The organism is Gracilimonas sp. (genome assembly GCF_014762685.1).
In the GTDB taxonomy this organism is placed as follows: domain Bacteria; phylum Bacteroidota; class Rhodothermia; order Balneolales; family Balneolaceae; genus Gracilimonas.
This window is the reverse complement of sequence record NZ_JABURM010000006.1, coordinates 1-57,671: the sequence shown is the minus strand read 5'-3', so window position 1 is coordinate 57,671 and position 57,671 is coordinate 1. Positions and strand designations below refer to the sequence as shown.

Below are 57,671 nucleotides of genomic sequence, written 5' to 3'. Positions count from 1 at the left end.
CCAGATTCAATTGAAGTGCGTCTATTGATTCATTCATACTTAATTTTACTCATTTGTCATCTTATGCAAAGCCCAACTTAAATATTTTGTCCCTTGGCAGGATTGCCCAAGAATACAAAATCTTTTACATACTCGAACAGCAGAATTTTTGTAAAATTCTTCAGGCAAAAGATTTAGTGTATTTGCTAGCGTAAAAACAAAATACATGCATGGTTAAATACATTTCAATCTATTATTTTTCATTGAATTCGAACCAAGAATATTTAAATATCATGAATAAAATCCAGCCATTTCATCTAGCATTTCCTGTTAAAGACCTCGAAGAATCCTACAAGTTTTACCATGATTTATTGGGCTGTGAAACCGGTCGTACGTCTGATGACTGGATTGATTTTAATATGTGGGGACATCAGGTAGTGGCCCATCTAAGCCCGGATGAAGCTAAAGAATCAGCTATGAATGCCGTAGATGGAAAAGGCGTACCGGTTCGACATTTTGGGGTAATCCTGGAGATGGACGAATGGAAAGCACTGGCCGAAAAATTAGAAAATGAAGGTATTGAATTTGTGATCGAACCTTACATTCGTTTCAAAGGGGAGCCGGGCGAGCAGGCTACGATGTTTTTTCTTGATCCAAGCGGCAACGCTCTGGAGTTTAAAGCTTTTGCAGATGAAAGCCGGATTTTCGCGAAGTAGAGTCGCAAATTAAATGGATTCCGGCGCTGAGCGCAAGAACCAGTGGAAAGAAGATTGAATGAGGGCAAGTTTGAAGAATCTATAATAACTTCAACATTTAATGTTGAATGTTCATTATTCGATGTTCTTCTTTTCAACCCACCGTAAATCATTTTGCACAAATGTTATAAAAGTAAGCAGATTTTGGGCTTGCCAAAAATCACGAATACCCTTTTCCGGATCTTGATAAGAAAAAGAATGTGCGGTATCTCCGTCATAAACTTCAAAACTATACACTCGCCGGGGGAGCTGACCTGAGTCCGGAACCCAACCGTCAATCTCATATTGTGGAGGGATTTCATAGATGTTCAGAAAATCTACAAAAAGGTCAAACTCATTCCAGGAGCTGTCTTGGGCAGATATGTATTCGGATTGCACCACTTTTTGTCCATCTGCATTCAGCGTATAAACCGTAAGCTCTCCGGACCATTCAGTTTCATACTTCTCAAACTTAAAATATACCGCCTCATTGATATTCAAAGAAATCCATTCATTGGGAGTGGCTGTTTGCTCAATCGAAGATCTCGAATCATGAACAGCCTTCTGTGGGGACGAACAGGCTGCAACAAGCAATGCCAAAAAAAACGATATGTAAATGCTATATCTCAACTGTCTGCTTTCAATTCATCCTCAATTACTTCCATTCGGTTTTGATACTCTTCCCACTTGGAATATCGGTCCGTAAGGTCGGCTTTGAGTTGGTCATATTCTAATGAGAATTTTTTTACTTTTTCCGGATCATCGTAAAAATCGGGTTTTGCCATGAGTTCCTCAATTTCTTCTTTACGAAGCTCTTTTTCTTCAATTTCTTTTTCCAAAGCTTCAATATTCTTTCGAATAGGCTTTGTGCGACGGCTCAATTCATTCCTTTTTTCGGCCTCAATACGCCTTTGTTCCTTTCTGGAGAACTGGCTATTCTCAGACTCATTTTCCTTTTGGGGTGAAGGCTCGGCTGTATCCGCCTCCGATTCCTCTTTTTTGCGGGTCAGATAATAAGATACGTTTCCGAGATAAGTTTTGATGTACCCCGGTTGTACTTCCAACACTTTATTTACAATCGGATCAAGGAAAGCCCGGTCGTGAGATACAATCAAACACGTCCCTTCATATTGCTGAATGGCCTGCTGCAAGATATTCTTACTGCTCATATCCAGGTGATTGGTGGGCTCATCAAAAATCAAAAGATTGGCAGGCGAGAGCAACATTTTTGCCAAGGCCAGGCGACTTTTTTCTCCTCCGGAAAGCACCTTTACTTTTTTAAACACGTCATCTCCCTGGAAAAGGAAACATCCGAGAATGGTTCTGAGCCTGCTTTCTTTTTCACCTGAGCCGGCATCATGCAAGGTTTCGAGGGCATCGCGTTTTGGGTCAAGTTCATCAGCTTGATGCTGGGCAAAATAATTTACGGTGACATTGTGACCTTCAATCCGGTTACCTTTTTGAAAGGGTTCATTACCGGCCAAAATCCGAATCAGAGTTGATTTTCCGGCACCATTCGGCCCCACGATCGCGATTTTATCCCCGCGTTCAATTTCATAATCAATACCCGAAAATACCTGGTGCTCACCGTAACTTTTGTGCAGATTTTCAAGTTTCATCACTACTTGTCCGCTGCGGGGCGGTTCGGGGAAGCGAAAAGAAACTTTACTCTGCTCATCTTCAACTTTGATGCGCTCCATTTTTTCCAGTTGCTTAACCCGGCTTTGCACCTGACGTGCTTTGCTGGCTTTATAGCGAAACCGGTCAATAAATTCCTGGGTTTCTTTAATCTGCTTCTCTTGATTTTTCTGCGCATTCAAAAGCAGTTCGCGTTCTTCCTCCCATTTTTTCTCATAGAATGAATAATTACCCGCATAATCACTGATTTCGCCACTGCGTAAAGCCAGCGTGCGGGTGGTAATGGTATCCAGAAAAGCCTTATCGTGGGAAACTACCACTACAGCTCCTTCATAACTATTCAGAAAGTTCTCCATCCATTGAAGCGATTCGATATCGAGATGGTTGGTCGGCTCATCCAAAAGGAGATAGGTAGGACGTTTAAGCAACAACTTGGCCAGGGCAATTCTCATCAGCCAGCCTCCGCTAAATTCGGACGTATTTCGGTGAAAATCTTCGTTGCTAAAGCCAAGTCCCATGAGCACCTTTTCTACCTCCGAGCGCAACTCATACAATCCGGACGATTCCAACTCAGTCTGTAAAACACCGTAACGCTCCATCAGCTTTTCATATTCTTTGCCTTGCGGATCTACCTGAGATAACTTTTCCTGAATGCCCTTTACCTTCATTTCCAAGTCGAATAATTCAGAAAAGGCCGTTTCCACTTCTTCCAGAACCGTAAGGGTGAAATCCGGATCAACCCCATCCTGTGGGAGATACCCCAGTGTTTCCTCGTTAGCAAGCGCAATAGTTCCTTCATCGGCTTCCTGAATGCCCATAATGATCTTGAGCAAGGTAGATTTTCCGGCTCCATTCGGACCTACCAGTCCAATGCGTTCTCCGGGATTGATGAACGTACTGACGCCGTCGAGAAGTTCGCGGTCGCCTAAATGCAAAGTAATGTTTTCGAGTGCTAACAACGTTTGATGAATATCTTTATGAAAAGTGAAGGACTAAAAATATGGATTAATTGGATGCGGTATGAAATTAATCGTGAGGTTTCTATTGAAAATTCTAAAACACGAAAATGAATTCACACCAAAAACCCTTAGTTTTGAGAGAATTCAAAAAAAGAGCACCCAATGCAGAAAAAAAATATTAAGATCACCGTAGAATTAGACGACCAAAACGTGGCCAATAACATCGCCTTCAAAGCGGATGATATGCCCAATGTAGATGCCGTTAATTGCCGGGCAATGCTGCTGTCATTCTGGGATTCCCATAATAAAGATACTTTGAAACTGGATCTTTGGACACGTGATATGACAGTGGATGAAATGAAGATTTTTTTCCATCAAACATTGGTAACGATGGCCAATACCCTCCAAAGTTCTATAGACGACGAACGTATTGCCGGTGATATGAGAGATTTCTGTGATTATTTTGCAGAGAAAATGGAGATAAAAGAGTAAGAACATCGAATATCCAACAAGGAACATCAAAGGGAGAACTGTTTGAATCAGGAGAGGTGGAAGCATGACAAAAACTCTCCTGCGGTCATTCCCGCGCAGACGGGAATTTAAATATTGGCATTGGCAAAATGATCACCGGTACAATATAGAGCCGAAGCTTACTCCGCTTTCGCATTCTTCTTCATCCCAAATATCGTAGGTTAGAATTTCTCCTTTTGAGTTTGGAAATGATTTGAGAAAAGAAAAAAGCGGGGGATAGCCACAAGTCCTGTAAGGGTCGTATTTTTGGCTCATTAAATTCAGCAGTTCCTCGGAATTTCCTTGTGCGCCGTAATCCAAAAATGCTTCATCAAAATTTCGAACCTCCTCAAATAATTCTTTTGCCGGTTTTTGATCCCCGAACTTTTTCCCAACATGGGCCAGATCACCACTGATCAAAAAGAAGGTCTCTTTATCATTCCCAAAAACTTCATTCAATAGCCCGGTAAAGTTCTCAACTTGCTGCCCCTGAAATCCATCAGCTTTGTAAAACAATTCATCCAGGCTCCCAACCAGGATGGGGATGATTTCAAATTCATGTTCCCAAAGATGGTTTAGAAAAATAAGATGTAATTCAATACTGTGTTCTATCCGGTGTGCACGATCTTGAAAAGTTACCCCGTAGCTTTCCTGATCGTTACCTAGGTGTGCAGAAAGTTTTTCAATCCCCTTTTGGCCAGACTTTACCGGTCCGTTCACCATTACAAAATCTTTACGGGAGAGGACAAAGGGTCGCTCTTCATATATATCCGGATACAAGCCTGAGTAGTGTGAAGTAGCCAGCATTACTACTCGTTTAGGTTTTAAATCTTTAATGGAAGAGAATGCCTTCACATAGCTGTTCAGTCCAAATCGCAGGTCGATGTGGGGAGCATACAATGCTTTTGCGGTTTGAACCGGATCCGAAGTCGGTAATTTTTCAAAAGCCTCATTCAGGAAATGCTCCATTTCTTTGGGGTCATCGGGGTAGGAAAGTCCGGCAGTGATGGAATGGTGAATATCGGATTGTTCATATTCGGCTTCTGCTTTCTCAGCATGTTCTCGAAAATACTGAGAATGAAGCAGGGCGTTCTCATCCAAAAATTGAACATACTCCAGAATCTGTTCTTTGGTGACACCATTGCTGCTGAATTTCAGAATGTCCTCGACACTTCGTGACCCATCAAATAACGAAAAAATAGTTTGGGCCGAATAAGGTACTGCAAAATTGGCTGTAGCATATCCGTACTGATCCTGGAAATACAAATAGGTTTGTCCGTCTTGTTTGATGGGAATGATCTGCACATCAAACCGCAAAGGCGGAATGGGATCGGTGTAGGATGAAAAAATGGTATCAGGTTTTTTAGGCACGGTAGAAAATAGTTTGTAAGGAATAGGTTTGATTTGGCTCTAACAGTATGAAGAGATCAAAATATTAAACGTAGGGGCGAATCGCATTCGCCCAATGTACTAAATGATTAAAAAATGAATTTCTACAAACGTAACCGAAAATCAATTCGTCTGCAATACTATGATTATGCGCAACCGGGATTCTATTTCATAACGATCTGTACCCACAAAATGCGTCATATATTTGGAGAGATTTTTAATGGCCATATGATTTTAAACCATTATGGCGAAGTTGCAAAAAGGAAATGGATGAATACAGAGAATATCCGATCAAATATTAAACTGGGTAGTTTTGTAATAATGCCAAATCACATGCATGCTGTATTTCAGATAGCAGATGCCGAAAAAACCGTAGGGGCGTATAGCGATTTGCCCCTCCCCCGGGTTTTTAAATCGCCGTCGAATTCTGTTGGAGCGATCGTTAGAGGCTATAAATCAACGGTTACCAGACAGATTAATCAAATACGGAAAACATCTCTGCCAAAAATTTGGCAGAGAAATTACTATGAACATATCATCCGTGATCAGGAATCACTAAATAAAATCACGGAATACATTGATATGAATCCCGGGTTATGGGATAAAGACAGATATTGCAGATAAAACTATTTTTACAGGTTTATAACAAAAAGCGAATGCGATTCGCCCCTACAATAATCGGGTTAATTGTTTGCCCTCATCTTCTGGCATTTGCAATTAATACCGTAATTCTTGCAGAGGGGGTGATCCGGCGCTTCCGAAATTCGGGCTTTACAGGGGCCGCGGCCATGATGGATTATCAAATGGGATAAATCCGTCCAACTTTCGCGTGGGAATAATGCCATCAGGTCTTTTTCGATTTTATTGGTGTTCTTTTTCTCTTTGGTTAGATCAAATCGATTGGCAAAACGCTTCACATGTGTATCTACCACCACACCTACATTAATCCCAAAGGCATTTCCCAATACCACATTGGCAGTTTTTCGGGCGGCACCTCTCAGTTTCAAAAGATCTTCCATACTTTTTGGGACTTTTCCGTCAAATTCCTCAACCAAAATACGTGAGGTTTCCTTGAGTGACTTTGCTTTGTTTCGATAAAACCCGGTAGATTTAACCAGTTCTTCCAGTTCCTCCAAAGGAGCATCTTTCATTAATTCCGGAGTGGGATAAGTTTCGAACAGGGCCGGAGTGGTTTTATTTACCCGGACATCGGTACACTGTGCACTCAAAATAGTGGCGATGAGGAGTTCAAAAGGGTTTCGATGATTTAACTCGCAATGCGGATTAGGATAATGCTTATAAAGTTCATTCAGTATTTCCAGCGCCCGCTCTTTCTGTTTTTTTGATTTCTTTGGGAGTTTCGGAAGCTTGTTTTTCTCTTTCGCCATGCTCAGTTAGCAGTTAGCAGTTAGCAGTTAGCAGTTAGCAGTTAGCAGTCAACAGTTATCAGTGGGTCTGAAGGTATGATTTTGTGGATAGATACGCATATTTGTTTAATGCTTAATTTTAAATGTTAAATGAATGGAGGTTATTTAACATTTAAAATTATCTCACTTAAAATTTTCCTTATCTTTGGCGCTCAACGAATTTTGAATTGTAAACATCATACTCACACATGTCGAATTTGGACAACCTGGATAAAATTGTATCACTGGCGAAAGCGCGTGGATTCATCTTTCAATCGTCGGAGATTTATGGCGGACTCAGTGCCGTATACGATTACGGCCCCCTCGGTGTAGAATTGAAACGAAATATCCGCGATGCATGGTGGACCGAGATGACCCGTCGCCATGATAACATTGTGGGTATTGATGCCGCTATTTTTATGCACCCAAAGGTGTGGGAGGCCAGCGGTCACGTGGGTGGATTCAACGACCCGATGATTGACGACAAGCAGTCCAAAAAACGCTATCGTGCGGATATGATTATCGAGCAGCATATTGAGAAGCTGCGAAAAAATGAGAAGCATGAAGAAGCGAATGCCATTCAGGAAAAACTGGACTCCTGTGGTTCACGCAAAAGTCTGACGGAAGATCTGTACGAGATTATCATGGAAAATGAAATCCGTGCCCCCGAGTCCGGCGCATTCGACTGGACGGAAGTGCGCCAGTTTAACCTCATGTTCAAGACACAGTTTGGTTCCACTTCCACCGAAGAAGAAGGCGTGTATTTGCGGCCCGAAACGGCACAGGGAATATTTGTGAACTACAAGAATGTGCTGGATACGGCGCGTGTTCAGGTTCCGTTTGGAATTGCACAAACCGGGAAAGCCTTTCGGAATGAGGTGGTGGCGCGGCAGTTTGTATTCCGCATGCGGGAATTTGAGCAGATGGAAATGCAATATTTTGTGAAGCCCGGAACTGACGAAGCCGAATACGAGAAGTGGCTGGAAAAACGCCTTGAGTGGCACAAAAAAATGGGAATCCGAGAGGAGAACCTGAGAACGGCTCCGCATCCCGAAGATAAGCTCGCACATTACGCCCGAGCCGCAGCCGACATTCAATATAAATACCCCATTGGCTGGCAGGAAGTGGAAGGAATTCATAATCGCACCGATTTTGATCTGAGCCAGCATGCCGAGTTTTCCGGTAAGAAAATGGATTATTTCGATCAGAAGAATCAGGAGCGTTTTGTGCCTTATGTAATCGAAACTTCCGTTGGACTCGACCGGCTGACCTTAATGGTACTTTGTGATGCCTATCGCGAAGAGGAAGTAGAAGGCGATACCCGTGTGGTATTGAAAATGAATCCGAAACTGGCTCCCGTCCAGGTTGGTATTTTTCCGCTCATCAAGAAAGACAAGCTGCAGGATCTTGCACACCAGATTGAAGAAGATCTTCGGGAAGAGTTTTCTGTGATGTATGATGACTCAGGATCCATCGGTAAACGCTACCGCAGGCTGGATGAAGCAGGAACCCCATTCTGCATTACCGTTGATTTTGACGGGGTGGAATCAGAAGGTGAGAATACGGTAACCATACGATATCGTGATGACATGAGTCAGGAGAGAATACCGGTTTCTAAGATTGCTGATGTTGTAAGAGACGGAATGAAGAACTGGAAGCCGGAATAGTTATCGGATTCAAATCATCTTAGGATCAACCTTGGAGCGTCCGACAGGTCCTCCAAGCGTTGTGATGGTCAAATTTATAATTTTATACTATACCGAACGCTGCGAGGACCGAAGGACGCTCGCAGGTTTTTTAGATTTATCTCGAAGTGGAGTTATTCAGGAAAGTTCTTCAAGCAATTCTCTAGCCCGCTCTAAATTCCATTCGTCAATCTCATTTTGAGGTTTTATGTCGATGATTTCTTCCAGAATTTGAATGGCTTTTTCAGTTTCGCCTGCCCGGTTATAATGGCGTGCCAAATCCAGTTTAAACCGTAAAGTTTGATCAGGATCCAGTTCAATGGCTTTTAGAATATACTCTTCGGCTTTGCTGTTAGAAGCTCCTTCCGGTAATCCTTTGGAAAAAACTCCAGCTGCCATTTTTTGTGCCGATCCAACATTGGAAATTTCACTATTCCAGATGCCAAGTAAATGCCAGGCAGGGGCATAATCAGGAATCATTTCCAAAGTTTTTTCAGCATGTTTTTTTATAATGTGAGATTTCTCAATACGAACTTGAGTTCTAGAGATGTCGGAAATTCTTCCATTGGCCACGGCGTAAACAAAGTGAGCATGGCCTTTATCAGGATATTCTTCCAGTGTTTGTTCCGCATATTCGAAAGCTTTTTGATAATACTCTTCTTTCTGTTCTCGAGCATCCTTGCGAAACCCAATGCGTGCATACAACAGGCTGGTATGCCATAACGCCTCAAAATTATTTTTCTCGAGCTCAAGTATTTTCAGGTATGTATCCAGGGCTTCCTTTTCCCTGGCCCCACTAAAATATTCTCCGGCTGTTTGAAGTAAAGAATCTTTTGTTATCGAATCCTGCGCTTTTATTCCTTCAGGAAATCCTAAAAAAAGAAAAAAAGCAGCATAGAAATAAAGTTTAAATCTTCTTGCAAGCATACTTAAGCGGTTTATTAACTTATAATGAATTAGTTACTTACAGGCACCATATACTTAAAACTCCGCACATATAAATATATTTTAAAGGCAAAATAAATCAATTGGTTCATAAAAGGTGATAAGGGGTAAATTTTAGTTCTGTTTTTTCGGAGATTCTCTTTATATTTAAAGCCTTTTTCGGATGAGAAATTGAACGCATAAAATATCCTGATTCATGAAACGCACGTATCAACCAAGTAATAAGAAGCGCAAAAACAAGCATGGTTTTCGCGAACGCATGTCTAGCAAAAACGGACGTAAAACCATTGCGAGCCGTCGCAAGAAAGGCCGTCATAAGCTAACCGTCAGTGATGAGAGAAAAGGAGCTAAGTAACCTTACGGATTCTCCTGAACGTAGATTTACGTTACCTAAGTCACACATTTTACGTGGCAGGCGAAATTTTGAGGGGCTGTTTTCGAGTTCCTCAATACTCAAATCACCCAATTTGAACCTTCGCTACGCCACCTATCCTAATGCTGACAAGAAAATCCTTGTTGGCTTTATAGCTCCTAAAAAAATCGGTAAAGCTGTGCAGCGTATCAGAACCAAGCGATTGTTGCGTGAAGCTTACCGTCTTAATCAACATATCATAACTGAATTGCCCACAATTGCTGAAATAGGATTGCACTATGCTTTTGTGGCAAAGCGCTCAGACCTCACCTTTGAAATGGTTCAAAATGAAGTGATCTCATTGTTGGAACAGCTGCGCGAACGATTATTGTCAAAAAATTCACCCTCTTAAAACGCACTACTTTTGGATAAGAATACAGCTACCGGATTTGTTTTAATATTTTTCCTAATGCTGGGATGGTTTTACTTTACCATGCCTTCGGAAGAAGAATTAGCACAACAGCGTCAGGAAAGGGCTATTCAGGACAGCCTTGCGCAGATAGAACAAAATAATCAGCAGGATTCCTTAGATGAGCTGGGTGATGAGTCTGAAGAGCAGGAACGAAGAGAGCCGACTATAAGTGAAGACGTAGATGAGATTCCTGAGGTAAGAGGTTTATTTGCGAACAGCCAGATTACTGAGCAGACTGAAATTGAGGTAACCACCCCGCTCTATACCGTTACCTTTACCAATCGGGGAGCAGGTCCAAATTCTTTTCTGTTGAATGAATATGACACCTGGGATGCCCGGCCGGTTCAGCTCATTAATGATACCACTCGTTCAGCTTACAATATCGGGTTTCTTTCTACAGATAATTATAACGTAGAAACACAGAATATTCTGTTTCGCCAGGTTACATCAGGTTCTTCAATGCGCATTGCTTCCGGAGAACAGCGGGAGATACGCTATGAGCTGGAGCTTGAGGATGGACGGGAAGTAATCATTACTTACTTACTGAATGGCGACAATTATGAAATTGATGCGGATGTTCAATTCAAAGGACTTCGGGATTATGTAGTTGGAGGAACCATAGATTTCGGATGGACGGCTCCCCTTAATTTCACGGAAAAAGACCCAACCCAGGATGCACTTGAAACAGCAGCTTATGTTTATGCCGGTGGAGAACTTGAGAAGTTTAAGCTGGATGAAGCCGGACGTGATGAACTTACCATTAATGGAAATATTGACTGGGCGGCTACAAAAACGAAATTTTTCACGCAGTTAATTAAGCCGCTGTCTCCCACTGATGCGGCATTGTTGACCGGTGAGGTGACGGGAGCCTCGGATAATCCAAATACAGAACACAGATATACAGCTTCTATTCGTACAGATCTTGATGATGCCGGATCGACTTCGTTCCGTTTGTATGTAGGGCCGATGAAGTATCGTGAAATTACTCAGGTTGATGACCATGCCTATGACATGGTAGATGTGGGCTGGAGTTGGTTGCGATGGTTTTCAGATCCTTTTGTTAGATGGATGGTTATTCCGTTTTTTGAATTTCTTTCAGGATTTACCTCTAATTTTGGAATTATAATTATTGTATTTGCTTCCTTGGTAAAACTGGTGCTCTCGCCGCTTACTTACAAAAGTTACAAGAGCATGGCTGCAATGGGTGAGCTTCAGCCACAAATGAAGGAAATTCAGGAAAAATATAAAGACAATCCGCAGAAGCAGCAAAAAGCTACGATGGATTTGTATCGTAAAAACAAGGTGAATCCCCTTGGCGGCTGTTTGCCGAACTTACTGCAATTCCCGATTTTGATTACACTTTGGCGTTATTTCCAAAACTCTATTTTGATACGTCAAGAGGAATTCTTGTGGGCGATGGATCTTTCTGCCCCGGATTACATTTTAAGTCTGCCATTCAGTATCCCATTTTTGGGCGACCAAATCGCCGGATTTGTATTATTGATGACGGCCGCTATGATGGTTCAAAGTAAACTAACCGGGGGAATGAGCGGCGGTGGCGGGAGCAGTCCTATGGCCGGTCAGATGAAAATGCTGCAATACATTTTCCCTGTTATGTTGTTGTTCATATTTAACAACTTTGCTGCCGGATTGAGTTTGTATTACCTCATCTTTAATGTGCTGTCTATTATCCAGCAGTTCTTCATCAAGCGCAGTTTGCATGGGGATAAAGAAGGAAAAGAAGTTGCTAAAGTTTAGGTTTTAGGGATTAAGGGGAGAAGGTAATTAGGGTTTAAAATAGAATGCTACTTTATTACCTTATCCACTTTTCAACTAAATAAATATTCCTTGCTCAGCAAAGCCCTTTCACATTTCCCTCAATTTCGATTTCGGGACGGACAAAAACGTTTGTGGAATCCTATTCTCAAGAAGACGTTTGTTAATCTTCCTGAGGAGAGAGTGCGGCTTGCGCTCATCGACTACCTGGTTTTAGAAGCCGGTTTTTCTGCACATCGTATTTCTTTTGAGAGCCCGGTTAAACTGGAAGGTGATAAATCCTCCTCCCGTACCGATATTATTTGTTACGACAATGATTTCAAGCCGCTGTTGCTGGTTGAGTGTAAGGCACCCGAAGTGAAGCTGGATGAAAAGGCGGCAATTCAGGTAGCACGGTATAATCAAAAAGTGGGAGCTCCGTATGTATTGGTAAGTAACGGAGTTTTAGATTTTTGGTTTGAAACTAAGAAGGGGGAGGTAAAGCATCTGCAAGAAGTACCGGCTCCTTTTCAGATTAAAAATAAGGTTGAAAATAATTTTCGCTATTGGGGAGAGAGAGGGTTTATCGGTGAGAAATTGCCCCCGGAAGCCAGAGCTTTTGCAACGAACTCTTGTAAGGAGCTATTTGGGAATTCGCATCAGCCCATTAAGTTTTTAAAATTCGATGATTACTCTCCTGAATTTGCATTGGGACATTATTATCGGATTTTTGGATTGCAGGAAAACGTAAAAGTAGCTGTAAGCAGCTCGGCAAATCCTTTTGGAGGAACCCGGCTGAATACAGTGCTGAATCAAAATGGTGCGAATACGGCGTTCTTCAGTTCCTCTATCGATTTGATTGCTGAGGGTGAGAAAGTAAATACGGAAATTCATTCAGGTACAGGAACTTTTGAAGTGGATCTTTCCAGGAAAACAGGGTTTAATTTCACTAAAAAAATTACGGACCTGGCTTCGGATTTTTATAAGCTTCTCCTTAAACATTCCTGAACCGTCAGGTCGATATTCATTCGGTATTTCAGTATCCTTCAGGGCGTAAAAATCATTCTTAACCTTTTTATTATTTGTTCCGATGATGCACCAAAAACACCGCGAAAAGCTATTCTCATTATTTGATGACGGACAACAAGGCGCCGTTTTTATCCAAGGTTCTGAGATCCTGTATCGGGATGAAACGGATTATGAATATCCATTCCGGCAGGAGTCAAATTTTTGGTATTTGACCGGTGTAAACGAACCTGAATGTGCATTAATCCTGGACCTGAAGACGGAGGAATATCACCTGTTCGTTCCCAAGAGAGATGCACAGTTTGCAGTTTGGCACGGATATGTGAAATCTCAGGAAGCATGGCAGAAACAATATCAGCCTGATCACCTTCACTATACCAACGAGATTCTTACGGTAATGAATGAGATCAAGCCGAATAAGGTGTATTGCCTCAATGATGTAGATGCCGAGCTTATTGAAGATCTGGATCGTGGCTTTGAGGCTGATATTGAAACGTTGAGTGATGCTCTTACCTACTGCCGCGTGCTTAAAACTGATGAAGAACTCGAATACATGCGAAAGGCTGCCAAAGTGAATAACCTGGCACATACCGAAGTAATGAAAGCGATTAAGCCGGGAATGTATGAGTATGAATTGAAGGCATTATTCACCAAGATTCAGTATGAACATGGACTGCAACAAGATGCCTATAACGGAATTTTTGCCGGCGGAAAAAACAGTGCAATCCTTCACTATGTTGAAAATACCAGCAAAATTAAGGAGGGTGACCTGTTTCTTTTAGATGCCGGGCACGAATATAAGGGGTATGCATCCGATATTACCCGAACTTATCCGGCTAATGGGAAATTTACAGATATCCAGGCCGGAGTATATGATGCGGTATTGAATGCACTCAATACTTCTATCGAGAAAGTAGAACCCGGTGTAAAAATGGAGGACCTTCACCTGCATGCTGCCCGAATCATCATGGAGGGACTGAAAGAAATTAATCTAGTTAAAGGCTCGGTAGATGAGCTGATGGAAAATGACATTTTCGCTCTGTTTTTCCCTCATGGATTGGGCCATTTTCTTGGCTTGGATACACACGATGTAGGGGGCTATCCCAAAGGTGTTGAACGTATTGACCGTCCGGGCATTAAATTCCTGCGCGTACGTCGCGACCTTCAACCCGGGATGGTGGTTACCATAGAGCCCGGTGTGTATTTTGTTCCCGCACTTTTGATTCCGGCTATTGAAGATGAGAATAAATCCAAGCTTTTGAATGTGGATAAGCTCACCAAGATGTTTGACTTCGGCGGAATTAGAATTGAGGATAATATTGTTGTTACCGAAGATGGGTATGAGAACCTGACGGATGTTCCCAAGGGACGGACGGAGATCGAAAAATTGATCAAGGGATGATCAAACTTGTTAATGGATATATTGGTTACTTAAATAAATCCAAGAGTAATTGCTTGAAAGAACCCGAAATCGATTAAAGGATTAACGATTCAACGAATAACGAAATAAACAAATAACGAACATTGGCACGTAAGAAATTCGATATCCCCGAGATGTATCAGTCGCCTATTATCCGGAAGGTGAAAGAGGCGACGAAGATCATTGATCCAATGAAAAAAGATCTCGAGCCAACACTGCTCGATTTTGGTCCGGTAAAATTCTACATACCCCGCTTTTTTGGGTTTTGTTATGGAGTAGAGAATGCGATCGATATTGCCTACCGGACGGTTGAAGAAAATCCGGACAAGAATATTTATCTCCTCAGTGAGATGATTCACAATCCCACCGTAAATGAAGATTTGCTCAAAAAAGGAGTGAAGTTTTTATTCGATACCGATGGCAGTGAACGAATTCCTATTTCAACTCTGAGCTCAGATGACATTGTAATTGTTCCGGCCTTTGGAACTACCCTTGAAATCCAGGAACAGCTGAAAGAGGTCGGAATTGATCCGTATCAGTACAATACCACGTGTCCGTTTGTAGAGAAGGTATGGAAGAGAGGGAAGCAGCTCGGTAAAAAAGATTATAGTTTGGTGGTGCATGGGAAGCATCAACACGAAGAAACCCGAGCTACATTTTCACACAGTGCAGATCATTCAGAAGTAGTTGTGGTACTGAATCCTGAAGAGGCACGGATTTTAGCTGATATTTTAACAGAAGAACGCCCGCTTTCTGATTTTGAAAAGTATTTTGGACATAAGTCAACACCCGAATTCAATCCGCTGGAAGACATGGAGCGGTTTGGGGTGATCAATCAAACTACCATGCTGGCAACGGAAACTCAGGAAGTGATGGAAATTCTTCGCGAAGCGGCTATCAAGCGTTATGGAGAAGCAAATATTTTGGATCATTTCGCAGATACTTCTGATACACTTTGCTATGCCACTAACGAGAATCAATCAGCTACGCTCGCTTTAGCTGAAACAGATGCGGATTTAGCCTTAGTGGTGGGAGGATATAACTCCTCAAACACCATGCACCTGGTTGAAATCCTGGAGCACAAATTCCCAACCTACCATGTCCGGGATGCGGGAGAATTATCGGAATCAACCATTCTGCATTTCAATCAATGGGATAAGGAGATGAAAGAAACTAAAAGCTGGTTACCGAAATCCGATACCCCTCTAAAAATTGCTCTTACCTCCGGGGCTTCCTGTCCCGATATTTTGGTAGACGAGGTGTTGCTTCAGGTGTTGGAATATTTTGAGGGAACCAGGGAAGTGGATGAAGTTATCTCTCCGTTCGAGGAAAAGCTGGAAGCGGAAGAAGCTTGATCTTTTGAAACCGTTATCGGAGCATCCTTAACGAATCAACGAATAATCAATAACGACGAAATGTGGATTCAAAAAGAAATTAAGCTTTCGCCCAAATCCCGCGGTTATCATATTATCACTGATGAGATTCTTCGGGAAATTCCTGAGATTAAAAATATTGAAACCGGGCTGGCTCATATCTTTATTCAACATACCAGTGCGGGATTGACTATTAACGAAAATGCTGACCCGTCGGTACGCCGGGATTTTGAATCTCATTTCAATCGGGCTGTTCCGGAAGATACATCGCTCTATGAACACACTCTAGAGGGAACCGATGATATGACTTCTCACATCAAAAGTTCGCTGCTTGGTTCATCAGTTTCTATTCCAATTACTAATGGCCGCTTCAATCTAGGAACCTGGCAAGGGGTTTATTTGTGTGAACACCGGAATCATGGTGGTTCAAGGAAGCTTGTGGTTACGTTAACGGGAGAATAAAATCAAGGTTTTATGAAGCTCTACAGATCCGCTTTGTGGGCTAAACTTCGTTCATATTTCTACCGCTCATAACCCCTTCCTAATTCTTAGTAACCGGTCTACCGGGCTTCGGTTTTCAGCAGGAGAAAGATGATCGTGGTGTTTATTTGAGTATTTAACATCTTCGGTTGAAAAGAAAGCTTCCGGGTCTATCTCTTTCACAATTTCAAATACCTTATTCAGCTTTCGTCTTTTCATGACGGTAAAAATTACTTTCACGTCGTTAAAACCACCTTTCGCATCTATACTGGTGACGGCAACTCCGGATTCTTTAAGGGCCTCTATCAGTTCTTCAGATTTGTGCAGGGTGATGATCCGAACCAAAACAGTCCCGACTTTCATGATGTCTTCTATATAAAGTCCGATAAAAGTACCGGCTGAAAATCCGGCTGCGTAGGCAATATAATTTACCCAGTGATCAAGATTGGTAAGCAGCTGTGCGACCACAATGACCCAGATCAACACTTCGAAAAATCCAAGCAGGGCAGACTCCCATTTATATCCGCGGGAAACCATGGTAATTCGCAATGTTCCCAACGAAACATCAGCAATACGGGCGAAAAAGATAACTAAGGGCAGAAGTACTTCAGAAAATTCAGGCATGGCTCATTTTATTTTTGAGTATCAAAGATAACAATAATGTGATTTCACTTTATACTTGAATTGCAGATTCCGTAATAAATTTTAAAACCGAAAATAAAATAGCCCGGTATGCAGAAATCATTTAAATAATCCTTGATAGTGGAGGGTGATAAGCCTTATCTTTAAGCCTTGGGCAAGTCCTATACAGCCAGCTCCCTTTGAACTCCGTCAGGGCGGGAACGCAGCAGCGGTAATTAGGTTGTAGCGGTGTGATATAGGTCGCTTGCCCATTTTTTTATTTCTAAAATATGATCATAAAAAAGCCCTTCGGACAGAATGAAGGGCTTTGTTGTTTTACAGAGATATTTAAAGAAGTTATTCGGTGGTAATGGGCACGGTTACCACTGTTGTTCCCCAGTGTAAATTCATATCCGCACTTGTATCGGAGAGATTATCGAAATAGATTGAGAATCTTTCCATTAATGGGGCTTCATTATCCACTACATCTGAGGTTACCCGTACATAATCTTGAGTGATATCGTACTGTGTTCCCCAGGAAAGTTTGTCATTTAAAACAATGATCCATTCATCCTCTCCGGGAACAGTATATAGGGAGTAGGTGCCTGCTTCCACTTCTTTGCCACCTACCTTAACATCATCAGAGAAAGTGATAGCGGTAGATTCATTAGCGCCGGTTCTCCAAATTGATCCTAAAGGAGCTAAATCAGATCCTTCCTCAAAATAGGTCCGGCCTTTAATACCGGGGCGACCATAAGTTACAGTCACTTCAGTAGTTCCAATTGTTTGACTAACAGCAGCGTTTGGGCTGGGGCGTGCACTGTCATTTCCTCTTTCTTGAGCGAAAGCTGTCTCGGCTACAAAGAAAACAGCTAAGACCATTAAAAACGTAAATTGTACTAACTTCTTCATGGTTTCTTGGTTTATTATTATTGGTTAGTTATTTGAAAACAGGGATTCGTCAATGCCCGGTATAATTTTAAGGGCATTTTTATAATACACTTTCTTTAACACTTCATCCGGTAAATCCAATCCATACATTTTCCAAAAAGCATGGCGGCGGCGAAAATAGTCAAAATACTCGTCATCACTTTCCAAAACTCTGAAATAGGTGTGATATTCTTTAGGCCGGTAGGTGTCTTTCCCAAATAAAAGCCGGTCCTGATATTTGATAAAAAATTCCTTGGCAAATCTCGGTTGCCGTCCAAGTTCAGCGATAATAGCCGCAGTTTCGGTATACACATTCGGGAATTCATCGAGATGCTCGCCAAGCCTTGCAAGATCGTTGGCCATCCAGCCAAAGTGCGCATTAATGAAGGTGGTCTCAGGATGTTTTCGAAACACATTCCATTGTTCCTGCATCACTACATCCCAGCTTGGGTAACGGGTTGAATCACCACGGTGGCGATCGGGAAAGTTCTTCATTTCCAGCCAGCGCTCATTTGTATTATCAATCGGTTCCCAGAATTCCGCCGGTTCTCCGGTGTGAATGAGAACGGGAATTCCCAATTCTCCGGCTTTTTCCCAAACGGGGTCGATGCGAGGATCATCCGTTTGAACCCGGTTTCCTTCTGAGTCCAAAACAGTGAGGCCAAGGTTCTTGAATATCTTCACCCCGCGGGCACCGTTATCATAATCTTCCTGGAGCTGTGCGACGGTTCGTTCTGTCCATCCCGACTCATCAATTCCATCAAAATCAATGTTAGCGAAGACCACAAAACGACCGGGAGCTTGTTCCCGGGCAGCATCTACCATGGCTTTGAGCGTCTCGCCGGAGCGGCCGCTTAAATTCACCAACACTTTCATGTTGAGGTCATCCATCTCAGCAGTGGTTTCTGTGAGGTTCATAGAAGCCATTCTCCACAAGTGACTGTGAACGTCTATAAACGGGAATTTGGCAGAGGTTATTTCCTCACCCGGAACCACCAGCGTTGATTCCGGTTGATATTCCTCGAAGGTCATCGTAGTATCAGCCTCTTGGGCGATCAGCATTTGAGTTAGGAGAACAGAGAATAAAAGGACTGCTAATTTTTTCATGCCTGAATATTGTCAATAATTTTATCTGTATGAATGTACTGAGGGTAAGGCAAATGAAAAAGCCCTCAATCCTTCTTCGGTTTTTCTAAAATTTGGGGTTCTCTGTCAACAAGTGGCTAAACTCCTTCTTAAACTTAGCAATCTTGGGAGCAATCACTACGGAGCAATAACCGGCATTGGGGTTATTCTCAAAATAATTCTGGTGATAATTCTCGGCCACATAATAGTTCTCAAGTGGCTCGATTTTCGTCACGATGGGATCATCCCAAAGGTCAGATTCATCGATTTTTTTGAGCGACCGTTCTGCAATTTCTTTTTGCTCCTCATTATGATAGAAGATCACAGAGCGGTATTGAGGGCCAACATCATTTCCCTGCCGATTTAAGGTGGTGGGGTTATGCGTGTGCCATAATACTTCCAGAAGTTCCTCGTACGAGATTACTTCAGGGTCAAAATGGATACGAGCCACTTCGGCATGGCCGGTTTGCCCTGTAGTGACTGCTTTGTAGGAGGGGTTGTCCACATGTCCGCCGGAATAGCCGGCTTCAACATGTTCAACGCCTTCCACAATTTCGTAGATAGCTTCTACACACCAGAAACACCCGGCACCAAAAGTTGCTTTTTCCAAATTATTCTCCGTTTGTTGTGCAAATAATGAAGTTGTTCCAAAGCTCAATATGAGCCCCAATGTCGATAATAATTTTATCATAGTCTCTATTTTAAAATGTTAATTTTGAATTGAACAACGATTTGTTTTCAGGATTGTTCTAAACAAAGTGTGGGAATGTTTTCGTTTCTTTTCATTAATTAAGTATACCATTTATATATTGTTTGCCACCAAACGGTGTTTGCCACCAAACGGTAACTAATCAAATGAAGATAATGAAAGCACAGTCACTTTTACTCTGTATACTATTCCCGGTTTTAATTACTTGTTCTTCAAAACAACAGATTGGAAACATGAATTATGGAGGGGTTGTTTCTTCGCCAAATGGTGATGTTTCTCTTACCGTAGAAGTTGAAGAAGGAGAACCGGTGTATCATTTGAAATACAACGATAAAGTATTGATAGCTCCATCCAGATTAGGGGTAATATTTAAAGAGACAAACTTGAGTCAAGATTTGACATTAGACTATATCGAATCATCTAAAGTGGATGAAATCTGGACACAGCCCTGGGGTGAACAAAAGGAAATTCGAAACAATTACGAAGAAATTAAACTCTATTTCTCCAAGAATGAGTCCGGTGAGAAAATGAATATTACGTTCCGTGTGTTTGATGACGGGTTGGGATTCCAATACGAATGGCCGGAGCAAGTAGGATTGCAAGATTTTGTGATTACTGATGAGATTACGGAATTCAATATGGCGGATGATCACACCGGGTGGTGGATAGGAGCATATCAATTAAATCGGTACGAACATCTATTTAATGAAACCCGTGTTTCTGAAACCGATACGGTTCACACTCCGTTTACCATGAAAACCGATGATGGAATTCACCTTTCCATTCACGAAGCGGCGCTTACCAATTTTGCAAGCATGACGGTGGCCAACAACGGAAATAATTCGCTGGAAGTGGATCTGGTTCCCTGGAAAAATGGGGATAAAGTTCGCGGTTCGGCTCCGCATAAATCTCCTTGGAGAATCATAAACGTTGGCGAAACTGCCGGCGACCTGATGACTAATTATTTGATGCTTAACCTGAATGAACCGAGCAAAATTGAAGATACTTCTTGGATCACACCGGGCAAATACACCGGTATTTGGTGGGATATGCACCTTGGAACCAAAACCTGGGAATCCGGGGAAATGCACGGTGCCACTACCGAATATACCAAACAGCTTATGGATTTCACGGCCAGACATGGGTTTTACGGGGTTTTGGTTGAAGGGTGGAATCAGGGCTGGGATGGAAGCTGGTTCGATAATGGAGATGTGTTCAGTTTCACTGAGCCTTATCCTGATTTTGATTTAAAAGAAGTTACCCGTTATGCTGATTCTTTGGGAGTGAAGCTGATCGGGCATCATGAAACGTCGGCGGGAATTTCAAATTATGAAGCACAGGTGGATGAGGCCTTTGACCTATATAATGAGGTCGGGGTTGAGGCCGTGAAAACCGGTTACGTAGGAGATTTTGTGGAAGGCGGTGAATGGCATCATGGACAATTTATGGTTCGTCATTACCGGGATATTGTGAAGAAAGCAGCCGAGCATAAGATCATGTTGAATGTGCATGAACCGATCAAGGATACAGGCATCCGAAGAACCTGGCCGAATATGATGACCCGGGAAGGTGCCCGCGGACAGGAATATAATGCATGGTCTGTAGATGGAGGAAACCCACCGAGCTATACCACCATTGTGCCATTTACCCGCGGATTGGTTAGTCCATTTGATTATACTCCGGGCGTGTTCAACCTTTTACTTACAGACAAGCCCGAAAACCCTGACAACAATCGAGTTCAACACACTTTGGCCAAAGAGCTGGCATTGTACGTGGTAATATACAGTCCATTGCAAATGGTTTCGGATTTGGTGAAGAACCTGGAGGCCAATCCCACTGCCCTTGAGTGGGTGAAGGCGGTGCCGGTTGATTGGGAAACTACATTGGTTCCTAAAGCAGAAATCGGAGATTATGTAGTGGTGGTTCGCAAAGACCGCAATTCCGGGGACTGGTATTTAGGTGGGATAACGAACGAGAAAGCCCGGGATTTTGAAGTTGAACTCGATTTCCTGGAATCCGGTAAAACCTACGAAGCCCAAGTCTGGGCAGATGGAGAAGATGCCGATTGGAAAACGAACCCATATCCTTTGGAAAGAACCACCGAAGAGGTGACTTCAGAATCGGTTCTGGAATTAAACCTTGCCAAAGGCGGAGGGGTGGCAGTACGATTTGCACCCAAAAATTGATGACCTAAATCTGAAATATATATAATCATGAAAAGAATCATATCCATACTGGTACTCACTTTAATACTAATCGGAAATATTCGGGCACAGGATGCCCCAACCACTCGTGAAATGAACCTCATCAACTGGCTGGAATTTGAGGAGTTTGTACCGGAAAAGATAGAGACGGTTTTGTTGCCCACAGGAACATTGGAGCCACATGGGGTGATCCCGAATGGGTCAGATAATCTGGCACCTGAAGCCATGGCAAGGGAACTGTCAGCTGATCTTAACGCGATGGTAGCTCCAACACTGAATTATGGAATGACGGGGACATTGGCGGCCTATCCCGGCGCTTTTGCCATGAGTGAAGATGTGTATCGTGCTTTTGTTGGGGAGATTCTTGAAGGGCTGCATAAAAATGAATTCAAGAATATTATCATACTGAATGGACATGGCGGTGGTCAGACAGCCGTACTTCAGGATCTTGCAGCTGAATTATCAAACAAACTGCAGGTCCGCATCATGGTTATCAACTGGTGGAGTCTGGCATCAGAAGACACCTTTGCTGTGTTTGATGAAAACGGAGGTCACGCCGGAAATAACGAGACAGCTTATATGCAAGCCGTTACACCCGGTCATATTCACCCTGAACGATATACCGGAGCCGAAATGACGACCCCATATCCAAGTGGGAGCACGTGGTCAGCATATCCGTTTCCATCATCTATTGGTTTGTATGAGCCGGGACAGGGATTCCCTACTTTTGATCAGAAACAGGCGGAAGAGTATTTTGAGAAAGTAAACACCCGTGTCGGTAATTTGATCAAAATAGTGATCGAAAAATGGGATGTGGCCGGATTGTTCAGAGATTGAGGTTTAGTTCATCAACAAAAAAAGCCCGTCTCTTAAATAAGAAACGGGCTTAATTTTTATGTGCTCACGAAAGGAATCGAACCTTCACGGCCGTTAGGCCATACGCCCCTCAAGCGCACGCGTCTACCAGTTCCGCCACGTGAGCATTGTAGCAAATGATAAATCGAAGGGCGACAAAGATAGTGCTTTTGTCCTTCAAAATTCAACGCTTTTCAACAAAATCACAGCAAAAAAATTCAACATTTAATGTTGAATATTCTCACCCCTCTTCTTCCAACTGTCTTTTTGCATAATCATTATCAGGGTCAATCTTCAAGGCTTGCTCATAATAAGTACGAGCTTTATCCGGTTGACCACCCTTATTGATCATGTCCCCCATAAGAATCCAGTTCTCAGCATCCTGAGGATCTTTTTTAATACGCTCAATGAGGTATGGAATAGCTTCCTGTCCTCGGTTCGTCATCAGCATTAACATCACCTTATTTCGGTGAGCGGCAGATGTGTCGTTCAATTCAATAGCCTTATCAAAATCTTCTTCGGCTTCATCAAGTTTCTCTAACTGCATCCGCACATTGCCGCGAAGATTGAAATAAGCTGCATTATCATCGTCGAGCTCTAAAGCTTTTTCAATTGCCTCTATGCTTTTGTCGTATTGGTTTAGCTGTTGCATTACCAAGGCTTCAAGGTAAAATGCTTCATGCGAATCGGGCTGCTCCTTCTGCAGCTCTCTGGCTACATCCAGCGCATAATCAATGTCCTTTTCTCTTAGTAATTCAAAACCTTTATTCAGTTTCTCTTCAAAATTCATGGAGTATGGTTATTTATCTTTATTTGAATTGGATAAGTCTTCGTATTCCGCTTCTTCAATTTCATCAATATTTCTGCGCCGATTTTGTGCCCCGCCGCCAAACGGGTTGAAGTTTTTCTGACGCTTATTGGAAGGTAAGAACAATCGGTTGATATATCTCACCAAAAAGAAAAATATGATGGTAAAAAATATAAACTTAAGCATGGTGCTCAGGGTGCAATATGAATATGTGTATTGGTACGAACGGGTTGATTAAAAATCTGTTCTTCAATGTATGTTAAGTGCTCTACATTATTGACAAAATCTATTTCAGAAGCATTCAAAATAATTAACGGAGCCCGATTGTAGTGATGGAAAAAATGATTATAAGCGTCGTTGAGTTCTTTAAGATACTCAGGAGTGATGTTCCGTTCATAATCTCGGCCCCGGGCTCTGATATTTTCCATGAGGCGGTCTACGGAAGATTGTATGTAAATGATTAGATCAGGCTGGGCGGCTATACCTGTCATGATATTAAAAATATTATCATATAAGGCCATTTCATCCTGATCAAGATTCAAGCGCGCAAAAATTCGATCCTTTTCAAAGATATAATCGGAAATAGTAAACTGATGAAACAAGTCTTGGCTCATCATATTTTGTTGCTGTTTAAAACGACTGGCTAAAAAGGCCAATTGTGTTTGAAAAGCATAACGTTCTCGGTCTTCATAAAACTTTGGCAGAAAAGGATTGTCTTCAAATTCTTCCAACACCAAACGTGCGTTTCTCCGCTCAGCCAAAAGGGAAGCAAGCGAGGTTTTTCCCGCTCCAATTACACCTTCAATTGCAATAAAATCATAGGAGTTGGGCATCAGCTACCAGTTCAATGTTGTTTTATCTATTTCAAGATCCGGCGCTTGTTCGATTAATGTATCCACGTGCTGAGCGGAAACGGGATCTTTCCAATTGGGAAAAACATCTTTTAATGGCAATAGAACAAACAAACGCTTTGTGTATTCCTGATGAGGAATGATAAGGTTATCTGTTTCAATGACCAAGTTATCATAGGTAATTATATCCAGGTCAATGGTTCTGGCTGTCCATTTTGGATAGCGGGAGGGGCGGCCTTGCTTTTTTTCTTGCGTTTTTAGCTTTTCGAACAGCTCTTCAGCAGGTAAACTGGTTTCAATTGAGATGACTCCATTGAGAAATTCTTTATCTGATGGACCTACGGGTTCAGATTTATAAATAAAAGATTTTTTTATTTCGGATTTTGAAATTACCTCCAAAAAAGCAGCTGCTTCCTGAAGTTGGTGATGAGGATTATTGAGATTTGAGCCCAATGCAATCACTACATGGGCCATGACATCCTCGCTTCGGTATATTTCGTTTCGGATGAAAGGGGAGGACTCAATTTTCGTACAGCAACTTCGAGCTGATCTATTCCGGGGAAAGCCTTGGAGATGTCATTACCAATCCGGAAACACAAATGTTCAATTAAGTCCACCGATTTACCGCCCATTATCTCGGATGTGATTTCGTGAACCTTGGTATAATCAATAGCATCAGATATCTGATCAGATTTCCCGACAACAGATAAATCAGCATGAAAAGTCACATCCACCTCAAAATCATTACCCTCTTTTTTTTCGTGTTCATGCACTCCATGAAATGCCCTGAACTTCATCCCTTTTATGGTGAGGGTATCCATGAATTAAAGGCTGGCAACTTCTATACGCTGATGGAGTTCCTCAACCATGCGTTTGTGCTTGGCACTGGTTGAAATACGTTCTTCTACTGTAGAGATAGCGTGAATAACAGTAGAGTGATCCCGGCCGCCAAAGTGTAATCCAATAGTTTTTAAGCTGGACTTCGTAAATTTTTTCGAGAGATACATTGCGATTTGTCGCGCTTCCACAATTTCCTGTTTCCGGGTTTTTTCCCGCACTTTATTTGTATCAATTCCGAAATAGTCACACACATAATTTTGGATAGACTCAATGGAAATTTGTGTATTGGAGTCTTTCACCATGTCTTTTAATACACGTTTGGCCATAGCCAAATCAATATCATCAATATTCTGAAGGGAGGCGTGAGCAAGCAGTTTAATGATTGCACCTTCCAAATCACGGACGTTAGACTTGAAGTTGTGTGCTACAAACTCAATAATTTGCGGATCAATTTCGATTCCATTGTCGTTAGCTTTTCGTTCCAGGATAGCATAACGAGTTTCGTATTCCGGCATTTTAAGGTCAGCACTCAAGCCCCAGCCAAATCGTGAGATCAATCGTTCTTCAATATCAGGAACATCTTTAGGTGCGCGATCACTACTTAAAATAATTTGCTTTCCATCCTGATGCAGGGCATTAAAGATGTGAAAAAATTCTTCCTGTGTTTTTTCCTTACCACTGAAGAATTGAATGTCATCTACCATCAGCACATCAATATTGCGGTAAAACATGGAGAATTCACTTGCCCGGTTATTACGGATGGCATGAACAAATTCATTCGTGAAAGCTTCTGATGATATATAAAGAACAGATTTTTCATCACCGAACTTCTCTTTAATCTTATTCCCAATACTTTGTACAAGATGGGTTTTTCCAAGTCCTGTAGGACCGTACACAAAAAATGGATTAAAAGAATTGCTTCCGGGATTGTCGGCAATAGCCATAGCAGCTGAACGCGCCAACCGGTTACAATCACCCTCAATAAAGCGCTCAAATACGTAATTATTATTAAGGTTGGAATCGATTTTTGTTTTTCGGATTCCGGGGATCACAAATGGGTTTTCAATCCGCTCCGGATGGTATTCCGGATAGCCGTTAGATTCCTGTGGTTGTACAGGGCCCATGGGTCGCTGAGGCATGCGAACCGAGCGGTTATTTTCAAACTGCTCAGATTTTTCCATTACAATAGAATATTCGAGTTTTCCTTCCGGACCAAGTACTTTTGCGAGCGTAGAACGGAGCATATTATAATAGTGCTCTTCAAGCCATTCGTACCAGAATTGACTGGGCACCTGAACAGTGAGTGTGTTGTCTTTTAGAGATACCGGTTTGATGGGCTCAAACCACGATTTGTACTTCTGGTAACTAATGTTGTCTTTAATAATATCTAGGCAGTTTTCCCATGCCGATTCAACCGATAACTCGTGCAATTTTCCAAATCCCCCTAACGGTATTAGCTTAAAAGTGTAAGATCAAACCAAAGTCAGTTATCCACAAGCAAAGTTTACATTCTGACTTTGTGCCGAATTGAAAATGGCAATTTATTGAGCACTTGTCAAACGGTAGATGAGGTAATTTTAAAAAGTTATCCACATCATTAAATATTGTGTAAAGTATTGGTAAGCAATACATTAAGCGATTTTATAAATTATTTCCAAATTGCACCCAATACCTCATAATATTGCCGTAACACTGAATTAACGTTTATGAAAGGAGGGCAAAAGCTTTTTGAATTTTTTTTCCACAAGTTTTCCACATTGTAAAAATGCAGTCTTTGAATGTGATCGGAAATAAAATTTTTAGGAAATAATCAATCTTTTTTTGCTTTTAGAAAGCGAGGCTTTTGACTGTAGTCAGTTTTTATAATTGTAGTCCATTTATCCCCTTGAAATACTTGGCGGGCCTCTTCTGCATGATCCTCATGTAGTTCAAAAAAGGCTTCACCATTTTGTATTAAATAATTATAACAAAGATTTTCCAAAGCTTGGAACATTTTGTGTGTAGATTCACAAAATAAAGCCAGCTCCGGTTCATAGTTTTTTACCTCATCATCCAGTGTATTTTTTTCTTCATAATGGATGTAAGGAGGGTTGGAAACAATGAGATCAAATTTGTTTTTTGGAAAAGCTTTGGGTTCAAATAAATCATCCTGTGCAAGCTCAATTGTTACTTCGTTGTAACGAGCGTTTTCTTCTGCAATAGCTAACGCCTCTTCTGAAATATCTGTTGCAAATAAATCCCAACCTGGACGGGCATTTTTTAAAGCCACCGGAATGCATCCTGAGCCCGTACCCACATCTAAAACGGTTAGTTGTGAAGATTCATCATATAGTTCAAGAATCCAATCAACAAGTTGTTCGGTTTCTTGCCGTGGGATGAGGACTCCCGGCTCCACTTTAATTTTAACATGATGAAAATCAGTTTCACCGGTTATGTATTGAAGGGGTTCATGAGCTGCTCGGCGTTTCACCATTGGCTTGAGCAAAGCGAGTTCATCAGAAGACAATGGGCGGTCGTACTCCAGGTATAAGTCTAACCGCTTAATGGATAGCACATGTGCCAGAAGCCACTCTATACTGAGTCGGGGTGATTTTACCCCTTTGTCTTCAAAAAAATCGGTTGCCCACTCCATCATGCTAAGAACCGTCCAAATGGATGGTACTTTAGTCATGGATTATTCTTCCTCAGCTTCTTTGGGAGGTTGTTCTTCTTGAAGAGTTAGACCGTGACGTTTGGAAAAATCGAGAATGAAATCAATTACGTTAGACTCAACGTTTTGTTCTTCCGAAAGAGAGCTGCCTCGAAATCCCATGCGGCCACCTGTTTTCTTAAGGACAATTTTGTTGTGTTTGCCCTTACTTTCCAGAATGCAAGTTAAAGTAACGCTGGAATTGATTTGTTTTTCATATTCTTCGTAAACGGCTACATAAATCGTCTCAGACGAGCCTTCCGGAGAATATTCGTACAAAAATTTAGGCGGGTGTTCTTTGAACATTTTTGATGACATTCTGCGAAGCGTTGCAGTTGGCCCAAATACAAAATAAGTTGTGTGTGAATTCATGCTTTGTAGCTTGAATTAATTATTTTAAAGGTATGTTGTGTATAAAAAATTTGTGCTGAAAATAACATGATATTGCTTTAAGACAATAAGAAAATGAATAAAATTTCGTTACTGCATTGAATAAAGGGCTTAAAACCATTAAAAACTTACTTTTTAAATGAAAAAATTGATTTCTTTTACGCTATTATTCTTGATTTGCATGAACACAAATCAAGCTTTTGGACAATTTGGTGAGCCGGAAGTTCAAAAAAAAGAAGCACCGCGCAATTTATTTGATGAAGGCTACAAAACAGGATTCGGTTTTAATTTTATCCTCAGTGATTTTGGTATTGGAGCGGGAGGTCAGTTCAGGATAGGGCTTAATCCATATACAGAAGCAATTATTAACCTTAGGATTGCGGGCTTAAAAGACCCAACTGAACAAACTTTTACAGATTTTTTGGGATATCGAACAATCCCGGAGAAATATCAACGCGTTATCTCAGTCCCATTATATGCCGGGATTAAGAAAAGGTTTTTCGCTGATGCTATTGCTGATAACTTTAGAGTGTTCAGTTCATTGAGCGCGGGACCTACTTTTGCATTCTCCTACAGTTATTTCAATGATTTTAATGAAAACGGATTCAGGGAAAATGATGCTCGAATTTATCAATTTACCGAACCTGTAAATGATATTTTTACCGGTTGGAAAAACTCTGAGACTCATTGGGGGTTTGGTGGGGAGTTTTTAATTGGGGTTGATTTCGGCGATAATTTTTCAAATTTGTCAAGTGTGCAATTTGGATATACGATGAACTACTTTGCAAAAGGAATCCAAGTAATGGAACCTTGCCGACCTGATTTAAGTCGCATTAATCAAGCCCCTGAAAACCCTTGCAGTTCAGGGCCAAATACTATTGCTGTAGGTAATCAAGGTGATACCGCTCCTTTTGAAGAAGCCCACGATCCCCGCAAATATTTTGGATCAGCCCAAATCAGTTTTGTATTTGGATGGATGTGGTAAAATCAACTTCCTGTTAGTTTAGAAAACCATTCTTCAGGGTGGGCCAAACTATCTATAATCAGATCAGGATTTTGCTCGGAGAGATCTGTATGAGTAAACTTTCCGGTTGTTACCGCTACACATTTCATGCCGGCTTTTTTGGCACAGATTATATCTCTCGGGGTATCCCCGATAATAACAAAACGTGAAGGGTCTGGATCAATCCCCATAAGCTTTTTAACTTCCTCAATAGCAAGAAAGGGCAATCTGTTTCGGTCACGGTCAAATTCACCAAAAGCTCCGACGGAGAATTCGTAATTAATATTGGCAGCTTTTAATTTATAGCTGGCTGCAATGGGGTAATTTCCGGTGAGTAATCCTTTTAAAAAACCATCCTGTGAAAAATATTGAATTGCTTCATCCACAAACCCATGGCGCTCTACGAGGTCTTCATTTAAGCGTTCCTTCAGTCGTTGCAGATAAGCTGTTTTAAATTTCTGATATAAACCATTGTCATAGTCATGATTTACCAAAAAAGAAGTAAATATATCATGGTCAGTCCGCCCCGAAAAAGCATCCTTTTCCATGTTGGGGTAATTTATTTGATGCTCATCTAAAAGTTCCCGGAGTAACTTCCGGTTAAAGTTTCGGTTTACAGTTAATATGGTTCCGTCAATATCAAAGAGGATAATCCAGGGATGAGTTGCAGCCAAAATATTTTGTTTTAAATGTTTATACGTTCTTCACCTAAAGTTACGAAACTTCATGCTAAAATGGCTTTAAGTACATGTTAAATCGTGGTACCTTTGAGCAGTTAATCTCACAAACAAATCGGAGTAATTAAAATGAGTTTTATTGAAGACGTTCATGCAAGACAGGTGATAGATTCGCGGGGAAATCCCACCGTGGAAGTGGATGTTACTTTGGAAACCGGTACTGTAGGGCGAGCTGCTGTTCCGTCTGGTGCTTCTACAGGAGAGCACGAAGCCGTAGAGTTACGTGATGGCGACAAAGATTATTATTTGGGTAAAAGCGTTCTTAAGGCCGTTGAAAACGTGAATACAATCATTGTTGATGAATTTCGCGGACGGTCCGTTTTTAATCAGGTTGCTCTTGATGATTCATTGCTTGAACTGGATGGTACCCCCAATAAGGCAAAACTTGGAGCGAATGCTATTTTAGGTGTGTCAATGGCATGTGCCAAAGCTGCAGCTGAAGAATTAGGGATGCCGCTTTGGCGATATGTTGGCGGAGTGAATGCTAAGGTAATGCCGCTTCCTATGATGAATATAATTAATGGCGGATCGCATGCTGATAACAGTGTCGATCTTCAGGAATTTATGATTATGCCGGCCGGGGCCGAGTCTTTCAGCCATGCCTTGCAAATTGGAGCTGAAGTATTTCATAACCTGAAAAAAGTTTTATCTGACAAGGGGTATGGAACAGCAGTAGGGGATGAAGGTGGATTTGCCCCCAATTTGAAATCAAATGATGAAGCTGTAGAAGTTATTTTAACAGCTATTGAGAAGGCGGGCTATACTCCCAAAGATGATGTATTAATAGCTCTCGATCCTGCTGCTTCTGAGTTTTACAATGCTGATTCCGGATTGTATGAATTCAAATGGAGCGACGGCTCCAAAAAAGATACTGATGCCATGGTTGAGTTTTGGAGCAATTGGGTTGACAAATACCCCATTATTTCAATCGAAGATGGCCTGGCGGAAAACGATTGGGATGCATGGAAAAAACTAACCGAAGCTGTAGGAGATAAGGTGCAGCTGGTAGGTGATGATTTATTTGTTACCAATACTAAACGACTTGCAACCGGAATCGAACGAGGTATCGCAAACTCTATTCTGATCAAAGTGAATCAAATCGGGACTATAACGGAGACACTGGATGCGATCGAAATGGCGCATAAAAACGGATATACAGCCGTGATCTCACACCGCTCCGGTGAAACCGAGGATGTGACGATTGCTGATCTCGCAGTTGCTACAAATGCCGGCCAAATCAAAACCGGATCTATGAGCCGAACAGACCGAATTGCCAAATACAATCAGCTGATCCGTATTGAAGAACAGCTGGGTGATTCAGCCCTTTTTCTTGGACACGATGCCTTTGGATTATAAGCAGGCATTCTGAGTTATCTATTTAAAAAGCTGTCACTTCTGTGATGGCTTTTTTTATACTTTTTTATTAAATGGGTGTTATGGAACTTCTTTTTTTTATTATCGGGGCAGGTATTTTTGGTTTTGGTGTTTATCTCATCTACGATCATATTAACTATGAACGTATAGCGATGGAAACCAAGGGAAAAGTTGTTGGTTTTAAAGTTTCAAAGAGTTCAAAGAACAACGATATCTACAAACCGGTGGTGGAAAGTTACTTTGGTGAGTTCACATCAGGTTATGGTTCAAGCATACCACCCTATGAAATTGGTGAACGTGTAGATGTTTTATATATATCGGGGAAGGAGCCACGGCTAAAATCAAACATGCCGTATTATATGGGAATTATTCTGATGTTATTTGGAGGAATTTTTTGCCTCATATTCTTCTCAATTTTTAGTTTTACAGCCTATCACTTTCTAAGCTCACTGTTTTTTCTGTGCATAATCGCTGTGTTCGTACGAAAAAAATTAAAGGCGAATGGGATTGATTCTTTAGATGAATGGAAGGAAAAAATTGTACTGAAACAAGAACAAACCGAAGACTCCGAAAAACATATTATCAGGAATCGTGCCGACCTTGAAAAAATTCATGCCAGACAACAAAAAATGATAAAATTTGTCGGGCCGGTTTTTGCAATTATAGGTTTAGGGGTGATTGGCTTTGGGATTTACCTTGGGCTTGAAAGATATGATTTTCTGGAAACTGCAGTTCCTGCTTCTGGAACGGTGATTGATTTTCACGAAAGCCGGAGCGATGATGGCTACACCTACTATCCAATTGTGGAATATACACCGCCGGGGTCCTATGAAGCAGTCACTTTTCGACATGACACCGGCAGTAACCCACCTTCATTTCAAAAAGGAGAGGCCGTAGAAGTATTACACTTGCCGGATACCCCCGATGTGGCCATTATTGATAAAGGTATTTTTAACTGGACAACCTCAATATTTGTTACTTGCTTTGGACTGTTATTTACTATGGCAGGTTTGGCAGCTACGGTTAATTCAGTAAAGAGAAATAAGCGGTCAAAATTTGCTTAAAAAAGAGAATTGAAAAAAAATCTAAAATTAATTTGTAAGGAATACGTTTGAAATCGCTCTTACTTAGTATATAGTAGCTTTTAGAGCCGCCTCATGACATTCAGGGCGGCTCTTTTTGTAATAATATCGTCTGCTAAAAACTGAGAGATTGCGTACCATAAGGTGTATGCGAAATACCCACACAGAACTACTTAATTTCCGAAATCACCTGGACACCAAAATTGACTGGGCGCCTCATTTAAATATAATTGCAGGCCCAAATGGATCGGGTAAAACCAGCTTGATAGATGCTATTCATTACTTGTGTATGTCTCGCAGTTTTGTTTCAAACACTGATATGTATGTGGTGAATCAGGATGAAAGTTACTTTATGATAAAGGGGCATTTTGAAGGACAAATCAGGTCTGAATTTGACGTGTCCTGTTCCTATTCCCGTGGTGACGGAAAAAAGATTTTTGTGAATGATTCTCCGCTCGACCGGCTATCGGATTTAATTGGAATGGTACCGGTTGTTACATTGACTCCGGACGATAAAAAACTGACGTTAGAAGGCCCGACAGAGCGCAGAAGTTTCATTGATTCTTTTATAAGTCAGATTTCGCCGGCTTACCTCAGAGATTTAATTGAATACCGGAGGGTGCGAAAACAACGCAATTCGTTATTGCAGGAATATCGTGGCCCGATGTCTGTATTAGAAGCGTATCTTGAGCCTTGGAATGTACAGTTGGTAGAATCCGGTTCGCGAATTGTGGCCAAACGCCATGAAGTGCTGGAAAATCTAAAAGCATATCTTGCTAAAGATTATGCTATGATCTCCGGCATGGATTTAACCACCGATCTGGAGTATCAAACGTTCTGTGAACCAACTACAGATGTTGAAGTCATCGAAAAAAAGTACTACGAACAGTTGGAAAAAGTTCAAGCAAAGGAAATTGAACGAGAATTGACGACTATTGGTCCACATCGTGATGAGATAGTTTTTTTTCTGGATGATTTTGAACTTCGGCGATTTGGATCACAGGGGCAACACCGTTTATTTGCACTTTCCCTAAAGTTGGCTCAGCTTCATTATTATTCAGATGAACTGGATGATCTGCCAATATTAATGCTGGATGATGTGTTTGGTGACTTGGATCTCAAAAAGACCGAGATTTTACTGGATGCATTGCAGCAACATAAAGGGCAAATATTTATAACTTCCGCAAACCCGGTTCCTTTCGAAGATTATGTTACCTTTGACGGAACAAATAACCGTTTTTATGAAGTAGAAGATGGTAAAGTGAATGAGGTTCAAAAATGAGATTCGATACCCCAAAATCGCTAAGTTCAGTTCTGGAAGAATTTTTGGAAAAATTTCCCCAAAAAAGGAAGCTGAAGCAGGGAATGATTTTAGCTGCTTTTGAAGAAGTGGTGGGGAAGCGGATGGCTTCGGAAGTTGAAGATCTTCATTTTGAAGGCAATAAACTGGCAATGAAAGTGAAGCATCCATCATGGCGGGCGGAAATTCATGCAAGCCGGTTTAGTATCGCAAAAAAATTAAATGCTAAAGTAAAAGGTGATATTATAGCTGATATCATTGTACGCAGTTAGTTGACTAACCATAATCCCGCACATATATTCGGCTATGGCTGACATCTCGGAAAACAAATTTATTAATAAACTGAAAAACTTTATCAGGCCCGGCACCAAACCCGGAGCTGAAGAAGATGAGGTAAGTTTTTTTCGCAGAGAGAAAGTGATTGTTTTTATCGGGGCTTATATAATGGCTGTTTCGTTATGGTTTATTGTGAATTTGGGCGGAAGCTTCAGTATCAATGTGAATGTTCCTATTGAGCCTGGGAATGTACCGGAAAACATGGCCCTGACCGAAGAACTGCCTGAGTTCGTGCAAGTGGGTGTTTCCGGCGACGGTTGGCAGTTGTTGAATTTATATAACGATCCGCCTACAGTAGTCATCAATATTGAAGAAAGTGAGATTAATCTGTTTGATCAGGTCAGGCAGCGCCTCAGTTATTTGCAGGGAGTGGATATTGCGAAAGTTCAGCCTTTAATACTTTCCATAGATATGGAGCCAAAAATATCTAAAAAAATACCGGTTAAAGTGAATACCGACTTGGATTTTCAAAACAGGTTTGGTTTGGTTGGCGACCCGGTTTACAGCCCTGACAGTATAACGGTTACCGGGGCAGTATCTAAAATTTCAGACATTGATGTATGGGAAATTCAGGATACACTGAGGATGTCCGGTATAAGAAATGATATCTCCACAATAATACCACTGCATGATGCTGAGGGTGTAATCGAACTTTCAGATAATGAAATAACCTTTAATGCAGATGTTTCAGAATTTACAGAAGGAGAAACCACTGTTTATATTCAAACAAGAGGTTTGCCACGGGGACAAAATGTGAACTATAATCCATCTTCGGTTACGATTAAATTTGATGTTCCCATTGAGCAATATGCCGATGTAGAGAAAGTAAGGCCGTATGAAGTATATGTGCCGTACACCAAAATCCTGGAAGACTCTACCGGTTTTGTAACTCCTGACATTGAATTAATAGCCGATCAATTCGAATTACGCCTCCGGAGCTTTCAACCCAAGGCAGTGGCCTATTTTACGGTGTTGGAATAATATTATCCAAATAAACCCATAAGGTTTGTCGAACTGTAATCCATTCCAATATTCTTATGCAGCTTTATTAACTGCAATGTAAGCGCACTTATTTAATACCGGGTGCACAAGATGATCATTCCTCAAATCTATTATTTTCAAATTCTGTATTGAGGTAGAAACGTTTTATTTTATTACCTACCTGAAGCCTAAAGTAACCCTTTTCAAGAATTGGATCTCCCTGAAAATTCGGATAAGTAAGGTGTTTATCCGGATTAATTGTGACGGAAACATTTTTGGTTTCACCGGGCTGTAAATCAATACGCTGAAAATGGGATAATTCTTTCACGGGACGTGTTATACGGCCTACTTCATCGGTCAGATACCATAAAACAATCTCTGTTCCAGCAACATTACCAGCATTAGTTACAGATATTTCAGCTGTGATTTCACCATTTGAGCTGAGGGTGGTATCGCTAAGCATAAAATCGCTGTAGGAAAATTCAGTGTAACTTAGTCCATGGCCGAAATTCCAGAGTGCCGTTGTTTTATTTGCTTGCTCAATATTGTTGGCAACTTCCGCATCAAAATAATAGACTGCACTGGATTTGTGATTGTAAGGAACAGCGTGCCCTACAAACTGTGGATATGAAAATGGTAATTTACCGCTTGGGTTATAATCACCACTCAGCACATTAGCAACGGCTTCTGCGCCTTCAAATCCCGGTAGCCCGGCCCAAACTATAGCGCTTGTATTAGGTACTACTTCTGTGATAACTCTCGGTCGGCCGGCAACTAAAACCATCACGGAAGGTTTGCCGGTATTATTAACTGCCTTTATTAAATCCAATTGTTCATGAGGTAATTCCAGGTTAGTAATGTTACCTACAAATTCAGTGTAAGGCTCTTCTCCAGTTGCTATTATTATTGCGTCAGCTTCTTCAGCAGCCTGATCGAATCTTGATCTAACTTCAGAATTTTTAACTCCAATGGAATCCATACTCACAATTTTGGAATTTGGAAACTCTTCCTTAAGAGCCTTCTTAATTGTTTTCATCGACTCAGGGTATCGGTCTTCTGGAGCTCCCTGCCAGGCAAGTGTCCACCCACCTGAGAGGTTTCTTTTGCTGTTTGCTGATAATCCAACTACCAATAGATTTTTAATGTCTTTCGATAGCGGCAAGACGTTTTCAGTATTTTTCAATAGTACTATAGACTCTTGAGCAGCTTTTAATGCAATGGCCTTATGAGCCTCACTTCCAATTTTATCAAATGCTTTACCTGATGGATAAGGATGTTCGAATAATCCTAATTCAAATTTAAGCTTCAAGATACGTCGGACTGACTTATCTATACGTTCTTCACTGATTAATTCATGGTTAACTAGTTTGATCATGCTTTCATTGAATTCCAACGATTCCGGTGTCATACTCATGTCGATGCCTGCATCTACAGCATGCAGAGTTGCTTCATCATAAGTGCGAGCAGTTTTGTGATAATCATAAAGTTTTTGAATATCAGCCCAGTCTGTAACGATTACACCTTCAAAACCCATTTCATCTCTTAAAAGATCTGAGAGTATTTTTTTTGAAGCATGCACCGGTATTCCATTAATTTCAGCACTGTTAACCATGATGGTTTTTAGTCCCTCATCTATAGCTGCCTGAAATGCAGGGCGGTGAAATTCATGGATGGTTTGCATAGACAAGTCAACCGGTGTTCGATCCCAACCGGAACGGGGTACTGAATAACCAAGAAAATGCTTTCCTGTGGCAGCCAATCTATAGGGGAAAGTTTCGAAATCACCCTGGAAGCCTTTCACATAAGCTCGGCCAAGTTCTGATGCCAGGTAAGGATCTTCGCCAAAGGTTTCATACATTCGTGCCCAATACGGGTTTTGTCCAAGGTCAAGAACCGGTGCGAAATTCCATATATGTCCTAATGGGCCAGACTCAAGAGCTGTAATTCTTCCATTTTGTAAAGAGTTTTCAGGGTTAAAAGTAGCTCCGATATTAATGTTATGAGGAAAGATTGTGCTTCCCTGAACATAGCTGGCTCCATGTATATGATCGATCCCGTAAATAATGGGTATTCCTAATCTTGTGTCTTCTACGGCTATACGCTGAAGTTCTTCAACATACTTTATCCATTGCTCAGGTGGAACTGCTTCCCCATTTAGAAATGAGCCGATATGATGGTTTTGTAACAGATTGCGAGCTTTATCTGTATCAAGGTTAACATCATATTGTATTCCTTCATTATTAATCAGGGTAATATTCAGCTGAGACATTTGCCCCACCTTTTCTTCCAGGGTCATACGGGAAAGCAGATCTTCAACCCGTTTATCTACAGGAGCAGAGGCATCTAAATATAGCTGACCAACTGCAAATGTATTGACGGAAAGGATTATTAAGAGGCTCAATAAAGAGATAAGGACAAAATTGTTATCCTTAATACTGAGGCTTTTTTTGAGAGTAAATTGGATATGCATAAGTATGTAGTTCTGAATTTAATATTAAATATCTAACTCCCGGAGTACAGCACAAGTCTATACTTATAACATTTCCTGCCTTTAGCAGGATAGAGTTAGATACAATTCAGAACGACAGAACAGTTTGAAGCTAATGTAAGATTTCCCAACAGTCAAGACTGTAGTTTTATATTTTATAAACTAGTATCTGACCCAACATCTTCGGAGACCTATTTGCTGTTAATAAATAGTCTCTTATGTTTGAAGGAAAATATTAGGTACATCTAAATTAACTCTTCATATTAAACTCTTTTGTTTCATAAGCACCTAAACATCAAAAAATTAAAGCTTCTAAATTGAGGGCTGCAAATCAAAAATCTAATTATGATTTAGAGCTAGATGGGCTCTGGGAGAAGGTGTGCTCAGGTGATGAAGAAGCATTAGAGCAGTTTTTTTAAAAAACATTCGACTCACTTTACAGCTATGGCTATCGAATAATTCCGAATTCTGAAAATGTACGGGATGCAATTCAGGAAGTGTTTTTCCAAATATGGAAATACCGGGGAAACCTGGAGAAGCCAAAATCAGTTAAAGCCTATATTTTTATTTCACTGCGCCGCGAATTATTGAACAAAAAAAAAGCGAATCAAAGACGGTTAGAGATAGACAATAAATACCATGCAGAAGAATTTGATCCGCTTATGCACTACAGTAATTGGGAGCGAATTTTGGGTCTTGAAGAAGATGAGAGCAAGGAATTAAAAAAAGCGATAGAGACGCTTACGGCCCGTCAACGAGAGGTTGTTTACTTAAAATATTTTGAGGGGATGTTAACAGAAGAAATTTCTGAAATTTTACAGATTCGCTCTCAGAGTATCTACAATTTGATGTTTGATGCGATAAATAATCTGCGGAATTTTCTGGATAAATAGTTGCTAATTTATTTATCCATCTCAGTAAGATATTGGCAGGTAATGACTTAAGAGAGAAGTAATTTTTTTATAAAAATTCTAAAAAAATATAGAGTAGAAATAACTTTGGCGCCTCTCTTTATAGATAGAAATCGAGGTTAATCTAACTATTAAAAGAAAATATATATATGCCAAGTCAGCTCTCTGATCTATTAATGGATGACTCCTTTGTTCGCTTTTTAAAAGGAAAAGCATCGAAGAAAGAAGAAGTTCGTTGGTCTGCCTGGATGCAGCAAAATAATGAGCATATCCAGCTTGTAGCTAAGGGCCGAGAATTACTGAGCAAAGGTTTGCAGCCTTTACCAAGGCCAAATGTAAACTTGGAGTACGAACAATTTAAGAGGCGTATCGATTCAGAAAATCGATATAAGCCTTATAAAAAAGTTCAAAAACGCCAAAGAAAATTGGTTTGGGCTACAATGGCTGCAGCTGCAAGTATTTTATTATTAGTTGGATTTTTAGCCCGGCAATCATTTATACAGAACGACAGAACAGAACAAAGCCGGGTTGCCTCGATTGATTATAGAATACTTGAATCAAAATCAGGTCAAAAAACTTCTGTCCAATATTCGGATGGCTCCAGAATCGTGATAAATGCGAATTCAAAGATGCGCCTCCCGCAAAAAGCCATTGGTACAGATACCATGCAAGTTTGGTTAGAAGGGGAGGCTTTATTTAATATTGCTCAAAAGCCGGAGTCTGAATCAAGAACTTTTATAGTTCATACACCAGATGGAAGGGTGTCTGTATTGGGGACCACATTTGCTGTGAATACAAGAAAGTCTCAAAGTCAGGTAGTTTTAGCGGAGGGCAGTGTCAGGATAAATGTTCAGGGTACAGGTAACAACACAGGTTTGGCATATACCATGCTGCCCGGTGAACTGGCGCTTTTTTCCCCTGAATCAGACGGAATAATAGTGGAAAAGGTGAATGCAGAAGTTTATACCTCCTGGGCCAGTGATACTTTGATTTTAGAAAATACTCCTTTAGCTGATCTTATTGAAAGAATTGAATTTACTTATGATGTGAAAGTTCAGGTTGAAGTTGAAGAACTTCTGAAAGAAGAGTTAACAGGTAGATTCGAAAATGTGAATTTAGAATTTCTCTTGAAAGGAATTGCCCGGGCATTGGATGTTGAGGTTACAAGGCAAGATGAAACAATTTATATAAAAGAAAAAAGTAATGGTTCTGTTCAAAAAGGATCATGAAAAAGAAAAGAATAGATATAACGAAAAACCTAAGTGACATGAAAATCAAAAGATATTCCCTTTTAGTTTTGTTCAGTTTGTTTTGTGGTGTTAGCACATCATGGGCTGGACAGGATGAAGCGCAGTATGCTTTCAATAAGAATGTTGGACATACTCAAAGCCCTGAAAATATGGTGCTACTCAAAAAACATTTATCTGATTTAGAAAGCGCTTACAATGTAGTTTTTTTGTATAAATCTGACTTGATCGAAGGTAAATTAAGCAAAGAAAATGATCTTAAAGGCGATTTATATGAAAAATTAGAGGTTCTTTTGAGTCCCCATGATTTGGTTTCTTCATACTTGGGAGATCGTACTTTTGTGATTATAAGTAAAGAAGAGTCTAAAGAAGAGGTAGCTATTGCAGATACTGTAAGGGGCCAAGTTACCGATGCTGTCAACGGTGATGTATTGCCGGGAGTTAATATTTTGATTAAAGGTACAACCAAAGGTACTGCAGCTGATGTTAATGGTAATTATATACTCACCAATACAGAGCCACAGGACACTTTGGTTTTTTCCTATATCGGGTTTCAAGTACAGGAAGTTCCAATTGATGGCCGCAAAATAATTAATGTTCAGTTACAACCATCAATTTTAGCTTCTGATGAACTTATTGTTGTGGGTTATGGAACAAAGAAAAGAAGCGAGATAACCGGTTCTGTCTCCTCAATCAGTTCTGAAAGCATAGATGATACGCCGGTGCTTCGAGTTGAACAAGCTCTCCAGGGTCGTACTGCAGGAGTATTTGTAGCAAATCAATCGGGTCAGCCCGGGGAATCTCCTACTATTAGAATACGTGGTGCCGGAACAACAGGAAGTGCAGACCCCCTGTTTGTGGTAGATGGAATGGCAGTTGGCGGTATTGACTATTTAAATCCGGGTTCTATTGAGTCAATTGAAGTGCTTAAAGATGCATCTTCGGCAGCTATTTATGGTGCTCGGGCGGCTAATGGGGTGGTTTTAATTACCACTAAATCAGGACGCCCCGGTGTTACAAATGTAACCTATGACGGGTATGCCGGTGTCCAAAACTCATGGAAAAAAATAAATATGCTGGATGCCCGGCAATACATGATGATGATGAACGAAGGGGCGGCATTTGCAGGTCTGAGCTTGCCATTTCCGGTGGATCCTCAGATAACGGGGGGGACCGATTGGCAAGGTGCAGTATTTAATGATAATGCTCCGATGAGTAACCATCAGATTACTATTTCCGGTGGGAACGAAAATACTCAGTACTCAACCGGCATATCTTATTTTTCACAAGAAGGAATTGTCGGGGGCGATAAGTCTCAATTTGACAGGAACACCTTTAGTTTAAAATTGGACAACAGAGTAAGTAAGGTATTCAGATTTGGTAATAGTCTGAATTATAGCCGAATTAATAGGAATGCTGTATTAAGCAACAGTGAGTGGGGATCCCCTCTAAGCAATGCATTAAATATGGATCCGCTTACACCGATTTACGAAACTGATTCTGACGACTTGTTAAGTTATCCAAGCACTGCTGTTCAGAACGATGGTAGATATTATGGTATATCTGAATATGTGACCCAAGAAATTGTAAATCCGCTTGCACGCTTAGAGGTAACTCATGGTGAAACTCAGGTAGATAAATTAGTGAATAATCTTTTTGCTGAGTATGAGTTAATGCCAAATTTACTTGCAAGAAGCAGTTTTGGTATAGATGCTGCTTTTGTTAAAAGCGATAATTATGTGCCAATTTATTATTTGAATTCAGCCCAGAATAACAGCCAATCGCTGGTAAGTAAAACGGAAAACAGATGGTACACCTGGAACTTTGAAAATACCATTAATTATCAGTTCAATATCAGAAACCACAATGTGGATGTATTGGGTGGTATTTCAGCACAAAAAGTTCATTTTGAAGATCTTTTTGGTTCAAAATCTGGCCTTTTGATGAATAATCCCGAAAATGCATGGATAAATGTGGCCGCAGATGAAGAATCCATGCGTACTGCCGGTGGCGCCTATAATGAAAAACTTCTGTCTTATTTTGGTCGAGCAAGCTATAACTATAACGACAAATATCTGCTGACCGGTATCCTCCGTGTAGATGGCTCATCAAAATTTGGCTCTAATAACAGGTATGGAATATTTCCATCAGTTTCTTTGGGCTGGGTGATGAGCAATGAAAGTTTTATGGATGATTTAGAAGAAATCAATCTCCTGAAGTTAAGAGCTTCGTGGGGGCAAAACGGAAATCAGAATATTGGCAACTTTGCTTACACATCTACTATCGCAACAGGCTATGGCTACACATTCGGGGATAACGAATCCTACGTTACAGGTTCAGTTCCTTCCAGTGTACCAAACCCAAATCTTAAATGGGAAACTTCAGAACAATTGAACTTTGGTGCTGATTTAGGGTTATGGCAAGATCGCCTGATATTGAAATTAGATTACTATCAAAAGGAGACCAAAGGCCTACTTGTAAGAGCACCAATTCCAGCCCATGTTGGAAACAATGCACCCATTGTTAATGGTGGTAGTGTGAGAAATGATGGGTTTGAATTTAGTGTCGATTACCGAGACTACAGAAATGAATTCAGCTATAATGTAGGATTGAATTTTGCACTGAATAAAAATGAGGTGACTCATATCGGAAATGCAGAAGGAGTAATTGTAGGTACAGGTTTTGCGACCTATGGTATCGTAACGCGTGCTGAAGAAGGATATCCAATCGGGTATTTCTGGGGCTATAAAACTGATGGTATCTTCCAAACTCAACAGGAAGTTAATAACTATGTGAATGGGAACGGCGATCCTATACAACCATTAGCACAACCCGGAGATGTTCGATTCAGAGATTTGGACGGTAATGGCCGAATCGATGATGGGGATCGTGGCATGATTGGTAATCCTACCCCGGATATGACATTTGGAGCAAACTTTGGTGCCAACTACAAACAATTTGATATGTCTGTTTTCGTGCAGGGAACACTTGGTAACGAAATATTTAATGCCACCCGCCGACATGATCTGACAATGTCTAACATGCCGGTATCATATTTGGAACGATGGAGAGGCCCCGGCACTTCCAATGATTTACCCCGGTTTACCTGGAATGACAGTAACGGTAATTGGTCTAAGATCTCTGACCTCTATGTTGAAAATGGCTCATACCTAAGAGTGAAGAATGTACAGTTTGGATATAATATCCCTGACAGAGTTCTGCAACGTATCAGCCTCAGTAAAGTTCGTTTGTACCTGTCTGCTGACAACTTATTTACCCTTACAGGTTATAGTGGATTTGATCCGGAAATTGGATCAGCATCACCTCTTAGCGTGGGTGTAGACCGTGGCGTTTACCCACAAGCCCGCAGTTATCGCATGGGTGTCAATATTACTTTTTAACAGTTTATCTATACAAAAAAACTTCAGATCATGAATAATTTAAAGATAATTCAATCCATTTTGATAGTGACCATTGCAGTCTTTGCAAGTAGTTGCGACAGTTTTCTTAATGAACAGCCTTTGGACCAGCGAGTAGAGTCCAACTTCTATGAAACGCGGGAGGACGCACAGGAAGCTTTAGTTGCTATTTATGATGTATTGCAATGGAATACGATAGTTGGATTTCACGTTCCGGAAATGTTGAGCGATATAGCTTCTGATGATGCCTATGCCGGTGGTGCAAGCCGAAACGATGCTCCCAATATCATTGAAATTGACAAGCATAATATCCGCACTACAAATGGTGAAGTACATGGACTATGGCAAAAATATTACACTGGTATTTACAGGGCTAACAAGTACATCAAAGAAGTTGAGACGCTTGAGATAGAAGATTCTTTCAAAAACCGCACCATTGCTGAAGCTAAATTTTTAAGAGCGTACTACTATTTTGATCTGGTACGATTTTTTAGAAATGTACCTTTAATAACTGAACCTCTGGACAATCCTGATCAGTATAACCAACCACAAGCTTTGCCATCGGAAGTGTTTTCGCAAATTGCTCAAGACCTTACGGCCGCAATACCTGCTTTACCTGGTATTATTCCTGCGAATGAAAGTGGCCGGGTTTCGAAATGGGCTGCACAGGCATTATTAGGAAGAGTTTATCTCTACTACACAGGTGTTTTTGGTGAAGATTTGCCGGCGGGTAATCAAACGGTTGACCGGGCAATGGCAATCCAAATGGTTGACAGTGTAATTAATCATAGTGGACATTCATTGCTTCCGAATTATGAAGACAATTTCAAACCGGATTTTGAATTTAGTAATGAGTCGGTATTTGAAATATCGTACTCTGATTCTAAGCCTTGGTGGGATTGGGGATTTATTCAAGGTGGAGAAGGAAACATGGCACCTCAAATGCAGGGGCCGCGAGTTGATCAGCCTGCTGATGAAGATTACCAACGGGGATGGAGCTTTTCAACTGTAACCCAGGAGCTTATTGATGAATTTGATCCTGCGGATCCTCGGCTCGATGCAACAGTGTTGTTTGAAAGCGAACTCAACTTCGGATTAACGGTAGGTTTCCAACATACAGGGAAGTTTACTCAAAAATACACCACTCATAAATCCTATACTCCATCTGATGGACAACTCGAGCTAAACTGGGGAAATAATTACAGAGTGATCAGATTTTCTGATGTGTTATTGATGGGTGCTGAACTTTACTTGAACGATAATAATGCAGGACAGGCTAAAGACTATTTGGATCTCGTCAGACAGCGAGCTGGAATGCCTGAAGTGGCGGCGACTATGGAGAATATAAGAAAAGAACGCAGAATAGAATTAGCGCTTGAAGGTCATCGATATTGGGATCTTCAACGATATGGTCAAAATGAAGCTGAACAACATATCACGATTACTGGCAGCGTAAAACAAGGATATCAGGGGGATGCTTCTGATTTTGGAGTGACCTACAATACTGCAAGATTGGGCTTATTCCCCATCCCGCAAAGTGAAATTGATATTTCAAATGGTGAGCTTCAGCCGAACCCCGGATACTAAGGTATATCACCTTTAAATAAGATAATATTAAACCGAAGAAACAAGATTATGAGAACATCAAAAGAAATTCAATGGATACTTCCCGTTTTGTTGATTATTGGACTTGGAGCTTGTGACCCACAAGTTTCTTCAGCTCCTGATCTCAAACCAGCTCCTCATTCTGATAACGTAACATTTGAGGTTACTCCAGATGCAGCTAATCCAAATATTATTCAGTTTGAAAATACCTCAGAAGGTAGTTTTAAAGCTCTGTGGGACCTGGGTAACGGTCAAACTGCAGATGGTGATATCGTATTAGGAGAATATCCGTTAGAAGGAGAATATACGGTGGTATTGACCATTTTTACCGAGTCTGGTCAGGCGTTGAATTCAAAAACGGTAACCATCGCCGAAACAAATGTCTCTATGTTGGATGATCCGAATCTTAACATGTTGACCGGTGGTGCAGATGACATCGACGGTAAAACATGGGTTATTGATAGCACAAAAATTGGTCATATGGGAGTAGGCCCCTTAGAAGGTGATTGGCCCGAATGGTGGCAAGCACCTCCGGAAGCTAAGACAGGGGCAGGTTTATACAACGATCGTTATACTTTTCAACTCAGTGATGGTTTTGTTTATAACATGGAAACAAACGGTGATGTTTTCCTTAATGGTGCCTACGGTGATGAATTCGAAAATACAACTGTTCCGCCGGATGGAGCCGATTTAATGGCACCCTGGACTGCTCCTGCTAACCAGTCATTTAGCTTGATAGAGGAAGAAAATGGTGACTTATTCCTGAAAGTGGCTGATCCTACATTTATAGGATTCTATGCCGGAGCAAGGACCTACCAGATACAAGAACTTACCGAGAATGTAATGAGAATTAGATACGAAGATCCAAAGAATGGTATAGCTTGGTATCATCGTTTAATTCAGGAAGGTTACGAACACCCAATTGTACCTCTGCCATATAAATCTGAGGAATTAGCGGATAACTTTGATGATGAGGGCAATGTAGATTGGGGCACAGATCAAATCGCATCTTTTGTTGAAGGATATGATAACCCTGCACCAATCGGTGTAAATACATCTGCCAAAGTAGCTAAATATGAGAAAGGATCTGCTTTTTATGATAACGTTTACATTGATCTGGGCTATGAGCTTAACCTCAATGAGCGGTCTATTGTACGCTTAAAAGCTTATTTACCTTCCTATAATGACTATGAAACAGTTGCTTCAAACAAAGAATCCTGGGCATCCGGAATACTTGCGCAACAAGTTGAAGTAAAGCTGCATAACGTAGATGGAGCAACCGGATTAGGGGGTAATTCATGGCAAACACAAGCCACAGTGATTCAGCCTGTAGCCGAGACAGATACATGGGTAGAACTAGAGTTTGTTTTCAGTGGTGTAAGCGACCGTGAAGATTTCGACCGTATCATCATTCAGATTGGTGGCGAAGGCCATGGAAACCCTGGAATATTCTTTATAGACGACTTCCAACTCACTTCACAGTAGCAACTAGTAAATAGTAGTTTAAGGAAGGAAGTGAGAGCTTCCTTCTTTTTTGATTTAAGATGCTTAGCAGATGTATAAGAGCAAAAACATTATAAAGCAATTATTAATTACCCTAACCCTGATATTAAGCTTTTCTAGTTGTTCAACAGGTAATACTGTGGATAGTTTTGACTATGATGAGATTGACCCATCAGATACTCTTCAAGTGGGTGACTTAATTTGGTCGGATGAATTTAATACTACAGGTTCACCAAACAGTAACAACTGGACTTACGATATCGGTCATGGTAACAGTGGTTGGGGAAACAATGAAGTGCAATATTATACGGATGAGTCTAAGAATGTTCGGATCGAAAATGGGATGCTCATTATTGATGCATTGAAGGAAAACAATGAATGGACTTCAGCACGAATTAAAACTCAGGGCCTAAAAACATTCAAATTTGTCACTGTAAAAGTAAGGGCAAAACTTCCTGCAGGATCGGGTACTTGGCCTGCTATTTGGATGTTAGGTTCTAATATCACAGAAATTGGATGGCCCGCCTCAGGAGAGATCGATATTATGGAGCATGTAGGCAAGGATCCGGGGATGATTCATAGTGCTCTGCATACTCCGTCAAGTTATGGAAATACTCAGAACACGGGGCAAATGGAAGTGCCGGACTTTAGCGAGGAATTTCATGTGTATGAAGCAGTCTGGACTCCAGGGAGTATAACTTTCAAAATTGACGGGGAAAGTTTCTATACCTATAACCCTTCTACTAAAGATGCAGACACGTGGCCATTTCATGATGATTTCTTCATCATATTAAACGTTGCTATGGGAGGAAACTGGGGGAGTGATACCGAATATGAAACTTCAGGCTTGAAAAATGGCATTGACCCCAATATAGATCATGCCCGCATGATTGTAGACTATGTTCGCGTTTATAAGAATTAAGAATTTTACCCAAAAAGCCCTTGAATACTTCCCCCATCGTGACTAATGGTTTGCCCAGTTACATAACCAGCATGAGGCGAAAGTAACCAAGTTGCCAGTGAGGCAAACTCTTCTGCTTTCCCCATTCTTCCAACCGGAATATTTGCTTCCATCTTCTCTTTGGCTTCTTCAAAACTGATATTCAGTGAAGCTTTGTTCTTTGAAATTACCCTTTCAATGGCCGGGGTTTCGTGTGAACCGGGAGCAAGTACATTAGCTGTTACTCCTGATTTTGCAACTTCAAGAGCCAATGATTTAACAAAGCCCACTACTCCGGCTCTGAAGCTATTGCTCAATGCCAGCGATGGCAAAGGCTGCTTTACTGACTGACTTTCAATAAAAACCATTCTTCCATATTCTTTCTCTTTGAAGTATGGAGCCAGTCGTAAGGCCAGGTCTATCTTCCAACGCATGACGAGTTGCCAGGCCGAATCCCAATCATCCATATTGGTTTCAAGAGGTCTTCCGGTGGGTGGTCCCCCGGCGTTGAAAACAATACCATGTGTTTCCCTGCCTTTGGCTGCTTGTTCGATCTCCTTGAGTGTATCATTGTAGATTAAACTGCCCTCAATGATTTCCGTTTGGTTACTGAAATGACTGAATTTATCGCGAAGAACATTTCCGCGGCGGGCTACTAATACAACATTTGCACCTTCTTGCAGTAACTGTCGGGCAATAGCTTCCCCGAAACCACTGGAAGCTCCACATACTACAAATCGTTGGTCTGTTAACTTAAGGTCCATGATGTCGGATGATTTTTAAAAATGAATTTGTAAAGTAAACATCTGAGAGCGATCAGAAAAATGAAGTGGGAAATTTACAACTCTTGCATCACTAAGTAACCGGTGTAAGCTAAAAAAGCGATCAATAATAGTGCAGCTTCCCAGCGATCGAGTTTTCTCTTTTGTCCGGTAAACATCCCGATGTAAAGCAGCAGCGTTCCGCCACCCAGTAGATACATTTCAGAGTTGAAGGATGGATTGTAGTGAATTGGATTTACAAGTGAACTCACCCCAAGAATGAGAAAGATATTGAAGATATTGGAACCGACAATATTCCCAACGGCAATGTCCACATTCTTACGCATAGCTGCTACAATGGAGGTAGCAAGCTCGGGTAGGGAAGTACCGGCAGCAATGATCGTTAAGCCAATGATCTTTTCACTTAAACCAAGAACAGTTGCAATCTCGATTGCATTATTTACAACCAACCTTCCGCCTAAAACGAGCCCGGCCAGCCCAAGAATGATAAAGCTCCAGATCTTGATCTGAGAATAAGGTTTTTCCGGTGTTTCAATTTCCGCTGAATCCGAAGATAGTTGCTTATATACATAGAAAAGAAAGCCGCAAAAAAGCAGAAGAAATATCACGCCATCAATCCGGGATACGGTAAAAGAATCAGGCGACCAAAAGTCATTGGCAAGTATGAAAAGTAAAATTGCGGCAAACAGTGATAGTGGGATCTCCTTCCATACCGTACTTGAATGAACAACAAGTGGTGTTATCATTCCCGAAATTCCTAAAATCACTAAAAGATTAAAATTATTACTTCCGATGATATTGGCGAAAACAATCTCGTGATGACCTTCGATACTCCCCATCACATTTACCACCAATTCAGGAGCAGAAGTTCCAAAGGCAACGACGGTAAGTCCGATAGCTAGATCAGGAACATTGAATTTCTTAGCGAGCGCAGAGGCTCCGTTTACAAGCCAATCAGCACCTTTAATAAGCAGCAAAAGCCCAATAATGAGCCAGAGAATGGGAATGAGCATACCACTGAATTAGAGTTAAATGACGGTCCAAAGATAAACGAGAGTAGGATAGTTTCTAAATAGTTTTTAATTTTGGAACGGTCGTTTCTCAACCTGAGTTGGTATCTGGAAATTATTCTACGATGAAAACCTGTTCACGTAAATACATATTGGTTCTTTTATCAGCAGCGTTATTCATTGCGTTTTCAATGATGCACGAATTTGACTGGCTTATACCGGCATCTCCAATTGCTGTTGTGTCCGGAATGACATCAATGCCTATAACTGATCTCGCAGAAGAATCTGGAAGCGAAGACGAAATTGAATATGAAAAGAGCTTTAATATCCGTGACTTTACGGATATTAAATACCATAAAAGGCTTAAGTCAGAATTAGAACTTATAGTTGCACAGGTCTTATCTCCCCCGCCAGACATGGTATGATCGCCCGTTAATAATTTTCGCCATGATCTCCGTACAGTCTTAGCTGCTAGAAGCATTTCTATATTCAAAAAACCGGGTAGTGTCTTTTTAAATATAGCGGAGAAAAGGATAAGGGTTTAGGATCCTCTAATGGCATAAATGTATCTACCAATTGATAATTATAAGACCATGAAATATCGAATTTTAAAAAACACAATAACCATCGCATCTGTTGTATTTACCATTTTATTAACAGCATGCCCCAAAAAGGAAACATCTCAAAAAATGAATAATAACGAAGCACTTTCGGACCAAGTTTTAACCAGTGAATCACAGGAAAAGCTGACGCCTGATCAAATTCTTCAAAATTTGAAAGAAGGAAATGAGCGATTCGTAAATAATAGTTTGACTCCCAGAGACTACAAAGCCCAGGTGAAAGCAACAGCTGGAGGTCAGTATCCTGAAGCTGTGATCATCTCCTGTATCGACAGCCGCGTTCCTGTGGAACATGTATTCGATAAAGGCGTTGGTGATATCTTTGTTGCCCGGGTAGCCGGAAATTTTGTGAACGAAGACATTCTGGGAAGTACAGAGTTTGGGACAGCCGTTGCCGGCTCAAAAGTAGTGGTTATTATGGGCCATAAGAGTTGTGGTGCTGTAAAAGCAGCTATAGATAACGTTGAAATGGGTAACATCACAACGATGCTGGATAAAATCAAACCGGCCGTAGAAATGACCGCTAACTTTGAGGGAGATCGATCTACTTCAAATGAAGAATTTGTTACCGAAGTTGTCAAAAACAATGTTCGTCATACCATGAAGGAGATGCGGAAAAAAAGCCCAGTCATCGCTGAATTAGAACGTAACGGAGACGTAGTTATAGCCGGTGCTTTTTATGATTTAGAAACGGGCAGGGTTACTTTTTTGGATTAAAGTAAAAGGGAGCTTTCGGGCTCTCTTTTTTTTGTTCAATTAAAAAGATCAAAATTAAATTATGTTTTATTAGTAAGTATTTGGTGAAAATAGCCGTATATTTAAGGCTTGCAACTTTTCTGATTAAACGTATTTGAGGCGGTGAAGCCGCACTAACTGTTGTATTCAAGAAGAGAATTTCATCCTAATTCAATATTGTAATGTCACAAGAACTAAGAAATATCGCCATTATCGCTCACGTAGATCATGGCAAAACTACGCTCGTAGATCAGATTCTAAAACAGAGCGGAACGTTTAGAGAGAACCAACAAGTAGAAGACCGGGTGATGGATTCCGGAGATCTGGAAAAAGAACGCGGAATCACCATCAGTTCCAAAAACACAGCTGTAAACTGGAATGGCACGAAAATAAATATCGTGGATACTCCGGGTCACGCTGACTTTGGCGGTGAAGTAGAACGTATTCTGAAAATGGTGAACGGGGTAATTCTGCTCGTTGATGCCGCAGAAGGTCCGCTTCCCCAAACAAAATTTGTTTTGAGAAAATCACTAAGCCTGGGGTATCGTCCTATTGTAGTGATTAACAAAATTGACCGTAAAGATGCACGCCCTGATGCTGTGTTGGATGAGATTTTTGACCTCTTTGTGATGTTGGATGCTACTAACGAGCAGCTTGATTTTCCGGTATTGTATGCCGTAGCTGTAAATGGTATTGCCAAAACAAACCTGGAAGACGAAGATGAAAATTTAGCTCCGCTTTTGGATAAAATTGTGGAACACGTTCCGGCTCCCGAGCAAAAAACGGATGAAAAATTTAAAATGCTGGTAAGCAGCATCGACTGGAATGATTATGTTGGTCGAATTGCCGTAGGCCGAATTGAGCAGGGTACTATCAAAATAGGGCAGGAAGTGGCCTTGATGGATGGAAAAGGCAAGGTGAAAGAAAAAGCCCGGGCTACCAAATTGTACACTTTTAACGGATTGCAACGTGAGCCGGTTGAAACTGCAGTAGCCGGTGATATTATTGCGTTAGCCGGGTATGAAGAAGTAAATGTCGGAGATACTTTAACCGATACTGCGGATATGAAGCCGCTTGAATACGTGGATTTGGACAAGCCCACTATTGCGATGTATTTCCGGGTGAACAATTCTCCGTTTGCAGGTAAAGAAGGAGATTATGTGACTTCGAACCAGCTAAAAGACCGGCTGAATAAAGAAGTTCGAACCAATGTAGCCATGCGGGTTGAACCGACTGAGAGTCCTGATATCTACAAAGTATCCGGCCGCGGTGAATTACAGATGGCTATTTTGATTGAGACGATGCGTCGTGAAGGGTTTGAGTTTTCCGTATCTCGTCCGGAAGTACTTTTCAAAGAAGTGGATGGGGTTGTGCACGAGCCGGTTGAGGAAGTGGTCGTGGACGTTCAAACCGACTACAGTAATCGGGTGATTGATAATCTCCAAAAGAGAAAAGGGATCATGACTTCCATGAGCCAGGAAGGCGAAAATAACCGAATTCAGTTTAGGGTGCCTTCGCGGGGACTGATCGGTTTCCGTGGTGAGATGCTGACGGAAACCCGGGGAACCGGAATCATGCACCAGCAGTTTGATGGCTATGAACCGTATGCCGGTGAAATTCCCGGGAGAAATCGCGGTGCATTGATTGCACTTGAGCAAGGCGATGTTACCGGGTATGCCCTGGAAGGTGTTCAGGATCGCGGAGAATTCTTTGTAGAACCTGGAGATCCAGTTTATATGGGGCAGGTTGTTGGGGTCAATAAGCGCAGTGACGATATGGTAGTAAATGTGGTTAAGAAAAAGAACCTGACCAATCACCGTGCTACTCAGACTTCAGATTCTGTGAAAATCAGTCAGGCCAGAAAATTGAGCCTGGAACAATGTATTGAGTTCATCGACAATGATGAGTTACTGGAAGTGACACCGAAAGCCCTCCGCCTCCGGAAGACTTTCCTCGATCATAACGACCGCAAGAGAGCAGAGAAGAAAAAGGCCGGGGTTTAAGAGGGTAATGTTAAATGAGAAATTTTAATAGAATAATCTGGTCATAATATTTTATTAAAATTAAAATCATTGATCAGCCCAATCCATAAAACCCTTCCTTCTCTTTAAAGTAGGGCATAAATACATCTGCAAGTTCCTTGTTTTCAGTAGATTGAAGCTGCGGGTCTTCACCGAGCAATTCTTTTGCTTTTTCTTTAGCCTGAGTCAGCAGAAACTGATCTTCAACAATATCTGCAAACTTAAAATCAGGAAGTCCGCTTTGTTTGGTGCCAAGGAAATCGCCCGGCCCGCGAAGTTGTAGGTCGGCTTCAGCAATACGAAACCCATCGGTAGTTTCTTCCATGGTTTTCAGCCTTACAGCCCCCGACTTACTCACCTTAACATCCGGCATCAGGATGCAGTAGCTTTGGCGTTCACCGCGCCCGATTCTTCCCCGTAACTGGTGTAATTGAGAAAGCCCGAACCGTTCGGCATGTTCAATAATCATAACTGAAGCATTGGGTACATCAACCCCAACTTCAATAATGGTAGTGGAAACCAATATCTGGATTTCATTATTAATGAATGCTTTCATCACTTCATCCTTTTCATCGGTTTTCATTCTCCCGTGAAGCAATCCAACTTTAAATTCTGGAAAACGCTTCTTCAATTTCTCAAAACCGGCCGTGGCATCTTTCAAATCCAGCGCTTCAGATTCTTCTACCAAAGGATAAACTACGTAAACCTGACCACCGTCCTCTACCTCTTGCTGCACAAAGTTCATAACATCTTCCCGCTTTTTATTCGACCGGATGGCAGTTTTTATAGGCTTTCGTCCGGCGGGTAAATCCCGGATAATTGAAACATCCAGATCTGCATAAACGGTCATGGCGAGTGATCGGGGGATCGGGGTTGCACTCATTACCAGCATATGCGGGTGATTTCCCTTGTTTAATAAATCCGCTCGCTGTTTTACTCCAAAACGATGCTGTTCGTCTATCACAGCTAATCCCAGGTTATGAAATCTTACCTCATCTTGAATGATGGCATGAGTACCTACTATGATTTGTGCATTTCCTCCTTCTGCATCAGTGAGAATATCTGTCCGCAAGGCTTTTTTTTGTGATCCGATGAGTAATCGAACATTTATATATAATTCTTTGAGGTGTTCAGATAAAGTTCGGTAATGCTGTTCGGCAAGTATTTCGGTAGGGGCAAGGAAGGCTGCCTGGTACCCGTTGTCCAGTGCCATCAGCATAGCGCCGATAGCTACAATAGTTTTTCCCGCACCTACGTCACCCTGAATTAAACGATTCATCTGCTTCCCGGAACGCACATCATTTTTAATTTCAGCAAGTGCTGACTTTTGCCCGTCAGTTAGCGTAAACGGCAACAGCTCATTAAAGTATTTCGAAGTATAGTTCCCGGTTTCCTTAAAAACATGTCCGTTGGCTCTTTCTTTTATCGTGTAGTTAATTTTTTCCATGCTCAGCTCAAACAGGAAAAGCTCTTCGAACTTAAATCGATTGAGTGCTTTTTTGTGTTCATTATGAGATTCCGGGAAATGAATCATACGGTAGGCTTCCTGGCGTTGAGGGAAATTCATCTCAGAAATCAACGCTTCAGGTAAAAACTCAGACGCGGTCTTTTTCCTAAGAATTTGCTCCATCCAGTTTTGAACAAGTTTGCTGGTAATTCGGGCTTTGCTCAAAGCCTTACTTCCGGGGTAAATGGGGAAAATTCGGGAGAACGAATCCAAATCACCTTCCGATGAGATTTTATCAACCTCCGGATGAGCGATGGAAATAGATTTCCCATATCGTTTGGCTTGACCAAAGAAAGCAACGGTTTCTCCTTCCTTAAAATATTTACTGAAGTAGCCGACTCCCCGAAACCAAACTCCCTTCACACTTCCGCTTCCATCACTGATAAAAACTTCAAGTCGCTTCTTTTTCCCATAACCGGCCATAGTGATGCCGGTGACTTTGCCTGCTACAGTAACTTCTTCTCCCGATCCTGCTAAATACTTAATCTTTTGAGTATTACTTCGGTCAAGATAGCGTCTTGGAAAAAAGTTTAGTAAATCGTCGACAGTTTGTATGCCTTCACTGCTCAGTGCTTCAAGCCTTTTGGAACTTAAATTAGATAAATCTGAAATTTTCAACTGATATAAAGTTATATATCGATCTATAACATAAAGACCGAAATTCAAGGTTCATTTTTAGTCCGAGTGGGTATCCAAGAGGTATATAGAAAATTAAAGAAATAATTCACATAAATATTTTGCATTCGTGCTGTAACGTTCCCTATATTTGCAAGCTCTCGATTCGATGGCAATAACCAAATAATTGAACAGTGCCAACTATACAACAACTCATACGAAAAGGTAGAAAAAGTAAAGTAAGTAAGACAACTGCTCCTGCATTGCAAAATTGTCCGCAGAAGCGTGGTGTCTGTACTCGCGTTTATACAACTACGCCCAAAAAGCCTAACTCGGCTTTGCGTAAAGTAGCTCGTGTACGTTTGACTAACGGGATTGAAGTTTCGGCTTACATTCCTGGTGAAGGTCATAACTTGCAGGAACATAGTATTGTATTGATCCGTGGGGGTAAGGTTAAAGATTTACCCGGTGTTCGATACCATATTATTAGAGGAACATTAGATACAGCAGGTGTTGAGGGAAGAACTCAAAGCCGTAGTCTGTATGGCACCAAGAGGCCAAAAGGGTAACATTAAGAAATTAAGATTAATCGAGCATGCGTAGAAAAACAGCAGAAAAACGAGATGTACAAGCGGATCCAATATTTTCGGATAAGCTGGTAACTCGGTTCGTGAATAACCTGATGCGAGACGGTAAAAAGAATGTAGCTCGCAAAATTGTATATCAGGCATTTGAAGTTATTGAAGAAAAAACAGGCGAAACCGGAATCGATGTATTCCGCAACGCGCTGCAGAACACAACACCGGTTGTAGAGGTTAAGTCTCGACGTGTTGGTGGGGCCACTTATCAAGTGCCCATTGAGGTTCGGCAGGAAAGAGGAACAGCATTGGGAATGAGGTGGCTTATAAGAGCTGCTCGTTCCAGGAATGATAAGTCGATGTCAATTCGTCTTTCAAGAGAATTGATTGATGCATCCAACAATGAAGGTGGTGCCGTTCGCAAGAAAGATGAAACGCATCGCATGGCAGACGCTAACAAAGCATTTGCTCATTTTAGATTCTAAAGAAGTTTATTGAAAAGTATTATGTCCGAAACGAAGTCAAAAACAGATCCAAAAATTTTAGATAAGATTCGCCGCACGCGGAACATCGGTATCATGGCGCATATTGATGCCGGTAAAACTACCGTGACCGAGCGCATTCTTTTTTATACCGGTCGCAGCCACCGTATGGGTGAAGTGCACGATGGTGCCGCTACTATGGATTGGATGGAGCAAGAGCAAGAGCGCGGTATCACCATTACTTCTGCTGCCACTCACTGTATCTGGAAAGATCACCGAATTAATATTATTGATACTCCCGGCCACGTTGACTTTACCGTTGAAGTAGAGCGGTCATTGCGTGTGTTGGATGGCGCTGTTTTTGTACTTGATTCTGTTGGGGCCGTTCAGCCGCAGTCAGAAACTGTATGGCGGCAGGCGAACAAGTATCAGGTTCCATGTATGGCCTTTGTTAATAAGATGGATCGTACCGGTTCGGATTTCTACAATGTGGTTAAAGAACTTGATGAAAAATTGAGTGCAAACCCAATTCCTATTCAGATTCCTATTGGGGCTGAAGAGCATTTCCAAGGTGTTGTTGACTTGATTAAAATGGAAGCTATTGTATGGGATGATGAGTCTTTGGGCGCTACTTATAATGTAGTGGAGATTCCTGAAGACCTAAAAGCAAAAGCGGATGAGTATCGGGTTAAGATGCTTGAGGCTATTGCAGACTATGATGAAGCTCTCATGGAAAAATATCTCATGGAAGAAGAGATATCAGAAGAAGAAATTGTAAGTGCTATCCGTGAGGCAACAATCGCCAAGGATATTACACCTGTGATGTGTGGTACGGCGTTGAAGAATAAAGGAATTCAGGTACTGCTTGATAAAGTGCTGGATTTCATGCCGAATCCATTAGACATCCCTCCGGTAAAAGGTATTGATCCGGAAACTGAAGAAGAAGTTAAAAAGGCACCGGATGTTAACGCGCCTTTCTCAGCTCTTGCTTTTAAAATTATGACTGACCCTTATGTGGGTAGGTTGACTTTTGTTCGGGTTTATTCCGGAAGACTTGAGAAGGGTTCCTACACCTTTAACTCTTCTACAGGAAACAAAGAGCGTGTAGGGCGATTGCTTGAGATGCACGCCAACGACAAGAAAGATTTAGATTATATTCAGGCAGGAGATATTGCTGCTGTTATCGGAATTAAAGAGGTTCATACAGGTGATACTTTATGTGATCCTGATCACCCGGTAATTCTTGAGCAAATTACTTTCCCCGAGCCTGTAATTAAGTTGGCGGTAGAGCCAAAAACGAAAGCAGACAGTGAAAAGCTTTCTACCGGCCTTCAGAAGCTTGCAGAAGAAGATCCGACATTCCAGGTTAAAACTGATCACGAAACAGGTCAGACCACTATTGCTGGCATGGGTGAGCTTCACCTTGAAATTATCGTTGATCGACTTAAGCGTGAGTTCAAAGTTGAAGCAAACGTTGGTGCTCCTCAGGTTTCTTACCGTGAAACTATCTCCAAGAAAGTGGATCACCGTGAAATTTATAAGAAGCAGACCGGTGGACGTGGTAAGTTTGCTGATATTTCCTTCGAAGTTGGTCCAATTGAAGATTTTGAGGATTACGATGGTAATGAAGATCGTATTACACGCGAAGAAGGCTTTATTTTTATTAATGAGATTGTAGGTGGTAATATTCCTCGTGAATTCATCCCTTCTGTGATGAAGGGCTTCAAGGAAGCTCTTAATGCAGGTATTCAAGCTAATTATACAGTAGAAAATGTAGGCTTCCGTTTATATGATGGATCTTATCACGATGTTGATTCTGATCAATTGAGTTTTGAGCTTTGTGCTAAACTTGGATTCAGAAATTCAGCACGTAAAGCCAAGCCGAAAATACTCGAGCCTGTAATGAAAGTAGAGATCATTACTCCGGAAGAATATATGGGTGATGTAATCGGTGACTTAAATAGTCGTCGTGGAATTATGCAAAGCATGGACTCTAACAATGAAGGGTCTGTTGTAAAAGCTCATGTACCGTTATCTGAAATGTTCGGTTATTCAACTGATTTGAGATCTGCGACACAGGGTCGTGCGGTATATTCGATGGAATTTTTTGATTATACAGAAGTGCCAGAGGCAATTGCTCAGGAAATCATCGAAAAACAATCATAAAGAAATTAAACACTAAGACTAAACTAACGAATCATGGCAAAAGAGACCTTTCAACGGAATAAGCCACACGTGAACGTGGGGACG

The 57,671-nt window shown here is 41.3% G+C and carries 53 protein-coding genes, 1 tRNA gene, 1 other RNA gene and 1 pseudogene (1 of these 56 running past the window's edge); 32 read left to right on the top strand and 24 right to left on the bottom strand.

The genetic code is table 11. The features are described from left to right. On the bottom strand, positions 1 to 37 hold the 5' end (the start) of the coding sequence (locus tag HUJ22_RS09840; protein WP_290876769.1) for a bile acid:sodium symporter family protein. 890 nt of this gene lie to the left of the window's left edge; only the first 37 of its 927 coding nucleotides appear in the window; its start codon is at positions 35 to 37; the stop codon falls past the left edge of the window. A 235-nt stretch (positions 38 to 272) separates the two neighbouring features. Here HUJ22_RS09840 and HUJ22_RS09835 point away from each other — a divergent pair, with 235 nt between their 5' ends. After that, positions 273 to 695, top strand: coding sequence for a VOC family protein (locus tag HUJ22_RS09835; RefSeq protein WP_290876767.1), 423 nt, complete (start codon positions 273 to 275; stop codon positions 693 to 695). Positions 696 to 809: 114 nt separating this feature from the next. Here the strand turns inward: HUJ22_RS09835 and HUJ22_RS09830 are convergent, their stop codons facing one another. Both HUJ22_RS09830 and HUJ22_RS09825 read right to left on the bottom strand, forming a co-directional pair. After that, positions 810 to 1,343: a hypothetical protein gene (locus HUJ22_RS09830; RefSeq protein WP_290876765.1), complete on the bottom strand. Its 534-nt coding sequence runs from the start codon at positions 1,341 to 1,343 to the stop codon at positions 810 to 812. Beyond that, positions 1,340 to 3,310 (bottom strand): ABC-F family ATP-binding cassette domain-containing protein, encoded by a 1,971-nt coding sequence (locus HUJ22_RS09825; protein ID WP_290876763.1) that lies wholly within the window; start codon positions 3,308 to 3,310, stop codon positions 1,340 to 1,342. Before HUJ22_RS09825 ends, HUJ22_RS09830 begins: the two co-directional genes overlap by 4 nt. Before the next feature lie 162 nt (positions 3,311 to 3,472). Here HUJ22_RS09825 and gldC point away from each other — a divergent pair, with 162 nt between their 5' ends. After that, positions 3,473 to 3,802, top strand: coding sequence for a gliding motility protein GldC (gene gldC, locus HUJ22_RS09820; RefSeq protein WP_290876761.1), 330 nt, complete (start codon positions 3,473 to 3,475; stop codon positions 3,800 to 3,802). Positions 3,803 to 3,934: 132 nt separating this feature from the next. On the opposite strand, the gene amrB is transcribed toward gldC, so the two are convergent. Further along, the gene (amrB, locus tag HUJ22_RS09815) at positions 3,935 to 5,191 is read right to left on the bottom strand and encodes an AmmeMemoRadiSam system protein B (protein WP_290876759.1); all 1,257 of its coding nucleotides are present in this window, start codon (positions 5,189 to 5,191) and stop codon (positions 3,935 to 3,937) included. A gap of 114 nt (positions 5,192 to 5,305) precedes the next feature. Here amrB and HUJ22_RS09810 point away from each other — a divergent pair, with 114 nt between their 5' ends. Further along, on the top strand, positions 5,306 to 5,833 hold the full coding sequence (locus tag HUJ22_RS09810) for a transposase (protein ID WP_290876757.1): 528 nt from the start codon (positions 5,306 to 5,308) through the stop codon (positions 5,831 to 5,833). 59 nt (positions 5,834 to 5,892) lie between these two features. Here HUJ22_RS09810 and nth read toward each other — a convergent pair whose 3' ends face one another. Continuing rightward, the gene (gene nth, locus HUJ22_RS09805) at positions 5,893 to 6,597 is read right to left on the bottom strand and encodes an endonuclease III (RefSeq protein WP_290876755.1); all 705 of its coding nucleotides are present in this window, start codon (positions 6,595 to 6,597) and stop codon (positions 5,893 to 5,895) included. Positions 6,598 to 6,824: 227 nt separating this feature from the next. Here nth and HUJ22_RS09800 point away from each other — a divergent pair, with 227 nt between their 5' ends. Next, positions 6,825 to 8,282 (top strand): glycine--tRNA ligase, encoded by a 1,458-nt coding sequence (locus tag HUJ22_RS09800; protein ID WP_290876753.1) that lies wholly within the window; start codon positions 6,825 to 6,827, stop codon positions 8,280 to 8,282. A gap of 156 nt (positions 8,283 to 8,438) precedes the next feature. Here the strand turns inward: HUJ22_RS09800 and HUJ22_RS09795 are convergent, their stop codons facing one another. Beyond that, positions 8,439 to 9,227, bottom strand: coding sequence for a hypothetical protein (locus HUJ22_RS09795; protein WP_290876750.1), 789 nt, complete (start codon positions 9,225 to 9,227; stop codon positions 8,439 to 8,441). Between the two features lie 214 nt (positions 9,228 to 9,441). On the opposite strand from HUJ22_RS09795, the gene rpmH reads away from it, so the two are divergent. The 7 genes from rpmH (at position 9,442) to HUJ22_RS09760 (ending at position 16,105) form a co-directional block, all read left to right on the top strand. Further along, positions 9,442 to 9,600 carry a 50S ribosomal protein L34 gene (gene rpmH, locus HUJ22_RS09790; protein WP_103664365.1) on the top strand — a complete coding sequence of 53 codons (159 nt, stop codon included), beginning with the start codon at positions 9,442 to 9,444 and terminating at the stop codon, positions 9,598 to 9,600. Then, positions 9,578 to 10,009, top strand: coding sequence for a ribonuclease P protein component (locus tag HUJ22_RS09785; RefSeq protein ID WP_290876746.1), 432 nt, complete (start codon positions 9,578 to 9,580; stop codon positions 10,007 to 10,009). The genes rpmH and HUJ22_RS09785 overlap by 23 nt, the downstream gene beginning before the upstream one ends. A gap of 12 nt (positions 10,010 to 10,021) precedes the next feature. Then, complete coding sequence (gene yidC / locus HUJ22_RS09780; RefSeq protein WP_290876744.1) at positions 10,022 to 11,827, top strand: membrane protein insertase YidC; 1,806 nt, start codon at positions 10,022 to 10,024, stop codon at positions 11,825 to 11,827. A 90-nt stretch (positions 11,828 to 11,917) separates the two neighbouring features. Continuing rightward, complete coding sequence (locus HUJ22_RS09775; RefSeq protein WP_290876742.1) at positions 11,918 to 12,832, top strand: type I restriction enzyme HsdR N-terminal domain-containing protein; 915 nt, start codon at positions 11,918 to 11,920, stop codon at positions 12,830 to 12,832. An 82-nt stretch (positions 12,833 to 12,914) separates the two neighbouring features. After that, on the top strand, positions 12,915 to 14,252 hold the full coding sequence (locus HUJ22_RS09770) for an aminopeptidase P family protein (RefSeq protein ID WP_290876740.1): 1,338 nt from the start codon (positions 12,915 to 12,917) through the stop codon (positions 14,250 to 14,252). Between the two features lie 122 nt (positions 14,253 to 14,374). Then, the gene (locus HUJ22_RS09765; protein WP_290876738.1) at positions 14,375 to 15,625 is read left to right on the top strand and encodes a 4-hydroxy-3-methylbut-2-enyl diphosphate reductase; all 1,251 of its coding nucleotides are present in this window, start codon (positions 14,375 to 14,377) and stop codon (positions 15,623 to 15,625) included. Positions 15,626 to 15,685: 60 nt separating this feature from the next. Further along, a complete protein-coding gene (locus HUJ22_RS09760; protein ID WP_290876736.1) occupies positions 15,686 to 16,105 on the top strand; it encodes a secondary thiamine-phosphate synthase enzyme YjbQ in 420 nt (139 codons plus the stop codon). Between the two features lie 66 nt (positions 16,106 to 16,171). Here the strand turns inward: HUJ22_RS09760 and HUJ22_RS09755 are convergent, their stop codons facing one another. After that, a complete protein-coding gene (locus HUJ22_RS09755) occupies positions 16,172 to 16,747 on the bottom strand; it encodes a DUF2179 domain-containing protein (protein WP_290876734.1) in 576 nt (191 codons plus the stop codon). A 170-nt stretch (positions 16,748 to 16,917) separates the two neighbouring features. Here HUJ22_RS09755 and ffs point away from each other — a divergent pair. Then, positions 16,918 to 17,018: signal recognition particle sRNA small type (gene ffs / locus HUJ22_RS09750), an RNA gene on the top strand. Positions 17,019 to 17,101: 83 nt separating this feature from the next. Here ffs and HUJ22_RS09745 read toward each other — a convergent pair. The 3 genes from HUJ22_RS09745 to msrA form a co-directional block, all read right to left on the bottom strand. Further along, on the bottom strand, positions 17,102 to 17,656 hold the full coding sequence (locus HUJ22_RS09745) for a DUF2911 domain-containing protein (protein ID WP_290876732.1): 555 nt from the start codon (positions 17,654 to 17,656) through the stop codon (positions 17,102 to 17,104). A gap of 24 nt (positions 17,657 to 17,680) precedes the next feature. Beyond that, positions 17,681 to 18,781 carry an amidohydrolase family protein gene (locus HUJ22_RS09740; RefSeq protein ID WP_290876730.1) on the bottom strand — a complete coding sequence of 367 codons (1,101 nt, stop codon included), beginning with the start codon at positions 18,779 to 18,781 and terminating at the stop codon, positions 17,681 to 17,683. An 85-nt stretch (positions 18,782 to 18,866) separates the two neighbouring features. Further along, positions 18,867 to 19,490, bottom strand: coding sequence for a peptide-methionine (S)-S-oxide reductase MsrA (gene msrA / locus HUJ22_RS09735; protein WP_290876728.1), 624 nt, complete (start codon positions 19,488 to 19,490; stop codon positions 18,867 to 18,869). A 251-nt stretch (positions 19,491 to 19,741) separates the two neighbouring features. Here msrA and HUJ22_RS09730 point away from each other — a divergent pair, with 251 nt between their 5' ends. Both HUJ22_RS09730 and HUJ22_RS09725 read left to right on the top strand, forming a co-directional pair. After that, positions 19,742 to 21,694, top strand: coding sequence for a glycoside hydrolase family 97 protein (locus tag HUJ22_RS09730; protein ID WP_290876726.1), 1,953 nt, complete (start codon positions 19,742 to 19,744; stop codon positions 21,692 to 21,694). Positions 21,695 to 21,721: 27 nt separating this feature from the next. After that, complete coding sequence (locus tag HUJ22_RS09725; protein WP_290876724.1) at positions 21,722 to 22,549, top strand: creatininase family protein; 828 nt, start codon at positions 21,722 to 21,724, stop codon at positions 22,547 to 22,549. A gap of 61 nt (positions 22,550 to 22,610) precedes the next feature. Here the strand turns inward: HUJ22_RS09725 and HUJ22_RS09720 are convergent. The 9 genes from HUJ22_RS09720 to HUJ22_RS09680 all read right to left on the bottom strand — a co-directional run bounded on the left by HUJ22_RS09720 (position 22,611) and on the right by HUJ22_RS09680 (position 28,127). Next, positions 22,611 to 22,694, bottom strand: a tRNA-Leu gene (locus tag HUJ22_RS09720). Between the two features lie 114 nt (positions 22,695 to 22,808). Further along, positions 22,809 to 23,357 (bottom strand): tetratricopeptide repeat protein, encoded by a 549-nt coding sequence (locus tag HUJ22_RS09715; protein ID WP_290876722.1) that lies wholly within the window; start codon positions 23,355 to 23,357, stop codon positions 22,809 to 22,811. A gap of 9 nt (positions 23,358 to 23,366) precedes the next feature. After that, the gene (locus tag HUJ22_RS09710; protein WP_290876720.1) at positions 23,367 to 23,561 is read right to left on the bottom strand and encodes a hypothetical protein; all 195 of its coding nucleotides are present in this window, start codon (positions 23,559 to 23,561) and stop codon (positions 23,367 to 23,369) included. Between the two features lie 5 nt (positions 23,562 to 23,566). Continuing rightward, positions 23,567 to 24,208 (bottom strand): deoxynucleoside kinase, encoded by a 642-nt coding sequence (locus HUJ22_RS09705; RefSeq protein WP_290876718.1) that lies wholly within the window; start codon positions 24,206 to 24,208, stop codon positions 23,567 to 23,569. A 3-nt stretch (positions 24,209 to 24,211) separates the two neighbouring features. Further along, positions 24,212 to 24,700 (bottom strand): 2-amino-4-hydroxy-6-hydroxymethyldihydropteridine diphosphokinase, encoded by a 489-nt coding sequence (gene folK / locus HUJ22_RS09700; protein ID WP_290876716.1) that lies wholly within the window; start codon positions 24,698 to 24,700, stop codon positions 24,212 to 24,214. Next, entirely contained in the window at positions 24,688 to 25,047 is a 360-nt protein-coding gene (gene folB, locus HUJ22_RS09695; protein WP_290876714.1) for a dihydroneopterin aldolase, read from the bottom strand. The genes folK and folB overlap by 13 nt, the downstream gene beginning before the upstream one ends. A 3-nt stretch (positions 25,048 to 25,050) precedes the next feature. After that, the gene (gene dnaA / locus HUJ22_RS09690; protein ID WP_290876713.1) at positions 25,051 to 26,496 is read right to left on the bottom strand and encodes a chromosomal replication initiator protein DnaA; all 1,446 of its coding nucleotides are present in this window, start codon (positions 26,494 to 26,496) and stop codon (positions 25,051 to 25,053) included. A 380-nt stretch (positions 26,497 to 26,876) separates the two neighbouring features. Next, a complete protein-coding gene (prmC, locus tag HUJ22_RS09685; RefSeq protein WP_290876711.1) occupies positions 26,877 to 27,737 on the bottom strand; it encodes a peptide chain release factor N(5)-glutamine methyltransferase in 861 nt (286 codons plus the stop codon). Positions 27,738 to 27,740: 3 nt separating this feature from the next. Next, positions 27,741 to 28,127: a hypothetical protein gene (locus HUJ22_RS09680; protein WP_290876709.1), complete on the bottom strand. Its 387-nt coding sequence runs from the start codon at positions 28,125 to 28,127 to the stop codon at positions 27,741 to 27,743. 157 nt (positions 28,128 to 28,284) lie between these two features. On the opposite strand from HUJ22_RS09680, the gene HUJ22_RS09675 reads away from it, so the two are divergent. Beyond that, positions 28,285 to 29,130, top strand: coding sequence for a hypothetical protein (locus tag HUJ22_RS09675; RefSeq protein WP_290876707.1), 846 nt, complete (start codon positions 28,285 to 28,287; stop codon positions 29,128 to 29,130). 2 nt (positions 29,131 to 29,132) lie between these two features. On the opposite strand, the gene HUJ22_RS09670 is transcribed toward HUJ22_RS09675, so the two are convergent. Next, entirely contained in the window at positions 29,133 to 29,822 is a 690-nt protein-coding gene (locus tag HUJ22_RS09670; protein ID WP_290876705.1) for an HAD hydrolase-like protein, read from the bottom strand. A 132-nt stretch (positions 29,823 to 29,954) separates the two neighbouring features. Between HUJ22_RS09670 and eno the strand changes: the two genes are divergently transcribed. The 5 genes from eno to HUJ22_RS09645 all read left to right on the top strand — a co-directional run bounded on the left by eno (position 29,955) and on the right by HUJ22_RS09645 (position 34,958). Next, positions 29,955 to 31,241, top strand: coding sequence for a phosphopyruvate hydratase (gene eno, locus HUJ22_RS09665; protein ID WP_290876703.1), 1,287 nt, complete (start codon positions 29,955 to 29,957; stop codon positions 31,239 to 31,241). Positions 31,242 to 31,321: 80 nt separating this feature from the next. Next, positions 31,322 to 32,323, top strand: a complete 1,002-nt coding sequence (locus HUJ22_RS09660) for a DUF3592 domain-containing protein (protein WP_290876701.1) — start codon at positions 31,322 to 31,324, stop codon at positions 32,321 to 32,323. A 166-nt stretch (positions 32,324 to 32,489) separates the two neighbouring features. Next, complete coding sequence (locus HUJ22_RS09655) at positions 32,490 to 33,623, top strand: DNA replication/repair protein RecF (RefSeq protein WP_290876699.1); 1,134 nt, start codon at positions 32,490 to 32,492, stop codon at positions 33,621 to 33,623. Beyond that, positions 33,620 to 33,913: a DUF721 domain-containing protein gene (locus HUJ22_RS09650; RefSeq protein ID WP_290876693.1), complete on the top strand. Its 294-nt coding sequence runs from the start codon at positions 33,620 to 33,622 to the stop codon at positions 33,911 to 33,913. The genes HUJ22_RS09655 and HUJ22_RS09650 overlap by 4 nt, the downstream gene beginning before the upstream one ends. A gap of 34 nt (positions 33,914 to 33,947) precedes the next feature. Beyond that, complete coding sequence (locus HUJ22_RS09645) at positions 33,948 to 34,958, top strand: hypothetical protein (protein ID WP_290876691.1); 1,011 nt, start codon at positions 33,948 to 33,950, stop codon at positions 34,956 to 34,958. 115 nt (positions 34,959 to 35,073) lie between these two features. Here HUJ22_RS09645 and HUJ22_RS09640 read toward each other — a convergent pair whose 3' ends face one another. After that, complete coding sequence (locus HUJ22_RS09640; protein ID WP_290876689.1) at positions 35,074 to 37,359, bottom strand: glycoside hydrolase family 3 N-terminal domain-containing protein; 2,286 nt, start codon at positions 37,357 to 37,359, stop codon at positions 35,074 to 35,076. 530 nt (positions 37,360 to 37,889) lie between these two features. Between HUJ22_RS09640 and HUJ22_RS09635 the strand changes: the two are divergent. The 6 genes and pseudogenes from HUJ22_RS09635 to HUJ22_RS09610 all read left to right on the top strand — a co-directional run. After that, positions 37,890 to 38,339, top strand: a pseudogene (locus HUJ22_RS09635) (sigma-70 family RNA polymerase sigma factor); the annotation flags it as partial. A 167-nt stretch (positions 38,340 to 38,506) separates the two neighbouring features. After that, positions 38,507 to 39,586, top strand: a complete 1,080-nt coding sequence (locus HUJ22_RS09630) for a FecR domain-containing protein (RefSeq protein WP_290876688.1) — start codon at positions 38,507 to 38,509, stop codon at positions 39,584 to 39,586. After that, a complete protein-coding gene (locus HUJ22_RS09625) occupies positions 39,583 to 43,005 on the top strand; it encodes a TonB-dependent receptor (protein ID WP_290876687.1) in 3,423 nt (1,140 codons plus the stop codon). Before HUJ22_RS09630 ends, HUJ22_RS09625 begins: the two co-directional genes overlap by 4 nt. A 30-nt stretch (positions 43,006 to 43,035) precedes the next feature. After that, positions 43,036 to 44,610 carry a RagB/SusD family nutrient uptake outer membrane protein gene (locus HUJ22_RS09620; RefSeq protein ID WP_290876686.1) on the top strand — a complete coding sequence of 525 codons (1,575 nt, stop codon included), beginning with the start codon at positions 43,036 to 43,038 and terminating at the stop codon, positions 44,608 to 44,610. Positions 44,611 to 44,658: 48 nt separating this feature from the next. Then, the gene (locus HUJ22_RS09615; protein ID WP_290876684.1) at positions 44,659 to 46,113 is read left to right on the top strand and encodes a PKD domain-containing protein; all 1,455 of its coding nucleotides are present in this window, start codon (positions 44,659 to 44,661) and stop codon (positions 46,111 to 46,113) included. A gap of 157 nt (positions 46,114 to 46,270) precedes the next feature. Then, complete coding sequence (locus tag HUJ22_RS09610; RefSeq protein ID WP_290876682.1) at positions 46,271 to 47,053, top strand: glycoside hydrolase family 16 protein; 783 nt, start codon at positions 46,271 to 46,273, stop codon at positions 47,051 to 47,053. Between the two features lie 5 nt (positions 47,054 to 47,058). Here the strand turns inward: HUJ22_RS09610 and HUJ22_RS09605 are convergent, their stop codons facing one another. Both HUJ22_RS09605 and HUJ22_RS09600 read right to left on the bottom strand, forming a co-directional pair. After that, positions 47,059 to 47,835, bottom strand: coding sequence for an SDR family oxidoreductase (locus tag HUJ22_RS09605; protein WP_290876680.1), 777 nt, complete (start codon positions 47,833 to 47,835; stop codon positions 47,059 to 47,061). A 74-nt stretch (positions 47,836 to 47,909) separates the two neighbouring features. Next, positions 47,910 to 48,866 carry a calcium/sodium antiporter gene (locus HUJ22_RS09600; protein ID WP_290876678.1) on the bottom strand — a complete coding sequence of 319 codons (957 nt, stop codon included), beginning with the start codon at positions 48,864 to 48,866 and terminating at the stop codon, positions 47,910 to 47,912. A 122-nt stretch (positions 48,867 to 48,988) separates the two neighbouring features. On the opposite strand from HUJ22_RS09600, the gene HUJ22_RS09595 reads away from it, so the two are divergent. From HUJ22_RS09595 to typA, 3 genes are all read left to right on the top strand, one after another. Continuing rightward, a complete protein-coding gene (locus tag HUJ22_RS09595; RefSeq protein ID WP_290876676.1) occupies positions 48,989 to 49,288 on the top strand; it encodes a hypothetical protein in 300 nt (99 codons plus the stop codon). A gap of 264 nt (positions 49,289 to 49,552) precedes the next feature. Further along, entirely contained in the window at positions 49,553 to 50,200 is a 648-nt protein-coding gene (locus HUJ22_RS09590) for a carbonic anhydrase family protein (protein WP_290876674.1), read from the top strand. Positions 50,201 to 50,400: 200 nt separating this feature from the next. Beyond that, on the top strand, positions 50,401 to 52,221 hold the full coding sequence (gene typA, locus HUJ22_RS09585; RefSeq protein ID WP_290876672.1) for a translational GTPase TypA: 1,821 nt from the start codon (positions 50,401 to 50,403) through the stop codon (positions 52,219 to 52,221). Positions 52,222 to 52,294: 73 nt separating this feature from the next. Here the strand turns inward: typA and recG are convergent, their stop codons facing one another. Continuing rightward, positions 52,295 to 54,412 carry an ATP-dependent DNA helicase RecG gene (gene recG, locus HUJ22_RS09580; RefSeq protein WP_290876670.1) on the bottom strand — a complete coding sequence of 706 codons (2,118 nt, stop codon included), beginning with the start codon at positions 54,410 to 54,412 and terminating at the stop codon, positions 52,295 to 52,297. A 143-nt stretch (positions 54,413 to 54,555) separates the two neighbouring features. Between recG and rpsL the strand changes: the two genes are divergently transcribed. The 3 genes from rpsL to fusA are packed head-to-tail and all read left to right on the top strand — an operon-like array spanning position 54,556 to position 57,587. Then, positions 54,556 to 54,930 carry a 30S ribosomal protein S12 gene (gene rpsL / locus HUJ22_RS09575; RefSeq protein ID WP_290876668.1) on the top strand — a complete coding sequence of 125 codons (375 nt, stop codon included), beginning with the start codon at positions 54,556 to 54,558 and terminating at the stop codon, positions 54,928 to 54,930. Positions 54,931 to 54,956: 26 nt separating this feature from the next. Then, on the top strand, positions 54,957 to 55,424 hold the full coding sequence (rpsG, locus tag HUJ22_RS09570) for a 30S ribosomal protein S7 (RefSeq protein WP_290876666.1): 468 nt from the start codon (positions 54,957 to 54,959) through the stop codon (positions 55,422 to 55,424). 21 nt (positions 55,425 to 55,445) lie between these two features. Further along, positions 55,446 to 57,587 carry an elongation factor G gene (gene fusA / locus HUJ22_RS09565; RefSeq protein ID WP_290876664.1) on the top strand — a complete coding sequence of 714 codons (2,142 nt, stop codon included), beginning with the start codon at positions 55,446 to 55,448 and terminating at the stop codon, positions 57,585 to 57,587. The last annotated feature ends 84 nt before the right edge of the window (positions 57,588 to 57,671 follow it).

Excerpts from the sequence above, each read along its gene's own strand:
- HUJ22_RS09745 (WP_290876732.1), bottom strand. The coding sequence starts at position 17,656 with ATGAAGAAGTTAGTACAATTTACGTTTTTAATGGTCTTAGCTGTTTTC.
- HUJ22_RS09800 (WP_290876753.1), top strand. The coding sequence starts at position 6,825 with ATGTCGAATTTGGACAACCTGGATAAAATTGTATCACTGGCGAAAGCG.
- HUJ22_RS09675 (WP_290876707.1), top strand. The coding sequence starts at position 28,285 with ATGAAAAAATTGATTTCTTTTACGCTATTATTCTTGATTTGCATGAAC.
- HUJ22_RS09810 (WP_290876757.1), top strand. The coding sequence starts at position 5,306 with ATGAATTTCTACAAACGTAACCGAAAATCAATTCGTCTGCAATACTAT.
- HUJ22_RS09760 (WP_290876736.1), top strand. The coding sequence starts at position 15,686 with ATGTGGATTCAAAAAGAAATTAAGCTTTCGCCCAAATCCCGCGGTTAT.
- msrA (WP_290876728.1), bottom strand. The coding sequence starts at position 19,490 with ATGATAAAATTATTATCGACATTGGGGCTCATATTGAGCTTTGGAACA.
- HUJ22_RS09725 (WP_290876724.1), top strand. The coding sequence starts at position 21,722 with ATGAAAAGAATCATATCCATACTGGTACTCACTTTAATACTAATCGGA.
- eno (WP_290876703.1), top strand. The coding sequence starts at position 29,955 with ATGAGTTTTATTGAAGACGTTCATGCAAGACAGGTGATAGATTCGCGG.
- nth (WP_290876755.1), bottom strand. The coding sequence starts at position 6,597 with ATGGCGAAAGAGAAAAACAAGCTTCCGAAACTCCCAAAGAAATCAAAA.
- HUJ22_RS09645 (WP_290876691.1), top strand. The coding sequence starts at position 33,948 with ATGGCTGACATCTCGGAAAACAAATTTATTAATAAACTGAAAAACTTT.
- prmC (WP_290876711.1), bottom strand. The coding sequence starts at position 27,737 with ATGACTAAAGTACCATCCATTTGGACGGTTCTTAGCATGATGGAGTGG.
- HUJ22_RS09835 (WP_290876767.1), top strand. The coding sequence starts at position 273 with ATGAATAAAATCCAGCCATTTCATCTAGCATTTCCTGTTAAAGACCTC.
- HUJ22_RS09620 (WP_290876686.1), top strand. The coding sequence starts at position 43,036 with ATGAATAATTTAAAGATAATTCAATCCATTTTGATAGTGACCATTGCA.
- HUJ22_RS09655 (WP_290876699.1), top strand. The coding sequence starts at position 32,490 with ATGCGAAATACCCACACAGAACTACTTAATTTCCGAAATCACCTGGAC.
- HUJ22_RS09600 (WP_290876678.1), bottom strand. The coding sequence starts at position 48,866 with ATGCTCATTCCCATTCTCTGGCTCATTATTGGGCTTTTGCTGCTTATT.
- HUJ22_RS09705 (WP_290876718.1), bottom strand. The coding sequence starts at position 24,208 with ATGCCCAACTCCTATGATTTTATTGCAATTGAAGGTGTAATTGGAGCG.
- folB (WP_290876714.1), bottom strand. The coding sequence starts at position 25,047 with ATGGATACCCTCACCATAAAAGGGATGAAGTTCAGGGCATTTCATGGA.
- HUJ22_RS09630 (WP_290876688.1), top strand. The coding sequence starts at position 38,507 with ATGCCAAGTCAGCTCTCTGATCTATTAATGGATGACTCCTTTGTTCGC.
- fusA (WP_290876664.1), top strand. The coding sequence starts at position 55,446 with ATGTCCGAAACGAAGTCAAAAACAGATCCAAAAATTTTAGATAAGATT.
- HUJ22_RS09650 (WP_290876693.1), top strand. The coding sequence starts at position 33,620 with ATGAGATTCGATACCCCAAAATCGCTAAGTTCAGTTCTGGAAGAATTT.
- rpmH (WP_103664365.1), top strand. The coding sequence starts at position 9,442 with ATGAAACGCACGTATCAACCAAGTAATAAGAAGCGCAAAAACAAGCAT.
- gldC (WP_290876761.1), top strand. The coding sequence starts at position 3,473 with ATGCAGAAAAAAAATATTAAGATCACCGTAGAATTAGACGACCAAAAC.
- HUJ22_RS09615 (WP_290876684.1), top strand. The coding sequence starts at position 44,659 with ATGAGAACATCAAAAGAAATTCAATGGATACTTCCCGTTTTGTTGATT.
- HUJ22_RS09625 (WP_290876687.1), top strand. The coding sequence starts at position 39,583 with ATGAAAAAGAAAAGAATAGATATAACGAAAAACCTAAGTGACATGAAA.
- HUJ22_RS09755 (WP_290876734.1), bottom strand. The coding sequence starts at position 16,747 with ATGCCTGAATTTTCTGAAGTACTTCTGCCCTTAGTTATCTTTTTCGCC.
- HUJ22_RS09715 (WP_290876722.1), bottom strand. The coding sequence starts at position 23,357 with ATGAATTTTGAAGAGAAACTGAATAAAGGTTTTGAATTACTAAGAGAA.
- HUJ22_RS09770 (WP_290876740.1), top strand. The coding sequence starts at position 12,915 with ATGATGCACCAAAAACACCGCGAAAAGCTATTCTCATTATTTGATGAC.
- HUJ22_RS09660 (WP_290876701.1), top strand. The coding sequence starts at position 31,322 with ATGGAACTTCTTTTTTTTATTATCGGGGCAGGTATTTTTGGTTTTGGT.
- HUJ22_RS09785 (WP_290876746.1), top strand. The coding sequence starts at position 9,578 with ATGAGAGAAAAGGAGCTAAGTAACCTTACGGATTCTCCTGAACGTAGA.
- HUJ22_RS09795 (WP_290876750.1), bottom strand. The coding sequence starts at position 9,227 with ATGCTTGCAAGAAGATTTAAACTTTATTTCTATGCTGCTTTTTTTCTT.
- HUJ22_RS09710 (WP_290876720.1), bottom strand. The coding sequence starts at position 23,561 with ATGCTTAAGTTTATATTTTTTACCATCATATTTTTCTTTTTGGTGAGA.
- HUJ22_RS09605 (WP_290876680.1), bottom strand. The coding sequence starts at position 47,835 with ATGGACCTTAAGTTAACAGACCAACGATTTGTAGTATGTGGAGCTTCC.
- HUJ22_RS09730 (WP_290876726.1), top strand. The coding sequence starts at position 19,742 with ATGAATTATGGAGGGGTTGTTTCTTCGCCAAATGGTGATGTTTCTCTT.
- HUJ22_RS09680 (WP_290876709.1), bottom strand. The coding sequence starts at position 28,127 with ATGAATTCACACACAACTTATTTTGTATTTGGGCCAACTGCAACGCTT.
- HUJ22_RS09590 (WP_290876674.1), top strand. The coding sequence starts at position 49,553 with ATGAATAATAACGAAGCACTTTCGGACCAAGTTTTAACCAGTGAATCA.
- rpsG (WP_290876666.1), top strand. The coding sequence starts at position 54,957 with ATGCGTAGAAAAACAGCAGAAAAACGAGATGTACAAGCGGATCCAATA.
- typA (WP_290876672.1), top strand. The coding sequence starts at position 50,401 with ATGTCACAAGAACTAAGAAATATCGCCATTATCGCTCACGTAGATCAT.
- HUJ22_RS09595 (WP_290876676.1), top strand. The coding sequence starts at position 48,989 with ATGAAAACCTGTTCACGTAAATACATATTGGTTCTTTTATCAGCAGCG.
- HUJ22_RS09740 (WP_290876730.1), bottom strand. The coding sequence starts at position 18,781 with ATGAAAAAATTAGCAGTCCTTTTATTCTCTGTTCTCCTAACTCAAATG.
- folK (WP_290876716.1), bottom strand. The coding sequence starts at position 24,700 with ATGGCCCATGTAGTGATTGCATTGGGCTCAAATCTCAATAATCCTCAT.